The organism is Micromonospora sp. WMMD737 (genome assembly GCF_049179055.1).
GTDB classification, from domain to species: Bacteria; Actinomycetota; Actinomycetes; order Mycobacteriales; family Micromonosporaceae; genus Micromonospora; species Micromonospora reichwaldensis.
The window spans coordinates 5,103,500-5,158,331 of the sequence record NZ_JBMHMH010000001.1 but is presented as its reverse complement, the minus strand read 5'-3'; the positions used below and the strand labels follow the sequence as shown (position 1 = coordinate 5,158,331).

The 54,832-nt window shown below is 73.2% G+C and carries 58 protein-coding genes and 2 pseudogenes (1 of these 60 only partly in view); 34 read left to right on the top strand and 26 right to left on the bottom strand.

The features are described 5' to 3' along the window. Positions 1–700, bottom strand: the 5' portion of a protein-coding gene (clpB, locus tag ACN27A_RS22760) for an ATP-dependent chaperone ClpB (protein ID WP_421456711.1). 1,892 nt of this gene lie to the left of the window's left edge; only the first 700 of its 2,592 coding nucleotides appear in the window; it begins with the start codon at positions 698–700; the stop codon falls past the left edge of the window. A 246-nt stretch (positions 701–946) separates the two neighbouring features. On the opposite strand from clpB, the gene ACN27A_RS22755 reads away from it, so the two are divergent. The 3 genes from ACN27A_RS22755 to ACN27A_RS22745 all read left to right on the top strand — a co-directional run bounded on the left by ACN27A_RS22755 (position 947) and on the right by ACN27A_RS22745 (position 3,270). Then, the gene (locus ACN27A_RS22755; protein WP_121397280.1) at positions 947–1,447 is read left to right on the top strand and encodes a cation:proton antiporter regulatory subunit; all 501 of its coding nucleotides are present in this window, start codon (positions 947–949) and stop codon (positions 1,445–1,447) included. Positions 1,448–1,454: 7 nt separating this feature from the next. Further along, the gene (locus ACN27A_RS22750) at positions 1,455–2,660 is read left to right on the top strand and encodes a cation:proton antiporter (protein ID WP_421456709.1); all 1,206 of its coding nucleotides are present in this window, start codon (positions 1,455–1,457) and stop codon (positions 2,658–2,660) included. 178 nt (positions 2,661–2,838) lie between these two features. Continuing rightward, the gene (locus tag ACN27A_RS22745; RefSeq protein WP_132235242.1) at positions 2,839–3,270 is read left to right on the top strand and encodes a hypothetical protein; all 432 of its coding nucleotides are present in this window, start codon (positions 2,839–2,841) and stop codon (positions 3,268–3,270) included. A gap of 248 nt (positions 3,271–3,518) precedes the next feature. Here ACN27A_RS22745 and ACN27A_RS22740 read toward each other — a convergent pair whose 3' ends face one another. The 5 genes from ACN27A_RS22740 to dnaK form a co-directional block, all read right to left on the bottom strand. Further along, the gene (locus ACN27A_RS22740) at positions 3,519–3,728 is read right to left on the bottom strand and encodes a hypothetical protein (RefSeq protein WP_421456707.1); all 210 of its coding nucleotides are present in this window, start codon (positions 3,726–3,728) and stop codon (positions 3,519–3,521) included. A gap of 543 nt (positions 3,729–4,271) precedes the next feature. Beyond that, a complete protein-coding gene (locus ACN27A_RS22735; protein ID WP_121399143.1) occupies positions 4,272–4,712 on the bottom strand; it encodes a heat shock protein transcriptional repressor HspR in 441 nt (146 codons plus the stop codon). A gap of 46 nt (positions 4,713–4,758) precedes the next feature. Next, the gene (gene dnaJ / locus ACN27A_RS22730) at positions 4,759–5,952 is read right to left on the bottom strand and encodes a molecular chaperone DnaJ (RefSeq protein ID WP_421456704.1); all 1,194 of its coding nucleotides are present in this window, start codon (positions 5,950–5,952) and stop codon (positions 4,759–4,761) included. An 84-nt stretch (positions 5,953–6,036) separates the two neighbouring features. Next, complete coding sequence (grpE, locus tag ACN27A_RS22725) at positions 6,037–6,765, bottom strand: nucleotide exchange factor GrpE (RefSeq protein ID WP_421456702.1); 729 nt, start codon at positions 6,763–6,765, stop codon at positions 6,037–6,039. A 47-nt stretch (positions 6,766–6,812) separates the two neighbouring features. Further along, complete coding sequence (dnaK, locus tag ACN27A_RS22720; RefSeq protein ID WP_421456700.1) at positions 6,813–8,693, bottom strand: molecular chaperone DnaK; 1,881 nt, start codon at positions 8,691–8,693, stop codon at positions 6,813–6,815. 223 nt (positions 8,694–8,916) lie between these two features. Between dnaK and ACN27A_RS22715 the strand changes: the two genes are divergently transcribed. The 3 genes from ACN27A_RS22715 to ACN27A_RS22705 all read left to right on the top strand — a co-directional run bounded on the left by ACN27A_RS22715 (position 8,917) and on the right by ACN27A_RS22705 (position 13,777). After that, entirely contained in the window at positions 8,917–10,758 is a 1,842-nt protein-coding gene (locus tag ACN27A_RS22715) for an ABC transporter (protein ID WP_421456699.1), read from the top strand. Beyond that, positions 10,755–12,440, top strand: coding sequence for a GTPase (locus ACN27A_RS22710; RefSeq protein WP_421456697.1), 1,686 nt, complete (start codon positions 10,755–10,757; stop codon positions 12,438–12,440). Before ACN27A_RS22715 ends, ACN27A_RS22710 begins: the two co-directional genes overlap by 4 nt. A gap of 113 nt (positions 12,441–12,553) precedes the next feature. After that, positions 12,554–13,777 carry a hypothetical protein gene (locus ACN27A_RS22705; RefSeq protein ID WP_421456696.1) on the top strand — a complete coding sequence of 408 codons (1,224 nt, stop codon included), beginning with the start codon at positions 12,554–12,556 and terminating at the stop codon, positions 13,775–13,777. Positions 13,778–14,014: 237 nt separating this feature from the next. Here the strand turns inward: ACN27A_RS22705 and ACN27A_RS22700 are convergent, their stop codons facing one another. Beyond that, positions 14,015–14,566, bottom strand: coding sequence for a phosphatase PAP2 family protein (locus tag ACN27A_RS22700; protein WP_421456694.1), 552 nt, complete (start codon positions 14,564–14,566; stop codon positions 14,015–14,017). A gap of 254 nt (positions 14,567–14,820) precedes the next feature. On the opposite strand from ACN27A_RS22700, the gene ACN27A_RS22695 reads away from it, so the two are divergent. The 12 genes and pseudogenes from ACN27A_RS22695 (at position 14,821) to ACN27A_RS22640 (ending at position 26,252) form a co-directional block, all read left to right on the top strand. Beyond that, the gene (locus tag ACN27A_RS22695) at positions 14,821–15,411 is read left to right on the top strand and encodes a hypothetical protein (RefSeq protein ID WP_421456692.1); all 591 of its coding nucleotides are present in this window, start codon (positions 14,821–14,823) and stop codon (positions 15,409–15,411) included. 670 nt (positions 15,412–16,081) lie between these two features. Beyond that, the gene (pdhA, locus tag ACN27A_RS22690) at positions 16,082–17,257 is read left to right on the top strand and encodes a pyruvate dehydrogenase (acetyl-transferring) E1 component subunit alpha (protein WP_132235260.1); all 1,176 of its coding nucleotides are present in this window, start codon (positions 16,082–16,084) and stop codon (positions 17,255–17,257) included. Continuing rightward, positions 17,257–18,246, top strand: coding sequence for an alpha-ketoacid dehydrogenase subunit beta (locus ACN27A_RS22685; protein WP_357580647.1), 990 nt, complete (start codon positions 17,257–17,259; stop codon positions 18,244–18,246). The genes pdhA and ACN27A_RS22685 overlap by 1 nt, the downstream gene beginning before the upstream one ends. Before the next feature lie 5 nt (positions 18,247–18,251). Further along, positions 18,252–18,707, top strand: a pseudogene (locus ACN27A_RS22680) (biotin/lipoyl-containing protein); the annotation flags it as partial. A gap of 117 nt (positions 18,708–18,824) precedes the next feature. Next, positions 18,825–19,733 (top strand): annotated as a pseudogene (locus ACN27A_RS22675) (dihydrolipoamide acetyltransferase family protein); the annotation flags it as partial. 280 nt (positions 19,734–20,013) lie between these two features. Then, complete coding sequence (locus ACN27A_RS22670; RefSeq protein WP_165947779.1) at positions 20,014–20,151, top strand: hypothetical protein; 138 nt, start codon at positions 20,014–20,016, stop codon at positions 20,149–20,151. A 342-nt stretch (positions 20,152–20,493) separates the two neighbouring features. Further along, positions 20,494–23,337, top strand: a complete 2,844-nt coding sequence (locus ACN27A_RS22665) for an LppU/SCO3897 family protein (RefSeq protein ID WP_421456690.1) — start codon at positions 20,494–20,496, stop codon at positions 23,335–23,337. A 144-nt stretch (positions 23,338–23,481) separates the two neighbouring features. Next, a complete protein-coding gene (locus tag ACN27A_RS22660) occupies positions 23,482–23,619 on the top strand; it encodes a hypothetical protein (RefSeq protein ID WP_421458753.1) in 138 nt (45 codons plus the stop codon). A 24-nt stretch (positions 23,620–23,643) separates the two neighbouring features. Further along, on the top strand, positions 23,644–25,047 hold the full coding sequence (locus tag ACN27A_RS22655) for a recombinase family protein (RefSeq protein WP_421456689.1): 1,404 nt from the start codon (positions 23,644–23,646) through the stop codon (positions 25,045–25,047). 271 nt (positions 25,048–25,318) lie between these two features. Beyond that, positions 25,319–25,612: a hypothetical protein gene (locus ACN27A_RS22650; RefSeq protein ID WP_421456687.1), complete on the top strand. Its 294-nt coding sequence runs from the start codon at positions 25,319–25,321 to the stop codon at positions 25,610–25,612. 141 nt (positions 25,613–25,753) lie between these two features. Beyond that, positions 25,754–25,999, top strand: coding sequence for a hypothetical protein (locus tag ACN27A_RS22645; RefSeq protein WP_421458751.1), 246 nt, complete (start codon positions 25,754–25,756; stop codon positions 25,997–25,999). Beyond that, entirely contained in the window at positions 25,926–26,252 is a 327-nt protein-coding gene (locus ACN27A_RS22640) for a helix-turn-helix domain-containing protein (RefSeq protein ID WP_421456686.1), read from the top strand. The genes ACN27A_RS22645 and ACN27A_RS22640 overlap by 74 nt, the downstream gene beginning before the upstream one ends. Positions 26,253–26,507: 255 nt before the next feature. On the opposite strand, the gene ACN27A_RS22635 is transcribed toward ACN27A_RS22640, so the two are convergent. From ACN27A_RS22635 to ACN27A_RS22625, 3 genes are all read right to left on the bottom strand, one after another. Continuing rightward, on the bottom strand, positions 26,508–26,654 hold the full coding sequence (locus tag ACN27A_RS22635; RefSeq protein WP_421456684.1) for a hypothetical protein: 147 nt from the start codon (positions 26,652–26,654) through the stop codon (positions 26,508–26,510). 516 nt (positions 26,655–27,170) lie between these two features. Then, positions 27,171–27,308: a hypothetical protein gene (locus ACN27A_RS22630; protein WP_421456682.1), complete on the bottom strand. Its 138-nt coding sequence runs from the start codon at positions 27,306–27,308 to the stop codon at positions 27,171–27,173. A gap of 410 nt (positions 27,309–27,718) precedes the next feature. Further along, complete coding sequence (locus ACN27A_RS22625) at positions 27,719–27,904, bottom strand: helix-turn-helix transcriptional regulator (RefSeq protein WP_421456680.1); 186 nt, start codon at positions 27,902–27,904, stop codon at positions 27,719–27,721. Positions 27,905–28,240: 336 nt separating this feature from the next. On the opposite strand from ACN27A_RS22625, the gene ACN27A_RS22620 reads away from it, so the two are divergent. The 7 genes from ACN27A_RS22620 (at position 28,241) to ACN27A_RS22590 (ending at position 33,267) form a co-directional block, all read left to right on the top strand. Further along, positions 28,241–28,543: a hypothetical protein gene (locus ACN27A_RS22620; RefSeq protein WP_421456679.1), complete on the top strand. Its 303-nt coding sequence runs from the start codon at positions 28,241–28,243 to the stop codon at positions 28,541–28,543. Next, positions 28,543–28,797: a flavin reductase gene (locus tag ACN27A_RS22615; protein ID WP_421456677.1), complete on the top strand. Its 255-nt coding sequence runs from the start codon at positions 28,543–28,545 to the stop codon at positions 28,795–28,797. The genes ACN27A_RS22620 and ACN27A_RS22615 overlap by 1 nt, the downstream gene beginning before the upstream one ends. A 362-nt stretch (positions 28,798–29,159) precedes the next feature. Then, complete coding sequence (locus ACN27A_RS22610) at positions 29,160–30,032, top strand: hypothetical protein (RefSeq protein WP_421456675.1); 873 nt, start codon at positions 29,160–29,162, stop codon at positions 30,030–30,032. Continuing rightward, complete coding sequence (locus ACN27A_RS22605) at positions 30,029–30,244, top strand: hypothetical protein (protein WP_421456673.1); 216 nt, start codon at positions 30,029–30,031, stop codon at positions 30,242–30,244. The genes ACN27A_RS22610 and ACN27A_RS22605 overlap by 4 nt, the downstream gene beginning before the upstream one ends. A 276-nt stretch (positions 30,245–30,520) precedes the next feature. After that, positions 30,521–30,763 carry a hypothetical protein gene (locus ACN27A_RS22600; RefSeq protein WP_311414358.1) on the top strand — a complete coding sequence of 81 codons (243 nt, stop codon included), beginning with the start codon at positions 30,521–30,523 and terminating at the stop codon, positions 30,761–30,763. Positions 30,764–30,856: 93 nt separating this feature from the next. After that, positions 30,857–31,852: a hypothetical protein gene (locus ACN27A_RS22595; protein ID WP_421456671.1), complete on the top strand. Its 996-nt coding sequence runs from the start codon at positions 30,857–30,859 to the stop codon at positions 31,850–31,852. 446 nt (positions 31,853–32,298) lie between these two features. Then, positions 32,299–33,267 (top strand): hypothetical protein, encoded by a 969-nt coding sequence (locus tag ACN27A_RS22590; RefSeq protein WP_421456670.1) that lies wholly within the window; start codon positions 32,299–32,301, stop codon positions 33,265–33,267. A 200-nt stretch (positions 33,268–33,467) separates the two neighbouring features. On the opposite strand, the gene ACN27A_RS22585 is transcribed toward ACN27A_RS22590, so the two are convergent. Further along, entirely contained in the window at positions 33,468–33,641 is a 174-nt protein-coding gene (locus ACN27A_RS22585) for a hypothetical protein (protein ID WP_421456668.1), read from the bottom strand. A 151-nt stretch (positions 33,642–33,792) separates the two neighbouring features. Between ACN27A_RS22585 and ACN27A_RS22580 the strand changes: the two genes are divergently transcribed. Next, positions 33,793–33,963, top strand: a complete 171-nt coding sequence (locus ACN27A_RS22580; RefSeq protein ID WP_421456666.1) for a hypothetical protein — start codon at positions 33,793–33,795, stop codon at positions 33,961–33,963. 607 nt (positions 33,964–34,570) lie between these two features. Next, entirely contained in the window at positions 34,571–36,406 is a 1,836-nt protein-coding gene (locus ACN27A_RS22575) for an NHL domain-containing thioredoxin family protein (RefSeq protein WP_421456664.1), read from the top strand. Between the two features lie 2 nt (positions 36,407–36,408). On the opposite strand, the gene ACN27A_RS22570 is transcribed toward ACN27A_RS22575, so the two are convergent. From ACN27A_RS22570 to ACN27A_RS22560, 3 genes are read right to left on the bottom strand one after another with little or no spacing between them, the layout of a single operon-like run. After that, positions 36,409–37,158 (bottom strand): LamB/YcsF family protein, encoded by a 750-nt coding sequence (locus ACN27A_RS22570; protein ID WP_421456662.1) that lies wholly within the window; start codon positions 37,156–37,158, stop codon positions 36,409–36,411. Beyond that, positions 37,142–37,999 (bottom strand): biotin-dependent carboxyltransferase family protein, encoded by an 858-nt coding sequence (locus tag ACN27A_RS22565; RefSeq protein WP_421456661.1) that lies wholly within the window; start codon positions 37,997–37,999, stop codon positions 37,142–37,144. The genes ACN27A_RS22570 and ACN27A_RS22565 overlap by 17 nt, the downstream gene beginning before the upstream one ends. Further along, the gene (locus ACN27A_RS22560) at positions 37,996–38,679 is read right to left on the bottom strand and encodes a 5-oxoprolinase subunit B family protein (protein WP_421456659.1); all 684 of its coding nucleotides are present in this window, start codon (positions 38,677–38,679) and stop codon (positions 37,996–37,998) included. Before ACN27A_RS22560 ends, ACN27A_RS22565 begins: the two co-directional genes overlap by 4 nt. A gap of 107 nt (positions 38,680–38,786) precedes the next feature. Between ACN27A_RS22560 and trhA the strand changes: the two genes are divergently transcribed. Further along, complete coding sequence (gene trhA / locus ACN27A_RS22555; protein ID WP_421456657.1) at positions 38,787–39,464, top strand: PAQR family membrane homeostasis protein TrhA; 678 nt, start codon at positions 38,787–38,789, stop codon at positions 39,462–39,464. A gap of 66 nt (positions 39,465–39,530) precedes the next feature. Here trhA and ACN27A_RS22550 read toward each other — a convergent pair whose 3' ends face one another. After that, a complete protein-coding gene (locus tag ACN27A_RS22550) occupies positions 39,531–39,815 on the bottom strand; it encodes a DUF6458 family protein (protein ID WP_132235282.1) in 285 nt (94 codons plus the stop codon). Between the two features lie 115 nt (positions 39,816–39,930). Between ACN27A_RS22550 and ACN27A_RS22545 the strand changes: the two genes are divergently transcribed. Next, positions 39,931–40,470: a SixA phosphatase family protein gene (locus tag ACN27A_RS22545; protein ID WP_421456654.1), complete on the top strand. Its 540-nt coding sequence runs from the start codon at positions 39,931–39,933 to the stop codon at positions 40,468–40,470. A 345-nt stretch (positions 40,471–40,815) separates the two neighbouring features. Here the strand turns inward: ACN27A_RS22545 and ACN27A_RS22540 are convergent, their stop codons facing one another. From ACN27A_RS22540 to ACN27A_RS22525, 4 genes are all read right to left on the bottom strand, one after another. Continuing rightward, complete coding sequence (locus tag ACN27A_RS22540; protein ID WP_013730795.1) at positions 40,816–41,085, bottom strand: DUF6458 family protein; 270 nt, start codon at positions 41,083–41,085, stop codon at positions 40,816–40,818. A gap of 904 nt (positions 41,086–41,989) precedes the next feature. Beyond that, positions 41,990–43,846 carry an acyl-CoA dehydrogenase gene (locus ACN27A_RS22535; RefSeq protein WP_421456652.1) on the bottom strand — a complete coding sequence of 619 codons (1,857 nt, stop codon included), beginning with the start codon at positions 43,844–43,846 and terminating at the stop codon, positions 41,990–41,992. 151 nt (positions 43,847–43,997) lie between these two features. Then, positions 43,998–45,125: a PP2C family protein-serine/threonine phosphatase gene (locus tag ACN27A_RS22530; protein WP_132235288.1), complete on the bottom strand. Its 1,128-nt coding sequence runs from the start codon at positions 45,123–45,125 to the stop codon at positions 43,998–44,000. A 100-nt stretch (positions 45,126–45,225) separates the two neighbouring features. Beyond that, positions 45,226–45,864 (bottom strand): septal ring lytic transglycosylase RlpA family protein, encoded by a 639-nt coding sequence (locus ACN27A_RS22525; protein WP_421456650.1) that lies wholly within the window; start codon positions 45,862–45,864, stop codon positions 45,226–45,228. Positions 45,865–46,093: 229 nt separating this feature from the next. Between ACN27A_RS22525 and ACN27A_RS22520 the strand changes: the two genes are divergently transcribed. Next, positions 46,094–46,645: a phosphoribosyltransferase family protein gene (locus ACN27A_RS22520; protein WP_421456648.1), complete on the top strand. Its 552-nt coding sequence runs from the start codon at positions 46,094–46,096 to the stop codon at positions 46,643–46,645. Positions 46,646–46,686: 41 nt separating this feature from the next. On the opposite strand, the gene ACN27A_RS22515 is transcribed toward ACN27A_RS22520, so the two are convergent. Beyond that, complete coding sequence (locus tag ACN27A_RS22515; RefSeq protein WP_421456646.1) at positions 46,687–47,223, bottom strand: alpha/beta hydrolase; 537 nt, start codon at positions 47,221–47,223, stop codon at positions 46,687–46,689. A gap of 104 nt (positions 47,224–47,327) precedes the next feature. Here ACN27A_RS22515 and ACN27A_RS22510 point away from each other — a divergent pair, with 104 nt between their 5' ends. Then, positions 47,328–47,759 carry an ASCH domain-containing protein gene (locus ACN27A_RS22510; protein WP_421456644.1) on the top strand — a complete coding sequence of 144 codons (432 nt, stop codon included), beginning with the start codon at positions 47,328–47,330 and terminating at the stop codon, positions 47,757–47,759. 90 nt (positions 47,760–47,849) lie between these two features. Here ACN27A_RS22510 and ACN27A_RS22505 read toward each other — a convergent pair whose 3' ends face one another. Continuing rightward, the gene (locus ACN27A_RS22505; RefSeq protein WP_421456643.1) at positions 47,850–48,731 is read right to left on the bottom strand and encodes an LLM class flavin-dependent oxidoreductase; all 882 of its coding nucleotides are present in this window, start codon (positions 48,729–48,731) and stop codon (positions 47,850–47,852) included. Positions 48,732–48,839: 108 nt separating this feature from the next. Between ACN27A_RS22505 and ACN27A_RS22500 the strand changes: the two genes are divergently transcribed. Together ACN27A_RS22500 and ACN27A_RS22495 are read left to right on the top strand one after the other, a co-directional pair. Beyond that, positions 48,840–49,160, top strand: coding sequence for a PadR family transcriptional regulator (locus ACN27A_RS22500; RefSeq protein WP_421458565.1), 321 nt, complete (start codon positions 48,840–48,842; stop codon positions 49,158–49,160). 67 nt (positions 49,161–49,227) lie between these two features. Continuing rightward, a complete protein-coding gene (locus ACN27A_RS22495; protein WP_421456641.1) occupies positions 49,228–50,325 on the top strand; it encodes a hypothetical protein in 1,098 nt (365 codons plus the stop codon). A 7-nt stretch (positions 50,326–50,332) separates the two neighbouring features. Here ACN27A_RS22495 and ACN27A_RS22490 read toward each other — a convergent pair whose 3' ends face one another. Beyond that, positions 50,333–51,109, bottom strand: coding sequence for a DUF4253 domain-containing protein (locus ACN27A_RS22490; RefSeq protein ID WP_421456639.1), 777 nt, complete (start codon positions 51,107–51,109; stop codon positions 50,333–50,335). Positions 51,110–51,374: 265 nt separating this feature from the next. Between ACN27A_RS22490 and ACN27A_RS22485 the strand changes: the two genes are divergently transcribed. Further along, positions 51,375–51,890 (top strand): nucleotidyltransferase domain-containing protein, encoded by a 516-nt coding sequence (locus ACN27A_RS22485; protein ID WP_421456637.1) that lies wholly within the window; start codon positions 51,375–51,377, stop codon positions 51,888–51,890. Between the two features lie 215 nt (positions 51,891–52,105). Here the strand turns inward: ACN27A_RS22485 and ACN27A_RS22480 are convergent, their stop codons facing one another. From ACN27A_RS22480 to ACN27A_RS22465, 4 genes are all read right to left on the bottom strand, one after another. After that, positions 52,106–52,816, bottom strand: coding sequence for an SAM-dependent methyltransferase (locus ACN27A_RS22480; protein ID WP_421456635.1), 711 nt, complete (start codon positions 52,814–52,816; stop codon positions 52,106–52,108). Between the two features lie 145 nt (positions 52,817–52,961). Further along, positions 52,962–53,903, bottom strand: a complete 942-nt coding sequence (locus ACN27A_RS22475) for a hypothetical protein (RefSeq protein WP_421456633.1) — start codon at positions 53,901–53,903, stop codon at positions 52,962–52,964. Positions 53,904–54,419: 516 nt separating this feature from the next. Beyond that, positions 54,420–54,575, bottom strand: a complete 156-nt coding sequence (locus tag ACN27A_RS22470; protein ID WP_357576994.1) for a hypothetical protein — start codon at positions 54,573–54,575, stop codon at positions 54,420–54,422. A gap of 93 nt (positions 54,576–54,668) precedes the next feature. Continuing rightward, positions 54,669–54,818: a hypothetical protein gene (locus tag ACN27A_RS22465; protein WP_421456631.1), complete on the bottom strand. Its 150-nt coding sequence runs from the start codon at positions 54,816–54,818 to the stop codon at positions 54,669–54,671. Positions 54,819–54,832 lie beyond the last annotated feature (14 nt).

Sequence of the window (54,832 nt, the reverse complement as noted above, 5' to 3'; positions counted from 1 at the left end):
GCGACTCGGGCACGTCGCCGGCGACGATCCGCTGGGCCAGGCCCTCCACGATGGCGGTCTTGCCGACGCCCGGCTCGCCGATGAGCACCGGGTTGTTCTTGGTACGCCGCGACAGCACCTGGATCACCCGGCGGATCTCCGAGTCCCGGCCGATGACCGGGTCGATCTTGCCGTCGCGGGCGCTGGCGGTCAGGTCCACCCCGTACTTGGCCAGGGCCTGGTAGGTCTGCTCGGGGTCGGCGCTGGTGACCCGCCGGTCCCCGCCGCGTACGGACGGGAAGGCGGCGACCAGCGTCTCCTCGGTGGCACCGGCCGACTTGAGCGCGTTCGACACCGCGCCGCCCACCCGGGCCAGGCCGGCGAGCAGGTGCTCGGTGGAGGTGTACTCGTCGCCGAGCGGCCGGGCGATCTGCTCGGCGGCCCCGATGGCGTTGACGAACTCCCGGGCCAGGGTCGGCTCGGCGATGCTGGAGCCCCGCGCGGCGGGCAGGGCGTCGACCGAGCGCTGGGCCGCCCGGCGCAGCTCGCCGGGGTCGGCCCCGACGGCGCGCAGCAGGCCGGCGGCGGTCGAGCCGTCGGTGTCCAGCAGTGACAGCAGCAGGTGCCAGGGCTCCACGGTGGCGTGGCCGCGCTGGTTCGCCAGCGCGACGGCACCGGTGATGGCCTCGCGGCTCTTGGTGGTGAGACGTTCCGTGTTCATGGGCTCCCCCGGGATCGGCGTGTCCACTGGAAAGGACACAACCAGAGTTGAGCCTATTCCGCTCAACCTTGGCCACGTGAGCTGACTCACACGGGTCCGCGCGAGGGCCGAACTCCGCGGCCGCGGGTCCGGCCTTCGGCGAGCCGAGCCGTCCGCGTGCGTGGCGGAGAAGCACTGACAGATCACTCAGCGACAGGCCACGTCCTGAGCGGATCCGCAGGTGACGGCGGGGAGTAGCCTGACCGCGTGCGCGTACGTGTCGAACAGACCGCCCTGCCTGGCATCGGGGTCCGTCACGATCTGCTGACGGAATCCGGCCGCCGCCTCGGCGTCGTCTCCCACCGCAATGGCCGCCGTGACCTCGTCCTGTACGACCCGGACGATCCCGACTCATGTCAGCACGACATTCCGCTGACCGACGACGAGGCGGAGGCGCTCGCCGACATCCTCGGGGCGTCCCTGATGCTGGGCCAGCTCTCCGGGCTGCGCGACCAGGCCGCCGGGCTGCTCACCGAGCAGATCGCCATTCCGGCCGGGTCGAAGTACGTCAACCGGAAGCTCGGCGACACGCAGGCACGCTCCCGTACGAGCGCCTCGATCGTCGCGGTGCTGCGCCACGGCGAGGTGATCGCCTCGCCGGACCCGTCCTTCCGCTTCGCGGCCGGTGACGTGGTGGTCGTCGTCGGGACCCGCAAGGGCCTCGACGGCGTGACAGCCATCCTCGCCGACAGCGACCCGGACGGCTGAGGCGCGGATGCACCACACGACAACACTGCTCATCGAAGTCGGCGCGCTGCTCTTCCTGCTCGGCCTGCTGGGCCGGCTGAGCCGCCGGATCGGCCTCTCGCCCATCCCCCTCTACCTGCTCGCGGGGCTCGCCTTCGGGCACGGCGGCCTGCTCCCGCTCAACGCCAGCGAGGAGTTCTTCGCGGTCGGCGCCGAGATCGGCGTGATCCTGCTGCTGGTGATGCTGGGCCTGGAATACTCGGCCAACGAGCTGGTCGGCAACCTGCGCTCGGCCGCCCCCGCCGGGCTGATCGACGGGCTGCTCAACGCGCTGCCCGGGGCGGCGTTCGCACTGCTGCTCGGCTGGGACTGGATCGCCGCCCTGGTGCTCGCAGGCATCACCTGGGTCTCGTCGTCGGGTGTCATCGCCAAGGTGCTCGCCGACCTCGGTCGCCTCGGTAACCGGGAGACGCCGGTGATCCTCTCGGTCCTGGTGATCGAGGACCTGGCCATGGCGCTCTACCTGCCCCTGCTGACGGCCGTGCTGGCGGGCACCGGCCTGCTCGGCGGCGGCATCGCGCTCGGCGTCGCGGTCGGCACCGTGCTCCTGGTGCTGGTGGTCGCCATCCGGTACGGCAACCTCATCTCCACCGCCATGTCGGCGAAGGACCCGGAGGCGCTGCTGCTCGGCGTACTCGGGATGACCCTGCTGGTGGCCGGCATCGCGGCGAAGCTCCAGGTGTCGGCGGCGGTCGGGGCGTTCCTGGTCGGCATCGCGCTCTCCGGGCCGGTGGCGCACAACGCCACGGAGTTGCTCACGCCGCTGCGGGACCTCTTCGCGGCGGTCTTCTTCGTCTTCTTCGGCCTGGTCACCGATCCCCGGGACATCCCGCCGGTGCTGCTGCCCGCGCTCGCGCTGGCCATCGTCACCATGGCGACGAAGACCCTCACCGGCTACCTGGCCGCCCGCCGCGTCGGCATCGCCGAACCCGGTCGATGGCGCGCCGGTCTGGCCCTCGTGCCACGGGGCGAGTTCTCCATCGTCATCGCGGGCCTCGCGGTGGCAGCCGGCAGCGTCGAGCCGAAACTGGCGGCGCTCGCGACGGCGTACGTGCTGATCACCGTGGTGACCGGGCCGATGCTGGCGCGGCTGCCCGACTTCGCGTGGTTCAAGCGCTGGCTGCGGCAGCGCGGCGCCGCGCAACGGGCCCAGCCGGCACCCGTGGCGGAGTGATCGACGTTGGCCGAGGGCCGACCCGACCGTACGGTCGGGTCGGCCCTCAGCCAACGGATGTCGAATTGCTCCGCGCGGGGTCTACCGCCGATCAGCGCTCCGGGTTACCGTTTCGCCCCAGCAGCCAGAGCTCGCGGGTGACCGACGTCCGCGCGGGCTCAGAGCGGAAGGTTGGCCGGTGAGCGTGCAGGAGTCGACGTTCCACGGCTTCGCCAACCCCGTCGACCCGACCCCCGCCGAGTTGCGGGCGTGGGCCTACCAGCCGGACTCCGTACCGCTGACCTCGATGCCGCCGGACTGGGACCTGCTGGTCTCCGGCGACCGGCTGGTGGCGGTGCTCTTCGGCCTGGCGATGGACCCGGCCTGCCCGGCACGCCGGTTCGCGCTGCACTGCCTCTACATCTACGCCGCCGACGGCATCCGGACGAACTTCCGCGCCCACCCGAAGCGGCGCTTCCGCAAGCTCGTGGAGCAGGCCGAGCGCGACGGCGACGACCTCATGCGCACCTGGGCGTACAACAGCCGGGTTCTGCTGGCCCGCCCGGAACTCTTCGTCTACCGGGACTGGTGCGAGGGCGGCCTGGTCCGGGAGAACCGCCGCATCGCCTGAGCAACGCAGGCACTCTCTGACGACGAACGGGCCGGGGCCCCCGCACGGAGCCCACGAGCGTCCCGGCCCGCACCCCCGACGACGAACGGGCCGGGGCCCCGCACGGGATCCACGAGCGTCCCGGCCCGCACCCCCGACGACGAACGGGCCAGGACCCCCGCACGGAGCCCACGAGCGTCCCGGCCCGCACCCCAATGACGAACGGGCCGGGACCCCCCGTGGGTCCCGGCCCGCACGTCGGCGGAACGTCAGTGCTCCGATCCGCCCCTTTCGCGGCGTCTCGCCTCGTCGCGTCCCTGCTCGGTGCCGTGGTCGGCCCGGTCGGCGAACGCGCCGTTCTTGACCTTGTCGGTGAAGCGGCCCTCGGTGACCCGGTCGAATCTCTCCCGGATGCTCTTCGCCACCTCGTCGAGCCGTTCCTCCGCCTGCTGGGCAACCTTCCGCGCGGCTTCCGTCATGGCTCCCCCTGCCATTGGAGTCCGGATTAAGCGGGTTGGACCTGATTCGCAGATTAACGGATCCGGTGCCTCCCCCGCTGGCGAACCGACGACCGCGACGAGTGGAACACCACGGGTGTCATCCAGGGGCGGAGACACCCATGGCGTTCCACCCGTGGCTCAGGCGGGGCGGTGTTCGGCGACACGGCGGACGCGACGCGCCAGAAAGGTCTGCCCCGCCAGCGACGCGAGTGGCAGCGGCAGCGGCAGCGGCAGCGACCGACGGCGGCGCACCCGGGGCCGGGGCCGGAAGGGTGCCGCGTTCGGGTGCGGCGGACCGGCGGGACCGGCAGTGGAGACCACGCCCACCGCCGGGCAGTCGAGCACGGACGGAAGGACGCCCGCACCTGGGCCGCGCGAGGGCCGCCGCAAACGACGATCGCAACCCAACCCACGCGAGGGCCGCCGCTCGCAGCAGAGAACGACCCGCCCAGGGCAGCCGAGTGGGAGCGGAAAGACGACCGCGCCCGGCCGTGGGAGAGCGGCCGGGCGCGGGAGGTGTCGTCAGCGCTCGGGGCCCCGGCGGGGACGCCAGACCACCAGCGCGGTGGAGGTGCGGTTGGTCGGCACGAGGTCGCTGCCGGGGAAGCGGGCCAGCGCCTCCAGTTCGGCGATCCGCCGGTACGCGGCGTCCAGCTCCGCCTCCAGCCGGGCCACCCGCTGCTGCGCCTGCTCCAGCAGCCGCTCCAGCCCGATGATCCGCTTGACCCCGGCCAGGTTGATCCCGTCGTCCTGGCTGAGCCGCTGCACCTCGCGCAGCAGCACCACGTCGCGGACGCTGTAGCGGCGCCCGCCGCCGGCGGCACGTCCCGGCTGGACCAGGCCCAACCGGTCGTACTGGCGCAGGGTCTGCGGGTGCATCCCCGCCATCCGCGCCGCCACCGAGATCATCAGCACCTTGGCCTCGTAGGCAGGGTCACCCGAGCCGACGAACTCGTCCGACATCCCGCTCACCTCCGCGTGCACTCCACCGAGCCGACTGAACACCGGGTCAACTGAATCGACGTACCCGCGCCTCGAGATGTTCCCGGGCGGCCGGCGGGGTCTGCGCGGCGAAGTCCTCCAACGCCGCCCGCGCCTCGTCGGACACCTTCGCGGGTACCACCACGTCCAGGGTCACCAGCAGGTCGCCCGCCTGACCGTCACGGCGGACCACCCCCTTGCCCCGCGCCCGCAGGATCCGGCCGCTCGGCGTGCCCGGTGGCACCCGCAGGGTCACCGTGCCGTCGAGGGTGGGCACCCGCAGGTCCGTGCCGAGCACGGCCTCCGCGAACGTGACCGGCACCGTCAGCGTGAGGTCGTCGCCGGTACGACCGAACAGTTCGTCCGGCCGCACCTTCACGTGTACGAAGAGGTCGCCCGCCGGGCCACCTCGCGCGCCGGGCTCGCCCCGCCCGGTCAGCCGGATCTTCTGGCCGTCCGCCACGCCGGCCGGGAAGCGGACGTTCAGCGTGCGGGTCTTGGTGACCCCGCCGGTGCCCTGGCACTCGGGGCACTTCTCGTCCACGACGGTGCCCACGCCCTGGCAGTTGCGGCACGGCTCGGAGAAGCTGAACGACCCCTGGTTGCGGTTGGTCACCCCGGCCCCGTGGCACACCGGGCAGGTGCGCGGCTGGGTGCCGGGCTTGGCCCCGTTGCCGTGGCAGGTGTCGCACACCCCGGGGGCGCGCAGCGTCAGCGGGAGCGTCACCCCGCGTACGGCGTCCTCGAAGTCGAGGGCCACCTCGGCCTCGACGTCCCGCCCCCGGGCCGGGCCACGGGCCGCCGCCCCGCCGGCGGGACCGCCGGCACCGCCCGAGAAGATCGAGCTGAACAGGTCCTGGAAGCCGGCCCCGCCGAAGCGGCGGTCACCGCCCCCGCCCGCGGCGCCTCCGAACAGGTCGGAGACGTCGAACGGCACGCCGCCGGGCTGGCCGGCGCCACGGGCCCCGCGCCGGAACGCCCCCGAGCCGAACAGCGACCGCAGCTCGTCGTACTCGCGCCGCTTGGCGTCGTCGCCGAGGACGGCGTACGCCTCGGAGGCGGCCTTGAAACGCTCCTCGGCCTTCGGGTCGCCGGGGTTGTGGTCCGGGTGCGAATCCCGGGCCAGTTTCCGGTACGCCTTCTTGACGTCGTCGGCGGTGGCGGCCTTGTCCACGCCCAGCACGGCGTAGAAGTCCTTCTCGATCCAGTCCTTGGAACTCACCGGTCCACCCCCTTCCCTAGCTGGGGACCGACCGTCCCGCCGGCCCTCTGCGGGCGGGCGGGACGGTCCGGTCGTCGTTCCGCACTACTCCGGGTCGGCGACCGCGACCATCGCGGGCCGCAACAGCCGCTCACCGACCTGGTAGCCCCGACGCATCACCTGTACGCAGGTGGGCTCGGTGACGTCGGCCGAGGTCTGGTGGGCGACCGCCTCGTGCCGGGTCGGGTCGAACGGGTCGCCCTGCTCGCCGAACGGGGTGAGCCCGAACTTGCCGAGCGCCGCGACGAGCTGGTCGGCCACGCTGCCGAACGGCCCGACCAGGTCGCCGTGCTCGCGGGCCCGGTCCAGGTCGTCGAGGATCGGCAGCAGCGCGGCGAGCACCGCGCCGGTCGCCTGCTCGGTGACCAGACCCTTGTCCCGGTCCACCCGCTTGCGGTAGTTGGCGTACTCCGCCGTCACCCGCTGGAGGTCCCGGGTCCGCTCGTCGAGGTCCTTGCGCAGCGCCTCGAGTTCGGCGCCGAGCGCGCTCGGGCCGCCGTCGACCGGCTGGGCCGGAGCGTCCACCACCGGCGGGCCGCTCACCTCGGTCGCCTCGACCTCGATCTCGTCGACGACGACCTCGGACTCCTCGACCAGCCCCTCGGCCGGGGCGTCCGAGCCGGCGTCGGCGGCAGCCGGCTCGGACGTCTCGCTGATCTTGCGGTTGTCACGGATGACGACCCGCGGCCCGTCGCCGGCCTGCTCGGCGGGCGCGGAGCCACCCGGCGTCGACCCGGTCGCACCCGGGTCGGCGGCTCGTGGCTTCTCCGTCATGGGGCTACCTCATCCCTCTGCCGTGGTTCCGTGTCCGGGACGAACCGTCACTTCTTGTCCTTGTCCTCGTCCACGATCTCCGCGTCGACCACGTCGTCCGCGCCGCCGGCGGGCCCACCGGCCTGCGTACCGCCGGTCGCCCCGGCGCCCGCGGCACCCGCCGCGCCCGGACCGGCCTCGCCCGGCTGCTCGCCCTGCTGGGCGTAGAGCAGCGAGCCGGCCTCCTGGGAGACCTGTGCCAGCCGCTCGTGGGCCGACTTGATCTTCTCGATGTCCTGGCCGCCGAGCGCGCCGCGCAGCTCGCCGAGCGCCTCGTTGATCTTGTCACGGGACTCCGCCGGCAGCTTGTCGCCGCTCTCGGCCAGGAACTTCTCGGTCTGCCACTGGAGCGCCTCGGCCAGGTTGCGGGTCTCGGCCTCCTCGCGGCGACGCTTGTCGTCCTCGGCGTGCTCCTCGGCGTCGCGGCGCATGCGCTCGATGTCGTCCTTCGGCAGCGAGGAGCCGCCGGTGATCGTCATCTTCTGTTCCTTGCCGGTGCCGAGGTCCTTGGCGTGGACGTTGACGATGCCGTTGGCGTCGATGTCGAAGGTGACCTCGATCTGCGGCACGCCACGCGGCGCCGGCGGGAGGCCGGTCAGCTCGAAGGTGCCGAGCTTCTTGTTGTAGGCCGCGATCTCCCGCTCACCCTGGAACACCTGGATCAGCACCGACGGCTGGTTGTCGTCCGCCGTGGTGAAGACCTCGGAGCGCTTGGTCGGGATGGTGGTGTTGCGCTCGATCAGCTTGGTGAAGATGCCGCCCTTGGTCTCGATGCCCAGGCTCAGCGGGGTCACGTCGAGCAGCAGGACGTCCTTGACCTCGCCCTTGAGCACGCCGGCCTGGAGGGCGGCGCCGACGGCGACGACCTCGTCCGGGTTGACGCCCTTGTTGGGCTCCTTGCCGGTGAGCTGCTTGACCAGGTCGGTCACGGCCGGCATCCGGGTCGAGCCGCCGACCATGATGACGTGCTCGACGTCGGAGACCTTGATGCCGGCGTCCTTCACGGCCTGCTCGAACGGGCCCTTGCAGCGGTCCAGCAGGTCCTGCGTCATCCGCTGGAACTCGGCCCGGCTGAGGGTCACGTCCAGGTGCAGCGGGCCCGCCGCGCCGGCCGTGATGTACGGCAGGTTGATGTTGGTGGTGGTGGCGGCGGACAGCTCGATCTTGGCCTTCTCGGCCGCCTCGCGGAGCCGCTGGAGGGCCATCTTGTCCTGGCCCAGGTCGATGCCGTGCTCGCCGCGGAAGGTTTTCACCAGGTGGTCGATGATCCGCTGGTCCCAGTCGTCGCCACCGAGGTTGTTGTCACCGCTGGTCGACTTGACCTCGACGACGCCCTCGGCCAGCTCGAGCAGCGACACGTCGAAGGTGCCGCCGCCGAGGTCGAAGACCAGGACGGTCTGCTCCTTGGAGCCCTTGTCCAGCCCGTACGCCAGGGCCGCCGCGGTCGGCTCGTTCACGATCCGCAGCACGTTGAAGCCGGCGATCTCGCCGGCCTCCTTGGTGGCCTGGCGCTGGCCGTCGTTGAAGTAGGCCGGGACGGTGATCACCGCGTCGGTGATCTGCTCGCCCAGGTACGCCTCGGCGTCCCGCTTGAGCTTCATCAGCGTGCGGGCCGAGATCTCCTGCGGGGTGTACTTCTTGCCGTCGATGTCGACGGACCAGTTGGTGCCGATCTCCCGCTTGACCGAGCGGATGGTCCGGTCCGGGTTCGTCACCGCCTGGCGCTTGGCGACCTCACCGACGAGCACCTCGCCGTTGCGGGCGAACGCGACGATCGACGGGGTCGTCCGCGAGCCCTCAGCGTTGGCGATGACGGTGGGCTCACCGCCCTCCAGAACGCTGACGCAGGAGTTCGTCGTGCCGAGGTCGATACCGACCGCACGTGCCATCTTCGCTTCCTCGCTTCATCACGTTGTGGGCAGGTGACGGGCGACGCCCGTCGAGCTGCCCGGCGGGCGTCGCCCGCAGCGACCCCACCACAAGTTGAGTGAACTTGACTCAATAGTGCCACGCCCCGCGAAATCGTCAAGTCGGGGTTGAGCCGACCCGACGCAACCCCAGGTTCGTACCGATCGGTTGTCTTCCCTTGCGTCGGTCGGGCACGCTTTAGCGGTGACGACGCACGGCGATCCCGCCACCCCGGCCGGCACGCCCACCGTCGCAGCCCGCACCGGCCCCACGGACGCCGGGAAGGACCGGCCCGCCACCACCGGGGACGACAGCCTGCCCGCCACACTGGCCGGCCTGCGCGCCGCGATCGGGGCGGCCCGGTTTCCGCTCGCGCTGCCCTCCGCCGAGCCTGCCCGGCGCGCCGGCGGGAGCCTCACCGACCAGCTCGACGACTACCTGCTGCCCCGGCTGCGCCGGCTCGACGCGCCGCTGCTCGTGGTGGTCGGCGGGTCCACCGGCGCGGGCAAGTCCACGCTTGTCAACAGCCTGGTGCAGGCGCGGGTGAGCGCCGCCGGGGTGCTCCGCCCGACCACCCGATCCCCGGTGCTGGTCTGCAACCCGGCCGACTCGGGCTGGTTCCGCCAGGGCGAGCTGCTGCCCGGCCTCACCCGCACCACCGAGCCCAGCGAGGACCCGCGCACCCTGCAACTGGTGACCGCCCCGGCCCTGCCTGCCGGGCTGGCCTTCCTCGACGCCCCCGACATCGACTCGGTCGTCGACGCCAACCGGGCCCTCGCCGGTCAGCTCCTGGCCGCCGCCGACCTCTGGCTCTTCGTCACCACCGCCGCCCGCTACGCCGACGCCGTCCCCTGGGAGCTGCTGCGCAGCGCCCGGGCCCGGGGCGCGGTCATCGCCATGGTGCTGGACCGGGTGCCTCCGGAGGCGGCCGACGAGATCGCCGCCCACCTGTCGGAGATGCTCGCCACGCAGGAGCTGGGGGCGGCCCCGCTCTTCGTGCTGCCGGAGACCTTGGTCGACGGGCAGGGCCTGCTGCCCGAGCGGGTCACCGCGCCGCTCGCCGCCTGGTTCGCCCGGCTGGCCGCCGACGCCGACGCCCGCGCCGCCGTGGTCCGGCAGACCCTGGACGGCGCGCTCGCCGCGCTGCACCCGGCGGTCGAGGGGCTCGCCGACGCCGCCGAGGAGCAGGTCGCCGCCGCCGACGCGCTCGACGAGCGGGTGCTGGCCGCGTACCGGGGGGCGTACCGGACCGTCGGGCAGGGGTTGAAGGACGGCCGGCTGCTCCGCGGCGAGGTGCTGGCCCGCTGGCAGGAGTTCGTCGGCACCGGCGAGTTCTTCCGCACCATGGAGGCCCGCATCGGGCGGCTCCGTGACCGGGTGGTGGCGGCGGTCACCGGCCGACCCGCGCCCGCGTCCGAGCTGCGGGACGCCATCGAGTCCCAGCTGGTGACCCTGCTGCGGGGCGTCGCCGCCGAGGCGGCCGAGAACGCGTACACCGGGTGGAAGGCGCATCCCGCCGGGGCGGCGCTGCTCGAACCTGAGCTGGCCCACCCCTCCGCCGACCTGCCCGAACGGGCCGAGCGGCTGGTCCGGGAGTGGCAGCGGGGCGTGCTGGAGCTGGTCCGCGCCGAGGGCGGCGACCGCCGCTTCGTGGCCCGGACGGCCGCGTACGCGGTGAACGCCACCGGGCTCGCCGTCATGATCGCGGTGTTCGCCTCGACGGCGTTCATCCCCACCGGGCTGGAGGTGGCCACCGGGGCCGGCACGACCGTCGCCGCGCAGACCGTGCTCCAGGCGATCTTCGGCGACCAGGCCGTGCGTACGCTGGCCGCCAAGGCCCGGGCCGACCTGCTGGACCGGGTGCGGGCCCTGCTCGACGACGAGGCCGCCCGCTACCTGGACCGGACGGCGCAGGCGCGGCCCGCCGCGGACACCGCGGAGACCCTGCGCGGCGCCGCCAACCGGGTCGAGATCGCCCGCAACCGCAGCGACCTCTCCGGCGCGGCCGTCGCGGGCCCGCCCGGCACCGGGGACGGAGGGTCATGACCAACATCGTCGGGCGGATGCGCGAGGCGTTCCGCGGAGACCAGCGGGTGGACGCCGACGCGCTCGTCGCCCGCCTCGACGCCGTACGCCGGTTCCTCACGGTCGTCGACGGCCACCTGCCGGACGCGCGGCTCGTGTCGGCGCACACCCTCGTCGAGCGGGCCGGCACCCGGCTGGCGCTCTCCCGCGACCACACCGTGGTGGCCCTCGCCGGCGCGACCGGCAGCGGCAAGTCCAGCCTGTTCAACGCGCTCGCCCGGATGGAACTCTCCACGGTCGGGGTGCGCCGCCCCACCACCGGCGTCGCGCACGCCTGCGTGTGGGGACCGCTCGACGGCGGCAACCGCCTGCTCGACTGGGTGGGCGTGCTGCCCCGGCACCGGTTCGTCCGGGAGAGCGTGCTGGACGGCGACGACGAGTCCGCCCTGCACGGTCTGATCCTGCTCGACCTGCCCGACTTCGACTCGGTGCAGCGGTCGCACCGGCTGGAGGTGGACCGGCTGCTCGGCCTGGTCGACCTCGTGGTGTGGGTGGTCGACCCGCAGAAGTACGCCGACCGTGTCATCCACACCAACTACCTGCGCGAGTTCCACCGGCACCGGGACGTCACCCTGGTCGTGCTCAACCAGGCCGACCGGCTGCCACCGGCCGAGGTGCCCCGGGTGCTGGCCGACCTGCGCCGGCTGCTCGACTCCGACGGCCTGGAGGGCGTACCGCTGCTGGCGACCACCGCCGTCGACCCGGCGGGCATGGTCGGGCTGCGGGAGGCGCTGGAACGCACGGTGGCCGAGCGGCAGGCCGCGCTGCGGCGGCTCCAGGGCGACGTGGACGCGGTGGTGGCCGGGCTCGAGGAGCTGGTCGGCGGCGCCTCGCCGGCCGGTGGGCCCGACGACGCCGCCGTCAGCGCGCTGCACCGGGCGCTCGCCGGCGCCGCCGGGGTGCCGGCGGTCGCCGAGGCGGTCGAGCAGGCGTACCGGCACCGGGGCGCCGCCACCACCGGCTGGCCGCTGGTCCGGGGCTGGCGGCGGCTGCGGCCCGACCCGCTGCGCCGGCTGCACCTGCCCGGCCCGGCCGCCGGGCGCGACGAACCGGCGGAGAGCCTCGTCGCCGCGACCTCGGTGCCCGACCCCACCGCGGCGCAGCGCGCGGCGCTCGGGCTGGCGATCCGGTCGGTGGCCGACCGGACCGGGGCGGACCTGCCCGCCGCCTGGCCGGCCGCGGTGACCGCCGCCGCCCGCTCCCGCCTCGCCGACCTGCCGGACGCGCTGGACCGCGCGGTGGCCAACACGGACCTGGGCATGGACCGGCGACCGCTCTGGTGGCGGTTCGTCGGCGGCCTCCAGTGGCTGGTGACCCTGGCCGCGCTGGCCGGGCTGGGCTGGCTGGCGCTCGGCTACGCGCTGCGCGCGCTGGGCCTGCCGGCGCTGGAGCACCCGATGGTCGGCGAGGTGCCGCTGCCCACCCTGCTGCTCCTCGGCGGCCTGCTCGCCGGGCTGCTGGTGGCCGCCCTGACCAGGCCGATCGTCCGCTGGGCGGCCCGTCGCGCCCGTCGCCGGGCCGAGCGGCGCCTCACGGACGCGGTGGCGACGGTCGGCGAGGAGCACGTGCTGGCCCCGGTGCGGACGGTGCTCGCCTCCTACGCCGAGGCCCGTACGGCCCTGGGGGAGGCCGCCGGCCGCTGAGGCGAAATCCCGTGCCACGACAACCGCAGGTCGGCGGCGTGGCGGCGCGACGCGGGCCGGACGCTCGGGTCGCTCGTACCGTTCCGGGGCGGGCGGCGGCGTAGGGTCGGTGGATGGGAACGCCTCAGACCCCGTACGACGCGGTGCTGCACGCCGCCCGCGACGTGGCCAAGCTGGACAACGCCCTCGACGCGGAGATGCTCGGCGCGGCCCTGCTCGGCAGCGTCTACTCGGTCGCGGAGACCGAACGTGACGCCGCCGTCCGGGACTTCGTGGCCGGCTTCCTGGCCGCCACCTCCCGCCGCCGCTCGGCCGCGGCGACCACCATCCGTTCCGTCTTCGCCGCGCTGGTGCCCGACGCCGAGGGCACCGACCGGGTGCGGCCGGGCACCGCCACCCCCGCCTGGGCCGGCCAGCTCGGCCGCGTGCACCTGACCGGCTGCTGGTCCTACGGCGACGTGTACGGCGACCAGACCTCCTACCTGGCGACCTTCGCCTACGACGACCCGGCCGGCGGTTCGGCGCACGCCGTGGTGACGCTGCTCGACCACAACATCGGCATCACCAAGGACGTCTTCGTCGGCGGGCCGCCCGACCGCATCCTCGACCAGGTCCGGCAGATGTGCGCCGGGGACGAGCTGACCTGGTTCCGCGACGAGGAGCCGGCCCGGATGCGCGCCGAGGTGACCCGCCACCTCGCGATCACCGACGGCCTGACCGAGTTGCCCGGGGAGGGCTCGCTCGCCACCGACCGCGCCCTGCTCGGCGCCCGGCTGGCACGGCTGCCCCAGGCGGCCGGGGCGGCCCCCGCGCCCGCCGCCGAACCGCTCTCCGCCGCCGAGCGTACGGACCTGGTCCGCCGGTTCCTCGCCTCGCCCGAGGCGGCCCGGTTCGGCCTGGACACCATCGACGGGGCGGAGCTGGCCTCGCTGCACTTCTGCCTCAGCCTGCTGCTGGACCACGCGGCCAGCTTCCCGGACGCCGACCCGCTGCGGTGGAGCCCCACCGTGGCCGGGCTGTTCCTGCTGGACTGGGTGCACCGGCGCGCGGTGCTGGACATGGACGACGCCGCACTGCTGCCCCGGGTGCTGCGCGCCTGGGCCGGCTACGCCGCCCGTAAGCGCGGGCTGCCCGAGCAGGCGGCGACGCAGATCGACACGGCCGTCGAGGAGATGGTGCCGGAGTTCGCCCGCCTCTACAGCACGGGCGAACGCCGCAGCCCCGCCACCGCCGCCGTCGCGCAGCTGATGGCCGACGGCGTCGACCCCGACGACCCGGCCGCCCTCGACGCCTGGATCGAGGCCAACCGCCACCGCCTAACGGACGACCCCGCCTAACCCCCACCCCCACCCCCACCCCCACCCCCGCCCCCACCCTCCCCGCCCTCCCCCGCGCGCGTCGATCATGCAGTTGTGGTGGGCGAAAAGTAGCGTTTCGCGGCTTCTGCGGGGCGCCACAACTGCATGATCGACGGCCTTGGCCGCGGGGGGGGCGCGCGTGAGCGCCGGGGCGTCGTCCGCCCGCGCGGCGCTGGAGGGTGGGAGGGGTGGGGTGGGGGTGGGGTGGGGTGGGGGTCAGCGGAGGGGGGCGAAGAAGAGGGCGGCCACCAGGGCGCCCAGGGTCAGGCCCGCGACCACCTGGGGCACGGTGTGGTCGCGCAGGCGGACCCGGGACCAACCGACCAGCACGAGCAGTGGCGCCGTCGCCAGCAACCCGGCCCCGAACGTGAGCACCAGCACGACCACCGTGCCGGCGGCCACCGCCGAGTGGATCGACATCTTCCACCAGTGGCTCACCGTCACGGCGACCACCAGGCCGACCAGCCCGGCGGCGGCCAGGGCCAGCACCGGTCGGGGCGCGCCGAGGACGGCGAGCAGGGCCAGCCCGGCGGCGACCGAGCAGAGCCCGAACAGCAGCGGGACGCGGCGCTGCTCGCGGATCCCCACGTGATGGTCGGTCAGCCGGCCGCGACGCACCCCGCCGAGGATGTACGCGAACGGGATCCCGCTGACGAAGAGCGTGGCCAGCAGTCCCCAGGCCAGCCCGTGCGCGCCTCGGGCGCTGTGCCAGCCGACCGCCAGCGTCAGCGCCGAGACCAGCACCGCGGGCGCGGTCAGCTCGGTCACGAACCGGGCGAGCCGGAGGGTCCGGCCGGGTGGTGGCGGGGCGGCCGGACGGCTGTGGGGTTCCGCGTCCGAACCACCCGTCCCGCTCAGCGCCCCGCCTCTGCGTCCGTCCGCCCCGGGCCGTCGCCCGGAACCGTTCCCGTCCGTACCCCGGCGCTCCGACCGGGCCGGGGCCCCGCCGTGGATCACCTGCCGTCGACCGTCACCGTACCCGCGGCCGGCCGTCCCGGTGCCCGGTCCCACCGGGATCGCCAGTGGTCGGGTCGGGGTCGACGGTCGCGCTGGCGGTCGGGTCGTCGGGTGCCGGGGACGCGCTGGGCGCCGGGGACGCCGTGGGCTCGGGCGGCGGTAGCGAGAGGGTGCTCGTCGGCTCCACCGACGTCGGCTCGCCGGTCGGCGTGGGTGCCGGGCTCGGGCTGGGGCTCGGCGAGGGCTTCGGGGACGGGCTCGGGGACGCGGAAGGCTTCGGGGCCGGGGGTGCCGAGGGCTTCGGCGACGAGGGCGGCGGTACCGGTCGGCCGCCGGGCCGGGACGGGGGCTTCGGACGCGCCGCCGGGCCGAGCGGCGGCGGGGCGGGCGCCGCGACGACCGGCGTACGCGGGAAGGGCACGACGGTCCGCCAGTCGCCCGGGTCGGCCACGGCGGGGGACGGGGTCGACGGGGCTACCGGGGGGCGACCCGTCGCCGGCACCGGGAGCACCACGGGGCCGACCGAGGGCGTCGGGAGGAACGGGGTGCTGCCGTCCGGCAGGGCCGTGCTGCCGACGGTGGCGGAGCCGGTGTTGATCGCGGCGAGGATGGGCATCGACGCGGTGCCGGCGAGCAGTGCCACCGTGAACAGGTAGCCCCGGGACGGCCCGCCCGAGCCGGGGGCACGGTGTGCGCCGACCAGCCGGCGGTAGCCGCCGGCCCGGTGCCGGCCGAGGAGGGGAACGGTGGGATCTGGGCCTGGCTCGGACACCACACACCCCTTTTCGTCGACTCCGTCGGTGGACGGGCCGGTACGGCAACCGGCCCGAGCGCCCGGGGCACCGCCCGGACACGAGGAAGCGGCAAACCGCCCCGACGCGGACGATCCCGCGCCAATCAGCCTGGACCAGTGGCGGTCGGTCGGCCAACCCTGTACAGCGTGTCGACACGCGTATCTGGCCGAACGGTGACGAACCATCGCCGGATCGGCCGCGCGTCGATGCAACGGACACCGGGCGCGCCGTGCGACGAAGCGGGCCACCGCGAGCGGCCGGGACAGGCGCACTGTGGGCGCGCTCACGTGTGATGCGAATATGGACCACGACGGCAACGCAGCCACGACCTCCGCGCACCCTCGCGGCAGGCGCGGCTGGGCGCCGGCGCTCCCGATCCGGGTTCGGCCAGAATCCGGCTCACGCCGCGCGGCAACCCCCACCGGGGCTAGGCGCGGCCGCCAGGAACCCGTCCGGCACCAGCCGGACAGGCGCACGAGTTGCGCGGCCGGGTGACCCCCCGGTGCCGACGCAGACAGACAGGGAGAGACGGATGGCAAAGGGCGACCCCGGGGTCTCCAGTCGCGGCCGACGGGCCGCACCCCGGTCCAAGAAGGGTGCGACCGGCGACCCGCAGCTGGTGCAGCTGCTCACCCCGGAGGGTGAGCGGATCGAGAGCGCGACCGGCCCGGACGGGACCGAGTACCGCGTCGACTTCACCGACGAGGAGTACCGCGGGCTCTACCGCGACCTCGTGCTGGTCCGCAAGCTCGACGCCGAGGCCACCGCGTTGCAGCGCCAGGGCGAGCTGGGCCTGTGGGCCAGCCTGCTGGGCCAGGAGGCCGCGCAGGTGGGCTCGGGACGCGCGCTGCGTACGCAGGACATGGCCTTCCCGACCTACCGGGAGCACGGCGTCCTCTACTGCCGGGGCATCGACCCGATCATGCCGCTCGGTCTGTTCCGGGGCGTCGACCAGGGCGGCTGGGACCCGAACGAGTTCAAGTTCAACATGTACACGATCGTGATCGGGGCGCAGACCCTGCACGCGACCGGCTACGCCATGGGCGTCCACATGGACGGCAAGACCGGCACCGAGGACGGCGAGGCGGTGATCGCCTACTTCGGCGACGGCGCCACCAGCCAGGGCGACGTCAACGAGGCGTTCGTCTGGGCCAGCGTCTTCAACGCCCCGCTGGTGTTCTTTTGCCAGAACAACCAGTACGCCATCTCCGAGCCGTTGGAGCGCCAGACCCGCGTGCCGCTCTACCAGCGGGCCGGCGGTTTCGGCTTCCCCGGTGTGCGGGTGGACGGCAACGACGTGCTCGCGTCGTACGCGGTGACCCGGCACGCGCTGGACAACGCCCGGCTCGGCCAGGGCCCCAGCCTGATCGAGGCCTACACCTACCGGATGGGCGCGCACACCACCTCCGACGACCCGACCCGCTACCGGATCGCCAGCGAGGTCGAGGCCTGGCAGGCGAAGGACCCGATCGCCCGGATGAAGGCGTTCCTGGAGAAGCAGCAGATCGCCGACGCGGACTTCTTCGCGGCCGTCGACGAGCAGGCCCGCACCGAGTCGGTGCACCTGCGCGAGCGGGTGCTCGCCATGCCCAACCCCGAGCCGGTGACGATGTTCGACCACGTCTACCCCAACGGGTCGCCCGAGCTCGACGAGCAGCGGGCGCAGTTCACGAAGTACATGGAGTCGTTCGAGGGGAGCGCCCACTGATGGCCACGGAGACGCTCACCCTCGGCAAGGCCCTCAACACCGGTCTGCGCAGGGCCCTGGAGAACGACCCGAAGGTCGTCATCATGGGCGAGGACGTCGGCAAGCTCGGCGGCGTCTTCCGCATCACCGACGGCCTCCAGAAGGACTTCGGCGACCAGCGGGTGATCGACACCCCGCTCGCCGAGTCCGGCATCATCGGCACCGCGGTGGGCCTGGCCATCCGCGGCTTCCGGCCGGTCTGCGAGATCCAGTTCGACGGCTTCGTCTACCCCGCGTACGACCAGATCGTGTCGCAGGTGGCGAAGATGCACTACCGCTCGCAGGGCAAGGTGCGGATCCCGATGGTCATCCGGATCCCGTTCGGCGGCGGCATCGGCGCGGTCGAGCACCACTCGGAGTCGCCGGAGGCGTACTTCGCCCACACCGCCGGCCTGAAGGTGGTGTCCTGCGCCAACCCGCAGGACGCGTACACGATGATCCAGCAGGCCGTCGCCTCGGACGACCCGATCGTCTTCCTGGAGCCGAAGCGGCGCTACTGGGAGAAGGGCCCGGTCGAGCTGGACGGCCCGCTGTCGGGGGCGTACCCGCTGCACTCGTCCCGGGTCGTCCGGCCCGGCACGGACGCCACGGTGCTGGCGTACGGGCCGATGGTGCGGACCTGCCTGGACGCGGCGACCGCCGCCGCCGAGGACGGCCGGGAGCTGGAGGTCATCGACCTGCGCTCGCTCTCCCCGCTGGACCTGACCGCCGCCTACGAGTCGGTGAAGCGCACCGGCCGCTGCGTGGTCGTGCACGAGGCCCCGGGCAACCTGGGCCTGGGCTCGGAGATCGCCGCCCGGATCACCGAGGAGTGCTTCTACTCCCTGGAGTCCCCGGTGCTGCGGGTGACCGGCTTCGACACCCCCTACCCGGCCGCCCGGGTGGAGGAGGAGTACCTGCCCGACCTCGACCGGGTGCTCGACGCCGTCGACCGCACCTTCGGCTGGTGAGCGGCATGTCGCGGATCAAGGAGTTCAACCTGCCCGACCTGGGCGAGGGCCTGACCGAGGGCGAGATCCTCGCGTGGCTCGTCAAGGTCGGCGACGTGATCGAGCTGAACCAGCCGATCGTCGAGGTGGAGACGGCCAAGGCGGCCGTCGAGATCCCGGCGAAGTGGGCGGGCCAGGTGCAGTCGATCTTCCACCCGGAGGGAAGCACGGTCGAGGTCGGCACGCCGATCATCGCGATCGACACCGACCCGGGCGCCGGCCCGATCGAGGCGTCGACGACCGGCGCTCCGGACGCGGCCCTGCCGACCCCGTCGGCGGCGTCGCTGGCCGCGGTGGAGGTCGCGCCGGCAGAGGGCGCGGTCGAGCCGGGCCTGATCGGCGGTCCCGCCCCGGGCGGCCGTACCGCCGTGCTGGTCGGCTACGGCCCGCGCACCGCGGCGGCCAAGCGCCGACCCCGCAGAACCGACACCCTCACCCCCCCACCCACCCCCAGGGCCGTCGATCATGCAGTTGTGGTGGGGGACAAAACGCCTCCACTCACCACGATTCCGGCACCACAGGTCCATGATCGACGCAACGGGGGCGGCGGGGGCGGGCCCGTGCTGGCCAAGCCGCCGGTGCGGAAGCTTGCGAAGGATCTCGGCGTCGATCTGTTCGCGCTTGCCGGGTCGGGGCCGCTGGGCTCGATCACCCGGGAGGACGTGCAGCGGGCGGCTGGCGGGGCCACGGCGGCGGCCGAGCCGCTCGCGGTGTCGGCGCCGGCCACGGCGGTCGCGAGCTTCGGCGCGGACCGCGAGCAGCGCATCCCCGTCAAGGGGGTACGCAAGCTCACCGCCGAGAACATGTCCCGCTCGGCGTTCACCGCGCCGCACGTCACGGAGTTCCTCACCGTCGACGTGACCCGGGCGATGAAGGCCCTGGACCGGCTCCGCAACCGGCGGGAGTGGCGCGACGTGCGGGTCTCGCCGCTGCTGCTGGTGGCCAAGGCGGTGCTGCTGGCCGTCAAGCGCCACCCGATGGTCAACTCGACCTGGGCCGGCGACGAGATCGTCGTCAAGGACTACGTCAACCTGGGCATCGCGGCGGCCACCGAGCGTGGGCTGATCGTGCCGAACATCAAGGACGCCGGCCGGCTCTCGCTGCGCGAGCTGGCGGACGCGATGACCGGCCTGGTGCAGACGGCCAAGGCCGGGAAGACGTCGCCGGCCGACATGTCCGGCGGCACGTTGACGATCACCAACGTCGGCGTGTTCGGGGTGGACACCGGTACGCCGATCCTGCCCCCGGGCGAGTCGGCGATCCTGGCCTTCGGCGCGGTCCGCGAGATGCCCTGGGTCCACAAGGGCAAGGTCCGGCCGCGTCAGGTCACCACGCTGGGTCTCTCCTTCGACCACCGGATCATCGACGGTGAGCTGGGCTCGAAGTTCCTGCGCGACATCGGGGAGTTCCTGGCCGACCCGGAGGCGGCGCTGCTCGCCTGGACCTGACGGTCCTGACGCCAGCCGAACGGCCGGTGTGCGACGGGTTGACGCCTGGCACACCGGCCGTGTCCTTTTGTGGCGCGCGCACGCCCGGAACCGACCGTGCGCACGCCGACACCGGCCGCCTTTCATTGACAGAGGATTGCGTGGGTCACAGGCCCTCTTCACCTTCGATTATTCGGTCCGTGTCCCAGCTCACCTAATAATCGATGGAAGTTGCGACCGTCTTGGGGTTCAATGGAAGACATCAAGGGGCTGACAACCGAATAGCCAGGAGGAGAGACCCATGAGCATGATCGAGCGAATCCGCAACCGCCGCGACGCCAACCGCCGCGCCCGTGCCATCGAGCACGCGCTGCGCTCCGCCAACTCGCCCGCGGTCCGCGAAGAGATCCTCGCCATCGCCCAGCGTCACATGAGCTGACGCCCGGAACCTTTCTCACCTCCTCCAGATCGATGACCCGCCCGGTCCGCCCGGGCGGGTCATCGGCGTTTCGCAGCGGTTGACACCGGGATTCCACCTCGCCCCAGCGCCCGGTACGGTGGGCTTCGGTCGTCGCCCGCCGACCCGGAGCAGTCGAGTCGATAGAAGCCGCTCGACACCATCCGGCCACGGGGAGTGACGATCGTGCTCCCCGGTCGCCCTCGGGCGGTCACCGGATACGGTGCGGGGAGCCGGCACGGCCGGTACACCGGCGACGCCGGCCACCCTGCCGAGAAGACCGATCGGCAGTGGCGGCCGACAGGTGATGGAGGAGGCGCACGCATGACGTCCGAGGGCACGCACCACCCCGGCCAGCAGCCGGACGAGGTGTCGCCGGGCGCCGGCGGACCGGCGCCGTACGGCGACCGCCCGGCACAGCAGGACAACGGCTACGGCGCCGGCGCCCCCGATCTGGGCTGGGCACCCCCGCCCCCGTCGGAGCGACCGAACCCGCCCGCCTGGGGCGCGCAGGGTGAGCAGCAGCCGGCCCCCGCGTGGGCCGCCCAGGCGCCGCAGCAGACCGACCCGGCCCAGTCCGGCCAGTGGGGACCGTCCGGCGCGTCGCCGCAGCCGCAGCAGCCGTGGCCGGGCGCGCAGGAGCAGGCCGGTCCGGCCTGGGCTGCCGCCGCCCCGCAGCCGCCGCACGCCGCCCCGGAGCAGCCCGCCTGGGGATCCGGCGAGCAGGCATCCCCCGCCTGGGCGCAGCCCGAGCCCGCCGCCCGCGGCGCCGCCCGGGTCCCGCAGCCCGCGCCCGCACCCACCACCCAGCCCTGGCCCGCCCAGGACGACCCCAACCGCTCCGGCGGCTGGGCCGGCGGCCAGCAGCAGCAGCAGGACGAGCAGCCCCGACCCGGCGGCTGGGCCGGCGGCGCCACCCCCGACGACCGGCCCGCGCAGGGCGACTGGGCCGCGCAGCAGAACGACGCCGACCGCCCGGGCGACGGCCAGCAGCAGGACGACCCCAACCGCTCCGGCGGCTGGCAGCAGGACGACCCCAACCGCTCCGGCGGCTGGCCCGGCGGCCAGCAGCAGGCCGAGCAGCCCGCCTGGGGATCCGGCGAGCAGGCGTCCCCCGCCTGGGCGCAGCCCGAGCCCGCCGCGCGCGGCGCCGCCCGGGTCCCGCAGCCCGCACCCGCACCCACCCCCCAGCCCTGGCCCGCCCAGGACGACCCCTCCCGCTCCGGCGGCTGGAACGCCGAGTCCCCTCAGGATCCCGCCAACGGCTGGAACCCGGGACAGCAGCAGGACGACCCCAACCGCTCCGGCGGCTGGGCCGGCGACCAGCAGCAGGGCGAGCAGCCTCCGGGTGGCGCCTGGGCCGCCTCCCGCGACGAAGCGCCCCGGGACGACCAGCCCCAGGGCGGCGAGTGGCCGGCCCGGGACGAGCGCTCCGCACGGGGTGCCGCGTCCGTGCCCTCGCAGTCCGACGACCAGGACGCGAACGGCTGGGGCGCCCCGCAGCCCACCTCCACCCCGCCCGGTCGCGCCGCCGTCCCGGCACCCGGCGACGGCGGGCCGAAGCCGTGGGCTCCCGCTGCGGAGAACCCGCCGCAGTGGGCCGGCAACGCCGCCGAGCGCCCGGCCGTACCGGACGTCGAGCCGTGGTCGGCGGACGAGGCGTGGGGCCGCGCGGAGGCGGGCGAGCCCGCCCAGGGCCGGGCCGGCAACGGCTGGGAGCCCGAGCGGGCCGAGGAGCCGCCGATCTACCAGCCCGCACCGGGGCCCGGCATCTCGCCGGCCAACGCCGTGCCGCTGCCGCCGCAGGAGCAGCGGGTGCCCGGCGCCAGCCTGGCCTCCGCCCCGCCCGTCGACTACGCGCCGCCGGCCCAGTTCGCCTCCGAGCAGCCCGGCCGGGAAGGCGGCCTGCCGGCGTACGAGCAGGAGCAGCCGGGTTGGGTCCAGGCCGGCTCCCGGCACGACGAGCCGCAGTCGCCCGCCGGTCCGGTGGTCCCCGCGCCGCGCACCTCGCCGGAGGTGGGCGGGCGGGCGTCCGTAGCGTCGCCGGAGGGTGCCGAACCGGCCGCCGGCAGCGTCTCGGCGAGCGCCTCGGTGCCGCTGGCCAGCCGGGTGCTGCCGCCGACCGACCAGGCCCTGCGACCGGGCGGTGCGCCCGCGCCGCAGCCCCGGGTGTACGGCCGACCGGCCCGCCCTGAGCCGGCGGACGAGCCGGAGCAGGAGGACCCGCGCGGACACCGGCCGGACCACGCGCCGGCGCCCAGCTTCGGCCAGGGACCCGACCCGCGCTTCGGCCAGGGACCCGACCCGCGCTTCGAGCAGGGACCGGACCCGCGCTTCGACCAGGGCCCCGACCCGCGCTTCGACCAGGGCCCCGACCCGCGCTTCGACCAGGAGCCGCGCTTCGACCAGGGTCAGGACAACCGGTTCGACCAGGGCCCCGAGGGTCGCTTCGACGACCGGGACCGGGCACCGAGCGGAACCGCCGTCTTCGGCGCGGTCGCCCCGATGGCGCCCGCCTCGCCGGCCGCGCCCCCGGCCTTCCCGCCGGGCGTACCGTCCTTCGTCGACCCGCCGGCCAGCGACCGGCCGGTGAACGGGGTCCGGCCGCACGACAGCGCCGACCGGCCCGCAGACCCCTTCGGTACGCCGAACGCCGCCGGCGCGGCACCCGGCTACGGGCCCGCCCCGACCGCCGCGCCCACGTCGGGCGGCGCGTTCCCGTCGGCGTTCCCGCCGCCCCCGCAGCAGCCCGGTCCCTGGGACCAGGGCGGCCCGGAGCAGGAGCAGAACCGCTTCGACTCGTTCAAGCCGATCGCGGAGCCGAAGGCCGAGCCGGCCCCCACGCCCAAGGTCCGCAACGGCCGGGTGCTCGCCGCGGTGCTCGTCGCGGCGGTGCTCATCCTGGCGGTGCCGCTGGGGCTGCTCATGCTGCTCGGCAAGGTCGGCGGCGACGACCCGGCCCCGGCGTTCGACCCGGCGGTCGGCAGCTGCGTCAAGAAGTCGGGCGAGGCCGGGGCAGCGGCGGCGGAGTGCGGCGAGGCGGGTGCCTTCACCGTGGTCTCCAAGGTGGACGCCAAGGACAAGTGCGCCGACCCGACCCAGCCGCACGTGGAGCTCAAGGGCGGCGGGACGAACCGCGTGCTCTGCCTCAAGCCGGCGGGCCAGTAGCAGACAGAGACGACGGCGGGGCCACGGGAGACCGTGGCCCCGCCGTCGTCTCTCCGGCCGGCAGCGCCGTGGTACGGGAACGGAAAAGCGCCACCTCCCGTACCGTCCGACTTCACGCGAGCCCGACGTGGCAGGCTGGCGGGCATGGCAACGACACCGCGCGTACGTGCCCCCGAACTGCGGGGCCGGCAGTGGCTCAACACGGGTGGGCGAGAGCTGAAGCTGTCCGATCTGCGGGGCAAGATCGTGATCGCCGACTTCTGGACGTCATTGACGGTCTAACGACCTCGTCCCTACGCTCGCCGCATGACCCGCCCCCCTGATCCGCTAGACCCTTCGCGCTGCTGTGCCCTTTACCTGCGCCGCTCGCACCGGAACGCCGAGGGCGACGCCCGCAACGGTCGGTCGCTGGCCGAGCAAGAGAACGAGCTGCGCGACCTGGCCGCTCGACTCGGTCTCATCGTCGTGTATGTCTTCATCGAGCGTGAGGGAACCGGGGCATCCCGGTTCTCGTTGAAGGCCCGCCCCGAGTGGAAAAAGGCCCTGGAGTGGCTCCGAGTCGGTGACCTCTTCCGCACCCTCCTAACTTGGTCATTGGACCGGGCCGACCGCCGAGGCGCGGTCGAGATCGGCAAACTGCTGGACGAGCACGCCGACGGTTCTCGGCGGATCGTCGGCGCGGACGGCACCGACACGGGCGACCCACGCCGCCGGCTGGAACTGATCATCCGCGCCGAGATCGCCCGCGAGGAGGTCGAGAACCTGTCGCGCCGGGTCAGCCGGACGAAGCGATTTCGGCGGGCTGAGGGCCGCTGGCTCGGCGGGCCGCCGCCGTTCGGTCTGCGCATCGCTGACGGCCAACTCGCCCGCAAACCCGATTGCTACCCGGTCGCCCGGCGCATCGCTGACGAGTTGCTCGCCGGGCGGACGATCTGGCAGGTCGTGAAGGGCCTTAACGACGACGAGATCCCGTCCCCTCGCGGTAAATCCTGGGGCATAGGCACAGTCTCGAACATGGTCCGCTCGCCCGGCTGGGCCGGTCTTCAAAGCATCCGCGAACGCACGCCCACAGGCCGATGGGCCACGGTCGCCGAGCCCTTCCGCGATGAGCGCGGGCAGACCGTCAGCGTCGGCGAAGGCGTCATCACCCCGGGCGAGCGTGCCCGCATCCTGAGCGCCCTCGACGGCCGCTCGGCGACCCTCGCTGAGGGCGGGCGGTTCGTCCGGCGTGGCGACCGGCGCTCGGCTGCGCTGCTGGCCGATGTCCTGCGCTGCCCCGAGTGCGACGGTCGGACGGCGCAGAGTGGGGCCACCGGTAAGAAGGTCTACCGCTGCGGGCGGTACGGCAACGGCCGAGGCTGCGCCGGATTCACCGCCCCCACCGCCGAGACCGACGACGCCGTGTCGCTCGCCTTCCTTCGCCGCCTCGCCGCCCTGGAGCCTGGTGACCCGTTGCTAGAGGCCGTCGCCGATGCGTGGGTCGCCCGCGTCGCCCCAGACGACATAGCCGCCCGTGACGCCGCCCAGGACGCCCTAGACGCTGCCCGCGCCGACCTCGCCCGCGTGCGCCGTCTCGCCGCCTCGGGGGCGTTCACCGAGGAGGACGCCGCCGAGGTCATGCCCGAGCTGCGCGCGAAGGTTAAGGCCGCCGAGGACGCCTTAGCCCGTATTCCGATCCCGAGGCAGATATTTCGCCCCTCCTCGACCTAGCGCAGAGCGTACCCGCGTTCTTCGATTTGCCCGAGCGCGAGCGCGCGGATCTCCTCGGCCTCGCCGTCGCCAAGGTCACCGCTACCCGCGCGGGTACCCGTGGCGTACGTTTCAAGCCCGCCGAGCGACTGCTGATCACCTGGGCTGACGGTACGACCTCGCGACCCAGCGCCTGAGACCCCACCCGTACCAACCACCAAATAAGGCAGGCCCCCGGCCGAGCGATTCCGCCGCCGGCTGGAGGCCCTAACGGAACACCGGAGGTTCCGCTATGTCCAACCCTATCCGCTGCTACGTCGCCGCCCCCGCCCGCAGCGCCGCCGCGCTTGCCGCCGCCGTCGCTGCCCTGCTCGCCGCCGGCTTCCTCGTCACCTCGGCGACCTTCGTCCCGTCCTCGGCGAGCGTTGACGATCTGCTCGCCGCTGCTGACGACGACCTCGCCGCCGTTGCGTGCGCGGACCTGGTCGTGACCCTGCCGGGGTCGGGCGACCTCTGGGAGCCTGCCATGGCCGAGGCGTTCGGCGTGCCAGTCGTGGCCCTGGCCGAGGCCCTGAGCGAGGTCTAACCCGCCGGGCGTCCTCGGGCGTGCCGCCCATACGCCGCCCGAGGACGCCCGAGCCCCGCCCGAAGTACGCCCGCGCCCGCCCGCCTCCGCCCGCCGTGCCGCCTGGCGCCCGGCGCTCGGAGGCGCTGCCCCTGGTCGCGGTTGTCGGCACCGCCCGAGTTGCTGGCGGTGCCGCCCAGCATCGCCGAGAGCGTGACGGCGGTGCTGGCTGAGACGCCCGAGGCCACGCCCGCGCAGATCGCCGCCCGCCTGGGCGTGTCGGAGCGCAACGCCTGGCGCAGCATGCCCGCGCTGCCCTGGGGCCGACCGGTACGTGTCCGATCGGCCCCGGCGTGCACGCCCGCCGTCCGGGGCGACGCCCGAGCGCGTCAGGCAGGCGGGCGGTGACGCCCGGAGCACGCCCGACACACGCCCGAGGACGTCAGGCGGTACGCCCGCCCCGCCCGATCCGGTGGCGGCACCGCCGAAGACTGCCGACAGGGTGTCGGCAGTGCTGGCCGAGACGCCGGACGCGACCCCGGCGCAGATCGCCGCGCGGCTGGGCGTTAGTGAGCGGACAGTCCGCCGGTACCTGCCTGCCGACAAGGTGCCGACACGGCGCCGACGGCCGGCGCCAGTGCCGGCACTGGCGACCGCCTGACCCACCCTCGGGGCCGACCGGACACGCGCCGGTCGGCCCCGGCCGTCGAAAGGATGCCCCATGCCCTACCGCGAAGCGCCCATGGACGCCGTATGGCCGCCGCCCGGCCCGATCCCGCGCCGGATGCCGGATGGGTCAATCTTGGTCCGGCGGATGGGCCTCACGCCTGACGGCCCCGTGCAGGCCGGGTACGAGGTGCTGCGGCCCGATGATGACGGCTTCGCGGCGTGGTCGTCCTTCCTAGACAACCTGCCGTCACCGGACTAGCAACGCGAGAAGTGCGGTCACCGCGCCGAGTACGCCGGCCAGGCCGCCGAGGACGCCCGGGACTGTCCGGAGGTATTCGAGGGTCACGCCGTGCCGGTCGCGCGGCGTGCTGCTGGTCTGCTCTTCGGTCGTCATGTCAGGGGACGGTACGGACGCCGCCGGCTTACGTCCTGCGGCCGATTAGCGCTGTAGCCCACGTGCTGTAACGGGAACGTTGGCAGTGAGTATGGGATGCGTACCCATTGTTACCCGTAGATGTCCGGCGATGGGCCTAGCTGCGGATGATCTAGCCGCTCGGCGGATGCTTGGCTTCGACCGATCGCCGTGCAGATGGCGCGAAGACCGACAGCGCTAGCGCTGTAGCGGCGTGTCACCCAACGCGAAGCGCCCGCCCCCGGCGTGGGGACGGGAGCTCTCGCGCACCGGGCAGTCGACAGCACCCCCGGCCTGCGATGCCTACACCGCAGGGCGAAAATCTCCGCCACTGCGTTGACTCATTCCTGCGGGGACCTACACTCGGGATGTAGCGAGTTGTAGCGCTCTAAGCGCTACAACGCGCTACACCGGAATAAGGGCTTAGTCGCCTAGGGCCTCTGACAACTCATGGCGACGGCTTGTGGTTGCTGGCGTGGGCTCGTCAACCCGGTTGGGTCAGACGGGTCCACCCCGCATGAAGTCCCTGATAATGCTGGCAACCTTCAGCGCCCAGTACGTCACTTGCAATGAGATCGCTGTGCCCATCGCCCCGCGCTGCCATTTGCTCAGCACGAAGGGCGGGTTCAGGATCATCTTTCTACTCTGGCGCTTCCTCCCTCTGCTCGACTTGATCACCTCCCTTCGGCCCCTCCTGCACCTTTCGGCGCTGACGACCACGACGGGACAGGCGACGGCCTCCTTCACACGAGCAGCAGTTGCCGCCTTCGATACCGGCTCGGTAGTCGAACCCAACCTGTAGGCGACTCACGCTGTTTCCAGTGGTGTATCCATTCCAGACCGTCGCGGGTCGGAGGTCAAGTCGGTCGGTGCGCCCGACGCGTCACCCGACCCTGTCTGAGCAAGCTCCGGACTGAATGGAAATGAATACGGCTGAACGGAGAGCCCCAGTCGGCACCAGCTTGTGCCCGACATCACATGGCACCCCGCCAACGCGCAGTGGCTCCGCGACAGCCTCTGGCGGTGCGTCCGTCGGCATTTTCGCCTCAGCCGGGCTCTTCGTCCGCGAGCCGCTGTCCACGCCGCTGCGCGTACGCCCGGACCTCGGCGGCATCCCAGATGCGGCCCACGGTCAGCGTGTCGATGGGTGCGGGGAAGTCGGGCCGGTCAACCAGGATCGCGGCGCGCTGGCGCGAGACGCCCAGGTGGTGGGCAACCTCTGAAAGCGCCATAACTCGCACGGGCGGACCTTCCGGCGACACGGGTAGGCAACTTGTCACCGAGGGGGTTGACTACCTGTCAACGGTCAGCCAATGTGACGGTATGCCCACGCGCCGTACACACAAACCCGTGCCGCTCGCCCCACGCCACCGCCGGACCTGGCGGTCGCTCTGGCGCCGTTGCTCGTGTGGCCTGACGGCTCCCTGCCCTGACCGATTCGCACCTGCCCCTGCCCGCGCCACCGCCCGCGCCCCGCGCTGGAACGCCCCGACGCGCGAGGTCGACACCATCGGCCGCGCCGGGCGCCTGACCCGTGCCGGGGCCTTCCGCGCGAACGGGGGCCGCTGGTGACCGCTCCCGCGTCCGCCCTGCGCCGGCTGAAGGCCGGTGACGTCGTGTGGTTGACCCGCGAGGCTTCGCCGCAGTTCGTGACCCCGCTTCGCGTGCGCGTGATCCGCGAGATCCCGGAGCGCTACACGTACGACGGGTGGACGTGGTTCGAGGGCTATCAGCTCGACGGGAAGGGCGGCGCCGTCGCGAAGCGCGAGCTGTTCGTCCGGCGCGAGGGGGTCCGCTGGCTCGACGCCCCGCCCGCGCCCGTGCGAGCCGTCCGCCGGCCGCTCCCCCGGACGCCCGCGCGGGTCGGCTGATGGCTCCCCGCCGCATCCTGCCGCACCTACCGTCCCGGCCTACCTGGCGCTGCCAGTCGTGCGGGATCGCATGGCCCTGCTCTCCGGCGAAGCTGCGCCTCCTCGGCGAGTACCGCGAGAACCGGACGGCCCTCATGGTCTATTTGGAGACGCTGAAGGCCGAGGCCGCCGAACAGCTCGCCGAGTTGGACAGCGGCACGCCGCCGGCCGACCTCGCCCGGCGCTTCCTGCACTGGGCGACGCCCGTTCTTTGACGCCCGGCCCGGGTTCGTTGCGCCCGAACGGCGTTGGACGCGGGGCGGGCTTCGCCGTGTCGGCCGCCGAGGGGGCGCCGGGGATGGCCCGAGAGTTACGGAAGGCGTCACGAGTGACGTTCTGGGGTTCTCTCTCATAGTCCTGTTAGACGACGACGCCGCCGCCTTGAAGAGGTAATAGAGGGTGACGTCGGAACGTCACCTGTGACGCCTTCCGTAACTCCCGCCCGCTCTTCACCCTCCGGCCAACGGCCCGCGTGAACAGCCGCCGCCTGCCTGGCCGACTCATCTTGTGACCACAGCCGACCCAAGCCCGCCGCGCGGCACCCGCCGCCCTGGCGTACCCGACGAACGGAGTAGCCGTGGCCGCAGCCGATGGCCCCTTATTAGATCCCGCTGACGCCCTGGCAGCCCTCCGCGACAGAGGCCGCGCCGGGTCTCGTGCTGACGCCCCCTGGCGACGTCGGCTCGACGCCGGGTACACGGTCGAGTTACCCGCACCCCGCGTCCTCGCCCGCGTCTTCGCCGCGCCGACCCTCGCCGCCGGTCACGACCTCTTCGCCAGCGGCAGCGCAATCCTTCGCCGCCGTGCCGGCGAGACCCGCGACCCGTGCCCCGAGGCGTTCGACGTCCTCGCCGATGAGTTACGCGCTGCGCTCGAAGTGCTCCCGGTCCGCCCCGATGCCGGCCGCCCGTACACCGACCTTCAGAAGTACCTCCTCGACGGCGACCCCGGCGAAGTTGCCGGCTACCTCTGCGATGCCATCCGCGCCGTCCGGGTAGCTGCCCCTCGCTGGCGCCCCCGGATCGAGCGCCGCGAGCGACCCGCGCAGCGCAGCGCCGCCGAACGTCAGCGGGCGTCCCGCGCCGGACGCCGGGGCGCCGAGACCGAGTCGTCCCGAGTGTGGTTAGCGACCTGGCGCGAGGAGACCGAACCCGGCACGCGCGTTGCCGCCCCCGCGCTGTACGACCGGGCCGCCGCCGACATCGGCGAATGGGTCGAGACCTACCGCGACGACCCCGCCGGCTGGGCCGAGTGCGAGGCCGAAGACGGCTTCCCCGCTGTCCCGGCCGTCCCCGGCCCGCGCACCTTCTACGCCGTCGCTGACGACGCCCTCGGGGGCCGACAGCGTGGCACGGGCAACGCGCGCGTTTACACGGTCCCCGCGACCGCCGCCGAGCTGATTGACCGAGTGCAGAGCATGTCCGACCGGGAGGGGCTGAGGGCAGCATGACCGCGATTCAGGCTGAGACGTTTGCCGACGCTGTGCTTCAGCGCTGCGCCGAGCTGCTGTACGCCGAGATGCGCCCGCAGATCGAGAAGACGGCCGGCGCCCGTCAGCGCGCCCGTAAATCCGCGGTGGCCCCCCGCCCGGTTCCTCGCGCGTCCGGCGGGTCCGTCGTCAGCCTGAACGCGTATCGCACGCGCAAGAGCGCCGCTGCGTAGCTCGAACCCACGACAGACGGAGAGGCCCGGCCCGTGAGGCACCGGGCCTCTCTCCATTCCCCGCGTCGGCCGCCCAGGGGCGGTGTCGGTCGACGCGGTCAGCCGCCCCGGAGTCACACGGGCGCGTCTCCCCGTGGCCGGGGCCCGCGTGTGTCTCTTCCGCGTAGGCCCCGGCTACGAGTCGACCCACCGCCCCGCCCCGTCGAGAGGTCCGCCATGCCCGCCCCACCCCGCCGCCCCGCACCCGGGACCGTCGCCCGCGTCCTTGCTCAGTACGTGGCCGGTTCCAACGCTGGAACAACGCACGCCAACACGTCACGCGTCGCGCGCCTGCTGCGCGAGCGAACAGGCTTTCCGTACGCCGCTGAGGACATCGCGCCGACCCTCCATCTGGCCGCCCCGATCCTGACCGGCACCTACGGCGTCCACGCCGACTACGTCCCAAAGGTCGCGGGCGGTTGGCGCTGGCGGTTGAGCGTCACGCCGTATGCCCCCGGGACAGGCCCCGAGACCGCCTGACCGTCCTTGCCCCACCTGGCCTATCTGACCGCCCCCGACCACCCCGCAGAGACCGTCTCTGCGGGGGTCGCAGCCCTACCCGAGGAGACATTCGTGACCGCCCCTGAACCGACGACTGCCCCCGCCCCAACGCCAGGACTTCCGCAGCCGATGCTTACCCCTGGCGCGGGTGCTGCCTTCTACGACGGCCCCGCGTTCAACCCGGCTGACGTCGTGGCGCAGCTTCCGCCGCGCCCGCAGACCGGCACCTACCACGACCCGGGCGACTTCCGGGACCCAGCCGAGCCGATCGCCCCGCCGACCGGCGTCGAGGTCCCTGCCGACCTGGCTGCCGCGCTGGCCGAGTACGACACCGCGCGTGCCGCGTGGGTTGCCGCCGTCGATGCTGTCGACGAGTACCGCACTGAGGCGCGGGCGTCCCGCGCTGCGCGCGAGAAGGCCATTCGAGACGCCGGCCAGGCTGCCGCCCGTGGCGCAAAGCGGCCGGCGATCCCTCCGGCGATCAGTGAGGCCGACGAAGAAGCCGAGGTCCGGATTCGGTCCGCCGTGGTCGAAGCCCGGCGCCGCGAGGCGAGTGACGCCGCACGGAAAGCGGACCGCCTGACGATGACCTATGCCGCCGGCTGGGCCGCCGAGGTAGTCGCCCGCTTCGGCCCCGCCCTGGACGAAGCGACGGCCGCCACGCAGGCCGCCTACACGGCAGCTCAGCGCGCCGAGGGAATCCTGAACCAGGCTGCCCACTGGCGGGCGTTGGCGCTCGCCGCCGAGCTGGAAGCCAAGGGCGTTCGGGTCAGCGAGCATCAGCGGGGCCGCCTCTTCGGCGACTTGCTGGACGCGTCCCGCACCCATCACTACCGGACCGCCGAAGGTCAGCACCGCGCGCCGACGCAACTGCTGAACACGGTGCACGAGGCGATCGGCACCCTTCGCGGCTGCAATCCCGGCGCCGTCCCGCACCCTGACGCGGTGATGATCCCTGGCGAAGTCGCCGAGGCTCGTGAGGTGTGGTGGGCCCTGTACGACAAGGCGAGCCCCGAGACCCAGCGGGCCTACCGCGAGCGGCACCCGCGTAGCTTCCCGCCCCGGTAACGCAGACGGGAGGGGCCTCGGAGAACCCGGGGCCCCTCGCCGACCTTGGCCCCGCCAGCGCTACCGCCCGTCCCTGCCACTGGCTGTCCCGCGTCCGGTGGTTCCGTCGCCGGTTGGTCCCGTCCATCGGCCCTGCTGCCCCGCCCGTCCGGCGCCACCCGAATCAACGGCGGCGGTGTCGACGCCCGGCGCAGCTCTTGCCCGCCGGCCACCGCAGCCGAGGCACCCCGCGAGCGCAGCGAACGCGCGAGCCTGAGCGTCATCCTGGCGCGCTGTGACCCTGCGTGCTTGTCACTCTTTGTGCAACACCCTGGGGGGTGGCCCCCCTCCCGCCCTGGCCCCGCACCGAAGCGGCATAGCATCTCGCCCTGCGTACGGGCATAGAGGTCAAAGTCATACATAGCAATGCGTCAGAAGGACTTGCTGTGGCCCGGTAGCCTGGCTTCGTGACTAACCCCGAGAATGCCCATCATGCGGAGGAGAGCGCGGCGGCCGGCGCGGGCCCTCGAAAGGGCGGCGGTAAGCGTAAGGCGGCTGGACAACGCATCGTCGGACAGCGAAGCGCCCAGATGGCAAATTATGTCAAGCGGAAGCTGTCTCGTCCGCCTGTCAAGCGCGGCAGTTCCGTGCCGGAGCGAATTCGCGACTCGGCTGGCGATGACCGGGGTCGCACCAAACCGAAACCCTCGTCGGCGCAAGTGCCACTGATCGATCAGGTTCGGAATGCGGTGCGGCCGTACATCGTCTCGACCGAAAGATCGCTGCGATTCCCCAAGGTTCGCGTGTCGACGGCGAGGACACGGACGACCTTCTACGTCGGGAGCCGGGGTCCGGCCGTGGGCCACGACGAGCGCTCACCTTTGGATGATATTTCGATCGTTGTGTACCTGGACACTGACGACGAGGCAGCCATTGCACGGACGCTTGAGCGGGTTGATGCTCTCCGGCACCTTGCCGGATACGGTCCCGAGGCAGACATCAGCGTGCGACGCGGGTCCATCTTTCGGCGTTCTCGGGCAGCTGTGTCACGGGTCTTTTCCTCCCGTGAAGTCAAAGACCGGCTCGTCAAGCTGGAGCGGGCGGTTGAGCTAACCGTTGTAGATAGCCGGCAAGCGGAGTATGACAACACCGAGGCCGACGCGGTGCAGAAATTGCTTGAATCGCTTCAGGACATCCCTCGCGCATGCATGCGCGTCGGTTCCATCTTCGTGGTTAAGTACCAAAGTGGCGGCGAATCTGTGATCCTCGTGCGAAATCTGTCCCAGATGGAGATTCGCGCGCTTGAGCGTTTCCCCGAGATTCAAGCCAACCCAGAGCGTGCCTTTAGCGGCCTTGCCACCGCCGTCGAATCAATGGATGAGGTTCGGGCGCAGAACGAATCGATTCATTTGCAGAGAGCAACCGAAGAGATCTAGCCCGGAGGCTGTGTCCGAGGAATCGCCCATTCCCGTGATCGGCAACTCCTGATCGCCACCTGGGCGACAAGAACCATCGAAGCCCCCTTATCCGGACCGCGCCCGGGTGAGGGGGCTTCTTGCGTTTACACGCCTATGCGAAGCGCCCCGCTCCCGGTTCGCGCGCGGGGGCGGGGCGCCTGACAAGCATAGCGACTGTCCTAGCTGGATTCCTCGGCCGCGATCTCGGCGAGCCGGGCCGCCTCAGGGTCGGCGAACTCACCGAGCGCAAGTGCGATCCGCCCTTCCTCGAAGACCTTCCGGCCCGGTACCGACGCCCGGTTAACCGTGACGACGGCTCCCGCCCATTCCAGCAACACCCGGCGTCCGTCCACGTCCCGCGCTCCCCACGCTTCGGCGAAGGTCTGTCCAGTCTCAATCCGGCGCACCTCGGTCAGCGCCGTCGCGGGAAGCGCCTCGCGCTCGACGTGAAGCGCGGACAGCCGCGCCGACGGTTGGACGGTCGAGACGGTTTGGCTCGCGGCCGTGCGGTACGTCCGCGCTCACGAACTGCGCCGGGGCGGAGCCCGCGCGGCCTGGCTGGCGTTCGCCTCGGCGTACGACGCGGCGACCGGCGCGAAGCTGAAGCGCGAAGAAATCTGCATGCGCCTTGCCGGCGTCGACCCGCAACACGAGGCGTGGGCGGTCGCCCCGTGAGCGGCCCTTAGAGCGCTCAGGAGGTCGCCCCCTGCCCGCGCCCCTGGCCGCCTGAGATCGGCCGTCCTGACCCGTCTCTCAGAGGGCGGAACGCACGCATACGACGAAGCCCCCGCCCGGACGTGGTCCGTGGCGGGGGGAGGGGCGTTCTGTGTTTACACGCAGCGACACACCGTCCCACGCTTTGTCGCCGCCTCGGGCTACGTTGTCCCGTATGGCCTCTGCCGTCACCGCTGCACCCCCTCTAGGCCGACGGGCCACCGCCCCGACTTTCGCCGACGCGGCCAACTGTCCGGTTACAGGCTCACCCGCGACGATCGTCGTCGGCGACGACGCCTACCCGGCGGTTGTGGTCCGGGCCGGCCTCACCGCCGTGACCGTCCGCCGTGTCGAGTCTGGCGAGCCTCACCGGAACCGGGATCACACCGCCCTAATTGCGGTCGGCGATCTTTCACGACCCGTTGGCCCCCCCGAGGTCTATCGCCTGCGGGACGGCCGCTACCGGACGGCGTCCGCAGTGTTGACCTTCGGAGAGGCGGTGTCGCGTACGCCTCTCCCGCCGCCCCGTCGGGCCGGCTGGGGGCCGCTGGTGCGGCACGATGGGGTCATGAGCGCACGCGTACGCGCCCCTGAGCTACGGGGCCGGGCCTGGCTGAACACAGGTGGGAAGGCCATCCGTTTGGCTGACCTTCGAGGTCGTATAACCGTCTTAGATTTCTGGACCTTCTGCTGCATCAACTGCCTGCACGTGCTCGACGAGCTGCGCCCGCTGGAGGAGAAGTACGGCGACGTGCTCGTCGTGATCGGCGTGCACTCGCCGAAGTTCGAGCACGAGAAGGACCCGGACGCGCTGGCCGCCGCAGTGGAGCGGTACGGCGTCCACCACCCCGTGCTCGACGACCCCGAGCTGGACATGTGGCAGCAGTACGCCGCCCGCGCCTGGCCCACCCTGTCGGTGATCGACCCCGAGGGCTACGTGGTGGCGACGATGGCCGGCGAGGGTCACGCCGAAGGACTCGCCCGCCTCGTCGACGACCTGATCGCCACCCACGAGGCGAAGGGCACCCTGCACCGGGGCGACGGCCCGTACGTCCCGCCCGCCGAGCCGCAGACCACGCTGCGCTTCCCCGGCAAGGCGGTGCTGCTGGAGAACGGCAACCTGCTCGTGTCCGACTCGGCCCGGCACTCGCTGGCGGAACTGGCCCCCGACGGCGAGACGCTGCTGCGGCGGATCGGCACGGGCAGCCGGGGCCGGGTCGACGGCCCCGCCGGGGCGGCCACCTTCTCCGAGCCGCAGGGGCTGTGCCTGCTGCCGGCGCACACCGCCGAGGTGGCCGGCTACGACCTCGTCGTCGCCGACACCGTCAACCACCTGCTGCGCGGCGTACGCCTGGCGGACGGTGAGGTGGTCACCGTCGCCGGCACCGGCCGGCAGTGGCGCTCCACGGTCGACGACCACTCGCACGACGCGCTCTCGGTCGACCTCTCCTCCCCCTGGGACCTGGCCTGGTACGACGACAAGGTCGTCATCGCCATGGCCGGCATCCACCAGCTCTGGTGGTTCGACCCGGTGAAGCGCACCGCCGGCATGTACGCGGGCACCACCGTCGAGGCCCTGCGCGACGGCCCGCTGGCCGAGGCGTGGATGGCGCAGCCGTCCGGCCTCTCCGTCTCCGCCGACGGCGCCCGGCTCTGGGTGGCCGACAGCGAGACCAGCGCGATCCGGTACGTCGAGAACGACGTCATGGGCACCGCCGTCGGGCAGGGGCTCTTCGACTTCGGGCACGTCGACGGGCCGGCGGCGGAGGCGCTGCTCCAGCACCCGCTCGGGGTGTGCGCGCTGCCGGACGGCTCGGTGCTGATCGCCGACACGTACAACGGGGCGGTCCGCCGCTTCGACCCGGAGAGCAACCGGGTCTCGACGGTCGCCGAGGGGCTCGCCGAGCCGAGCGACCTGGTGCTCACCCCGGCCGGCGAGGTGCTCGTGGTGGAGTCCGCCGCGCACCGGCTGACCCGGCTGGCGCCCGGCGCGCTCTCGGCGGCCGGCGCGAGCACCGTCGACGGCCCCCGGCACCGCACCGAACGCAAGCCCACCGACGTGGCGGCCGGCGAGGTGACCCTGGACGTGATCTTCACGCCCGCGCCGGGGCAGAAGCTCGACGAGACGTACGGCCCGTCGACGCGACTGGTGGTGTCGGCGTCGCCGCCGGAGCTGCTGCTGGAGGGGGCGGGGACCGGCACCGAGCTGTCCCGCCGGCTGGTGGTCGACGGCACGGTGGCCGGGGGCGTGCTCCAGGTGACCGCGCAGGCGGCAACCTGCGACGCGGACGTCGAGCACGCGGCCTGCCACCTGACCCGGCAGGACTGGGGCGTACCGGTCCGGGTGGTCGAGGGTGCCGCCGCCCGGCTCCCACTGGTGCTCAGGGGCTTGGACGACGCCTGACGTCACGCGAACGGAGCGAGCGTCACCCCCGCGTCGATCAGGGCGGCGCGCACCAGTTCGGCGCAGCGGACCGCGCCGGGGGTGTCGCCGTGCAGGCAGATCGACTCGACCGGGCACGGGACGACGCTGCCGTCGACCGCGACCACGGTCCGCTCGGTGGCCATCCGCACGACCCGGGCGGCCACCTCCTCCGGGTCCGTGACCAGCGCCCCGGGTGCGGTGCGCGGCACCAGCGAGCCGTTGGGCAGGTAGCCCCGGTCGGCGAAGCCCTCGGCGACCACCCGCAGCCCGGCGCCGGCGGCGAGCTGGGCGAGGACCGAGCCGGGCAGGCAGAGCAACGGCAACTGGTCGTCGTAGTCGCCGACCGCCGCGACCAGCGCCGCCGCCTGGGTCTCGTCGCAGGCGGCGGCGTGGTAGAGCGCCCCGTGCGGCTTCAGGTAGCGGACCCGGGTGCGGAACAGCCGGCAGAACGCGTCCAGGGCGCCGAGCTGGTAGGTGACCTCGTCGCGCAGCTCCGCGAAGGCGTACGCGATGTGCCGCCGGCCGAAGCCGGCGAGGTCCCGGTAGCCGACCTGCGCGCCGACGGCCACCCCGCGCTCGGCGGCGCCCTCGCAGACCCGGCGCATGGTGGACGCGTCGCCGGCATGGAAGCCGCAGGCGACGTTGGCGGAGGTGACGAGGTCCAGCAGCGCGGCGTCGTCGCCGAGTCGCCAGATGCCGAATCCCTCGCCGAGGTCAGCGTTGAGGTCCATGGAACCTGACCGTAGTCCCTGGCCGCGCCTGCGCGAGCGGGGTCACGTCGTCCACCACCCCGACGACGGGGTACCCACCGGTGGTCGGATGGTCGGCGAGAAAGATCAACGGTTGGCCGTCCGCCGGGACCTGCACCGCCCCGAGCACGATGCCCTCGCTGGGCAGTTCCCCGGCCACCGCGCGGGGCAGCGCCGCGCCGGTGAGTCGCGCGCCGACCCGGTTGCTGACCGGGCTCACCGTGTACGCGCTGCCGAACAGCCGGTCCAGCGCGGTGGCGGTGAACCAGTCGTCGCGCGGGCCGAGGCGCACGGTCAGCCGCAGCTCGGCCGGGGTGGGCGCCACGACTGTGACGTCCACTCCGGCGGGCGGTCCGGTCGGCACGCCCAGCGGCAGCTGGTCGCCGTCGCGCAGTGGCGGCGGGCCGAGCCCGGAGAGGGTGTCGGTGGCGCGGCTGCCGAGCACCGGCTCGACGTCGATCCCGCCGCCGACCGCGAGCCAGTTGCGCAGGCCGTCGCGGGGCGGGCCGATCCGCAGCACGGCGCCCGCCGGCACCGACAGCGGCCGACCCACGTCACCGGGGCGGTCGCCGACCCGCATGGCGGCACCGGCACCGGTCACCGCGACCGCAGTCGCGCGGAGGAACCGCAGCTCGCAGCCGGTCATCGTGATCTCCAGGCCGGCGGCGGACTCCGGGTTGCCGACGAGCCGGTTGGCCAGCCGCAGCGCCGCCGGGTCGAGCGCGCCCGACCGGGGTACGCCGAGGTGCGCCCAGCCGGCCCGGCCCAGGTCCTGGACGGTGGTCAGCGCCCCGGCGCGGAGCACCTCGACCACCGGGTTCACGCGGCCACCAGGCGTACCCGGGTGCCCGGGGTGAGCCGGGCGGGCGGGTCGGCGTGCACGTCGAAGAGGCCCATCGTGGTACGCCCGACCAGCAGCCAGCCGCCGGGCGAGGCCGCCGGATAGATTCCCGCGTACGGGCCGGCCAGGGCGACCGAGCCGGCCGGCACCCGGGAGCGCGGAGTGGGCAGCCGGGGCACTGCCAGTTCGGCGGGGAGCCCGGTGAGGTAGGCGAACCCGGGGGCGAAGCCGCAGAAGGCCACCCGGAACGGGGTACGCCGCAACCGGTCGACCACTGCCGGCACGTCCACGCCCCAGTGCTCGGCGACGAAAGGCAGGTCCTCCCCGTCGTACGTCACCGGAACCTCGACCAGTTCGGCGGTGCCCTGGGGAACTTCCCCGGCGACGGTCGGCGCGCCGGCGGTCGGCGCGGCGGCCGTCCCCGGCGCGGCGGCGGTCCTCGGTGCGCCTGGTCGAGGCGGCCAGGCGGCGATCTGCTCGGCCGCCGTGGCCGGGTCGGGCACGCCGTCGAGCAGGACGGTGGTGGCCGCCGGCACGATCTCGACGGCGGTCAGCTCGCCGCGTTCGCGCCGCCGCCACAGCTCGGCCCGCCACGCCTCCACCTGGTCGGCGTCGGCGCAGTCGATCAGCAGGGCGTGGGCGCCGACGGGTCGGATCCGCATGCCGTCATACTCCCCGACCGGCGCACCGCACCAGAGGCGGTCGGCCGGCGTCCCACGTGACCGGACGCACTACTTGAAAGTAACCTACGGTGCCGTAACCTAATGGCGTGACCACCCCCGCCCCGCTTCGACTCAAGCCGGTCGACATCGGTAAGCCCCGGATGCGCGGCTGGCTGCACACGTACGCGTTCTTCGTCGCCGGACTCTGCGGCATCGTGCTCAGCGCGGTCGCCGCCACCCGACCCGGCTGGGCCCCGCTGGTCAGTTGCCTCATCTACAGCCTCACGGTCTGCGGGCTCTTCGGCACGAGCGCGCTCTACCACCGGCGGGTGTGGTCCGAGCGCGGCTACCAGATCATGCGCCGGATGGACCATTCGATGATCTTCGTGTTCATCGCCGGCACCTACACGCCGTTCTGCGTACTGCTGCTGGAACCCCGGCCGGCCACGATCATGCTGGCGCTGGTCTGGGGCGGCGCGCTCGCCGGCGTGGCGCTCAAACTGGTCTGGCCGCACGCCCCGCGCTGGGTCTCCGCGCCGCTCTACCTGGCGCTCGGCTGGGTCTCGGTCGCGATGCTGCCCGACATCCTGCACCAGGGTGGCGTCACCGCCCTGGTGCTGCTCATCGTGGGCGGCGCGATCTACAGCGTCGGCGCGGTCTTCTACGCGCTCCGCCGGCCCAACCCCTGGCCCACCGTCTTCGGCCATCACGAGTTCTTCCACGCCTGCACGCTCGTGGCCGCGCTCTGCCACCACATCGCCATCTACTTCGCCCTCTTCGCCTGACGGACACGCGTCCGGGGGCCCCGCCGCGTGGCGGAGCCCCCGGAAAGAAGATGTCCCGTCCTGACGTCAGACGGTGCGACGCGGCTGACGCACCTCGCGGTACTCCTCCACGACCCGGTCGTCCCGCACCGGCACGACCTGCTCGGCGACCACGCGCTCACCGCGCACCGGGGCGACCACGGCCCGACGGCGCGAGTTCCAGAAGTGGAGGGTGAGCAGCAGACCGGCCACGCCGGCGAGCATCAGCACCCAGCCCACCACGGCCAGGTTGAGCCAGCCCAGATCCGCTTCCACGGCGAACGCGAAGATCGCACCCAACGCGATCAGGAAGATACTGCCACCAAAGCCCATCTCGTCGCCTCCTCGGCTGTCCCTTGGCGTTTCCTTCCGCCGCGGCCATCGGTGAGGTTGCGGCATCCATCGACTTACCCAGGCGCTCTGATCGCCAATCGGGCAAGCTGAGGACATGACCGACGCTTCCGCCCGGGGACGCACGCTGGTGCTGCTCCGGCACGCCAAGGCCGAGCCGCCCGGCGAGGTGGTGCCGGACGTGCAGCGTCCCCTGGCCGTACGAGGTCAGGCCGACGCGGCGGCGGCCGGCGCCTGGCTGGCCAAGCACGACCTGCTGCCGGACGTGGTCATCTGCTCGGCCGCCCGGCGCACCCGGGAGACGTGGCACGGCGTGGCGATGGGCATGACCGGCTCCCCACCGGAGGGCGGCTCGGCCGGCCCCGCTCCCGTCGTGCGCTACGAGGCCGACGCGTACGAGGCGCACCCGGAAGACCTGCTGACACTGGTCCGGGACGTGGACCCGACCGCCCGCACGGTGCTGCTGATCGCGCACAACCCGGGCATCTCGCTCCTCTCGGCGCTGCTCGACCCGGATCGGGCGGACCAGGACGGGATGCGCACCAGCGACGTGGTCGTGCACCGGCCCGACGTCGACTGGCCGGAACTGGGGCCGGGCAGGGCACCGATCACCGACCGGCACACCGCACGCGGCTGAGCCACCCGCCGGTACGTGGCGGGTGGCTCAAGACGGTGGTGATGACTCAGGCCGGCGGCGCCGTCGGCGGCTCGGTGGCGGTGGCGCCGTCGGTGTTCAGGCCGGTGGCGGTGGCGCCGTCGGTGTTCAGGCCGGTGGCGGTGGCGCCGTCGGTGTTCAGGCCGGTGGCGGTGGCGCCGTCGGTGTTCAGGCCGGTGGCGGTGGCGCCGTCGGTGTTCAGGCCGGTGGCGGTGGCGCCGTCGGGCGCGGCGGTTCAGACCAGTGGCGCCGTCGGGCGCGGCGGTTCAGACCAGTGGCGCCGTCGGACGTGGTGGCTCAGGAGGTGGTGCCGCCGGACGCGGTGGCTCAGGACGGTGGCGCCGTCGGCGGCGGCGGATCGGGCGGCGGTGGCATCATCGCGGTCGGGTGCGAGAGCCGGTTCTCCTCGACGATCAGGGTCCGCGCCCGCTTGCGCCGGTCCTGCCAGAACCAGAGCGTGGTGAGCAGGACGCCCAGCCCGGCCAGGATGAACACCCAGCCGACCGCACGCAGGTCGACCCACCAGACGTTGGCTCTGATGGCGAAGGTCAGGATCGCGCCGATGGCGATCAGGAAGATTCCGCTACCAATGCCCATGTGCGCTGCACTCCCCCGTGCGGTGGCTCTGGGCGTTCTCTGACGTGGCTTCGCGACGGTTACCCGCCACACCGCCCGGCTACCCGGATGGCGTCCCCAAATAGCCGGCGGAAACCCCCATCGGCGGGCCAGCCACGCTCTTCCCACCCGACCCGAATGCACGCCACGACTACACACCGTGACGGCCGCTCCGGAATCCGTGCCGCCACCGACCGTAACCACGGCCACCAGACAGCACCATCCCGCAGAACGGGCATAACGCCTAACTGCCGACCACTTGGGGCGACCTGACGCCCCCACCGGCACCCCTCCGCAGACGCTTTGCTCTGCATCCATGGACGCAACAGGCACCCAGAGTTGCTGGTGCCTCGGTGGATGCAGAGCAAAGGGCGGCGAGGGGCAGGTCGGAGAGGCGGCCGGTTGATGACGCTGCGTGATCGGCTTGACCCTCAGAACCACTCCGCCCAGCCCCGCCCACACCCGGCCGGGGCCCAGCCCCGCCCAGGCCCGGCCCCGCCCCTGCCCGACCCTTCCGCACCCTCTGCCTGTTGATCATGAGGTTATTGCCTTGGAATGGGCTTTCCGTGGGCAATAACCTCATGATCAACGTGCGCGGCGCGACACGGAGGGGCGGAGGGGAGGGGCGGAACCGAACTCGCGCGAAGGGCGGAGAGAGCGGAGGGGGCGGGAGCGCGCTCGCGCGAGGGGCGGAGAGGGCGGGGAGCACGCTCGTTCGGGGGTAATTCGCGCGCCTCCGACGACACCACCGGCGACGTCCGGGGCGCTTTCCGGGCCGGCGGGTGGACGACGACGGCCGGCGAGCTGTTGCCCGCCGGCCGTCGTGCCGATCATTTCCGGGTCGTTCCCGGCCCCGCCGCCGCGCCGTGGGGCGCTACGGCATACCTCAGAAGGCTTCCTCCGGAAGGTCCATGACGTCCAGGTCGGTGCTCTCGACGATCCGCCGATCGGCGCCGATGCGGGGCAGCACCTCGCGGGCGAAGAAGCGGGCGGCGGCCACCTTGCCGGTGTAGAACGCCTTGTTGGCGGCGGAGACCTCGCCGGCCAGGGCCTTCAGGGCCACGTCGGCCTGCTTCTGGAGCAGCCAACCGACGACCAGGTCGCCGATCGCCAGCAGGAAGCGGCGGCTGCTCAGGCCGACCTTGTAGAGCGCCCGGGTGTCGCCGCCCTGCGCCTCGCCCAGCCAGCCGGTCATGACGCCCAGCATGGTCTGGATCTCGGCGAGCGCCTTGCCCAGCGCCAGCCGCTCCTCCTTGAGCTGACCGTTGCCGGCCTCGGTGGCGATGAACTCCTGGATCTCGCCGGCGACCGCCATCAGGGCCTTGCCGTTGTCCCGGACGATCTTCCGGAAGATCAGGTCGAGGCTCTGGATCGCCGTCGTGCCCTCGTAGAGGGTGTCGATCTTCGCGTCCCGGACGTACTGCTCCAGGGGGTAGTCCTGGAGGAAGCCGGAGCCACCGAAGGTCTGCAGCGACTCGTGCCCGAGCAGCTCGTACGCCCGCTCCGAGCCGACGCCCTTGACCAGCGGGAGGAGCAGGTCGTTGACCCGCTTGGCGAGCTTGGTCGCCTTCTCGTCGCCCGCCGCCTCGGCGATGGCGACCTTGTCCTGCCAGGTGGCGGTGTAGCAGACCAGGGCGCGCAGGCCCTCGGCGTACGCCTTCTGCAGCAGCAGCGAGCGGCGCACGTCCGGGTGGTGGGTGATCGTGACGCGCGGTGCGGTCTTGTCCGCCATCTGGGTCAGGTCGGCGCCCTGCACCCGGCTCTTGGCGTACTCCAGGGCGTTCAGGTAGCCGGTCGAGAGAGTGGCGATGGCCTTGGTGCCGACCATCATCCGGGCGTTCTCGATGATCATGAACATCTGCCGGATGCCCTCGTGCTTCTCGCCCAGCAGCCAGCCCTTGGCCGGTACGCCGTGCTCGCCGAAGGTCACCTCGCAGGTGTTGGAGACCTTCAGGCCCATCTTGTGCTCGACGTTGGTGGCGAAGACGCCGTTGCGCTCGCCCAGCTCACCGGTGTTCTCGTCGAAGTGGTACTTCGGCACCACGAAGAGGGAGAGGCCCTTGGTGCCGGGGCCACCGACGCCCTCGACGCCGACCGGGCGGGCCAGCACGTAGTGGATGATGTTGTCGCTCAGGTCGTGCTCGGCGGACGTGATGAAGCGCTTCACGCCCTCGATGTGCCAGGAGCCGTCGGGCTGCTGGATGGCGCGGGCCCGGCCGGCGCCCACGTCCGAGCCGGCGTCCGGCTCGGTGAGCACCATCGTGGAGCCCCACTGCTTGTCGGCGAAGAGCTTCGCCCACCGCTTCTGCTGCTCGGTGCCCTCGACGTGCAGCACGTGCGCGAAGGACGGGCCGGAGGAGTACATCCAGACGGCGGCGTTGGCGCCGAGGATCAGCTCGGCGAGGGACCACACGAGCGCCCGGGGCGCGTTGCTGCCGTCCAGCTCCGTCGGGAGCTCCAGTCGCCAGAACTCGGAGTTCATGAACGCCCGGTACGACTTCTTGAACGACTCCGGCAGTGGCGCGGTGTGCGTGGCCGGGTCGAAGACCGGCGGGTTGCGGTCGCTGTCCGTGTAGCTGGCGGCCAGATCCTCACGGGCGAGGCGGTCGACCTCGGCGAGGATGTCGCGTGCGGTGTCGACGTCCAGGTCCGTGTACGGCTCCTGGCTGAACGCCTGGTCCGCCCCGAAGACCTCGAAGAGGTTGAACTCGAGGTCCCGAAGGTTGCTCTTGTAGTGGGTCATGCTCGCTGGCCCCGCTTCCGGACAGGTGTTACCGATCAGTAACTCCAGACTGTATTACCGATGGGTAGGCAGCGACAAGCCGATCACCGAAGTGACGGCGATTACACACCTGTCGATCGGGTTGCGGAAGCGGGCGCCGAGCGGGCCCGGCTCAGCTCTCGGCCGCGCCGACTTCCCAGCTGGGGACGGCCACCGTGGCCGCGCCGCGCGAGCCCGTGTACTCCATCAGGACCAGGGCGATGTCGTCGTCGAGCCGGCCGTGCACCCACTCGACCAGGGCGGTCTCCAGCGAGGCGAGCCCGTCGCCGACGGTGCCGTGGCCGAGCAGCCGCCAGGCCCGGTCGGCGGTCGGGAAGAACTCCCCGTCCCGGCGGGCCTCGCCGAGCCCGTCGGTGAAGAGCAGCAGCCGGTCGCCGGGCTCCAGCCGCTCGACCCGGGGGCGTACCACCGGCATGAAGCCCAGCGGCGGGGCGGGGGCCGGCGGTTCGAGCGGGATGACGGCGCCCCGGCGCAGCAGCAGCGGCGGCGGGTGGCCGCAGTTGACGATGGTGAGCGTCCCGCCCCGCTCCTCGACCAGCGCGGCGGTGACGAAGTCCTCGTCGCCCACGCTGCGGGCCACCGCCCGGTCCAGGTCGGTCACGACGGCCCGCAGGTCCGCCCGCTCGTACGCCACGTGCCGGTACGAACCCAGCACGATGCTGGCGAGCCGGACCGCGTCGAGGCCCTTGCCCCGCACGTCGCCGATGATCATCCGCACCCCGTACGGCGTGTCGACCGCCTCGTACAAGTCGCCGCCGATCTCGGCGGTGGCGGTGGACGAGATGTACCTGGCGGCCACCGAGAGCGTGCCGACCTGCGGCCCGAGCGGGCGCAGCACTGCCTGCTGGGCGACCGAGGCCAGCCGGGACAGCTCGGCGATGCGTTCGGCCTGCCGCTGCCGTACGGCCGCCGTGGCCACCGCGATGGCGGTGCCCAGCGCGATGCCCGCGACGGCGACCGTGGTGGGCAGCGCCACGGTCTCCTCCCAGAGAGCGAAGCCGGCCCCCAGGGCCGTGGCGGCCAGGCCCACGCCGAGCACGATCCGCCACGACGCCAGCGCGGCGGTCAGGAACGGCGCGGCCACCATGAGCGCGATGTAGTTCGCCGGACGGCCGTCGGCCAGTTCCACGGCCGAGACGATCGCGAGCAGGACGAAGGCCGCGCCGAGGCCGGCGCGGGATCCGGGGCTCAGTGGGCCGGGGCCCGACTGGAAGGGTCGCGTGCGTACGAGGGACAGCATGCCTGATGTACGTGAGCGGGTGAATGAACCTGGCCCGTCGTCCGAGCATGTTCTGCCCACCCGGACCGTGTCGCCGGACCGATCGCCACCCGGCCGACGCTCAGCCGAGCACCTCGTAGCGGACCTCCACGTGGCCGGCGTCGAGCGGGGCGATGCCGGCGAACGCGGCCCGGGACAGGTCGAGGCAACGCCCCTCGATGAACGGGCCACGGTCGTTGACGCGTACCGTCACGGACTTGCCGTTCGCCGGGTTGGTGACCCGGACCTTCGTGTCGAACGGCAGGGTCTTGTGGGCGGCGGTCAGCGCGGACGGATCGAAGTTCTCGCCGTTGGCGGTGAGCTGCCCCTCGGAGTAGAACGACGCGCCGCACGAGCCGGTGTCGACGACCGGGCGGGCGGTGCTGCTCTTCGTCGCGGCGGGCTTCGGCGCGGCGGTGCGTGGCTTGCTCCGGGAGGGGGCCTGGGCCGACCGGCTGGCCTTGGGGCTGGCGGTCGCGCTCGGCGACGCGCTGGCGCTCGGCGAGGCGGCCGGCGGGGCGGCCGGGCTGCTGGGGGCCGCGCTGGTCGGCAGGCCGGTGGGCGCGAGGTCGACCGCGGCCGGCCGGGCGGGCTCCGCGTCCGAGGTCAGCTGGACGGCGCCGACGGTGCCGCCGACGGCGAGGGCGACCCCGACCGCTGCGGTGGCCGCGATGCCGGCCGGCGAGGAGAACATGCGGGTACGGGAGTGCCTGCCAGCCACCGGCCCGGTCCTTTCGTCATCTGAACAAACCGGGTCGGACCGTAACGAGAGAAGCACATCCGAAGTCAACGTGATCATGGCGGTATGACCGTAATTGCAGTGATACGTGTACCCGATCATCCGATCCGACGTGGGCCGGGCGGCCCGGGTGCGGGGCGGACGCCCGGCCCGGTCCCGTCGGGGTCACCCACCCGGCGACCAGCCGGACCGCGTGGCGCAGGATGGGTCCATGCCCTCCGAGCTGAGCGGACGCCTCGCCGCGCTGGTCAGGTGGATCGATCCCGGCCCCGGCGCCACCCACCTGGTCAGCGACGTCTCCGGCTGGTGGCGGGACCCGGAGGTCCTCGCCCGGCTGGGACCGGCCCTCGTGGAGCCGTTCCGGGCCGCCCGGCCGACGGTGGTCGTCTCGCCGGCGGTCACCGGATACCTGCTCGGTCCGCTCGCCGCGACGGCGCTCGGCGTCGGCTTCGTGCCGGCGCACAAGCCGGGCGACGGCCGGCTGCCCGCCGGGGCACTCACCTGGGCGCAGAGCCCCCCGGACTTTCGGGGCCGACGGGTCGACCTGGCCGTGCGGGACCACGGCCTGCGAAGGGGTGACCGGGTGCTGGTGGTGGACGACTGGGTGGCCACCGGGGCACAGGTGCGCGCGCTCTACGAGATCTGCGCCGCGCGGGGCGCGGAACCGGTCGGCACCGCCGCGGTCGTGCTGGACTGCCCCCCGGCGATCGCCACCGAACTGCGCGTACGGGGGCTCGTGGACGGGGCAGATCTCACGGCTTGACCTGAACCTCGGTTCTTGCTCGCCGCCGCCGGCCATGCCGGTCACCTGATCCGGACGAAGTCCTCGACGGCCGTGCAGACCCGGCCGAGCGCCTCCGCCGAGCGAGCCAGCGGGCCCGGCACCATCAGCGCGTGGTCGGCCTGCTCGATCTCCACCACGTGCGGGGTGAGCCGGCGGGCGAGCGGGCCGTCCCAGGACGGGTCCGCCGTGCCGCCCACCAGCAGGAACGGCGCGGTGGCGCGGCGCAGGCCGTCGACCACGGCGGGCACGTGCAGCAGCGGGGTGAGCCAGACGGCCGGCAGCCCGCGGTCGGCCGCGAGCGGCGTGGCCATCGAGCCGAGCGACTTGCCCACCAGCAGGTGCGTCGGCTCGGCGAGGGTCGGGGCGACCTGCCCGATCACCCATTCGATGGCCGGACCCGGCCCGTCGCGGTCGGGGGCGAACTGCTCCGGCACCTCCCACGAGAGGGCGTGCAGGGCGTAGCCGACGCGGCGCAGCGCCTCGCCGGCGTAGACGAAGAGCGGGAACCGGGTGTCGTAGCCCCGGCCGGGGATGAGCACCGCGCGCCTGTCCGCCATGCCGCCTCCCGATCGTCGCCCCACCCACCGTAGCGCCCGCCACACCGACGGTGGGGGCGGAAATGCCACGACGGGTGATCGACGGCGACGGTACGGTCGGCAGGATGTGGCCTCGGATCGGTGGACTGCGCACCCTCGCCCTCGGCACCCCCGGTGAGCTGCGTACGCGGCTCAACGCCCTGGTGCTCGCCGGAGTGAAGACGGCGACCGCCGGGTTGACCACCGAGTACGCCGAGGAGGGCGAGGAGCTGGAGCACGCCGGCGAGCGGCTGGCCCTCGTCGACGACGGGGACGCGCTGGTCGGCGTCGTGGAGGTCACCGGCGTCGAGGTGGTCCGCTTCGCGGACGTGCCGTGGGACTTCGCCCGCTCCGAAGGGGAGGGGGATCGTTCCGTCGAGGAGTGGCGCGCCGGTCACGCCGCCTACTGGGCGCGCGTGGGCACCCCCGTCACCGACGACAGCGAGGTCGTCTGCATCCGGTTCCGGCTGGTCTCCGGCGGCGACGGCGGCATCACCACCGGAGACCTCGGCACCTGAGGGCGCCGGCTCGACGCGCCCACCGGGCGGCCGGGCTGACGCCCTCGGCGGAGGCGACGCGGCGGCCCTGGAGGTGGCGGAGGCGCCTGGTCAGGCGTGTCGCAGCTCGGGCAGCAGGCGGGTGGCGACGTCGGCGAGGACGGCCTCGTCGCCGGCGTACCAACTGCTGGCCCGGGGCCAGTGGGTGACCACGTCGGTGAAGCCGAGGGCGGCGGCCCGGCCGACCTGGTCGGCGAAGAACTCGGCGCTGCGCAGCGAGAAGACCGGCGCGGAGTCGAGCGAGAGGTAGCGGTCCAGGGTGCCCGGGTCGCGGCCGGCGGCGGCGAGCGTCGCGTCCATCCGGGCGGCGGCCTCGGCCACCCCGCCCCACCACCCCTCCAGGTCGTCCACGTCGGGGCCGGTGGTGACCCAGCCCTGACCGAACCGTGCCACCAGCCGCATCGACCGGGGCCCGTTGGCGGCCATCACGAACGGCACCCGGGGCGTCTGTACGCAGCCCGGGTTGTTCCGCGCGTCCACGGCGGTGAACCACTCCCCGCGCCAGGTCGTGCCGTCCTCGCGCAGGATGAGGTCGAGCAGCTCGGCGAACTCGGCGAGCCGGTCCACCCGCTGGCGCGGCGGCAGCGTCTCCCCGCCCAGCACGGCCGAGTCGAAGCCGATGCCGCCGGCGCCGAGGCCGAGCAGCAGCCGCCCGCCGGAGACGTCGTCGAGCGCGGTGACCTGCCGGGCGAACGCCGCCGGGTGACGGAAGTTCGGCGAGGCTACCAGCGTGCCGAGCCGGATCCGGGAGGTCACCGTCGCGGCGGCGGTCAGCGTGGTCACGGAGTCGAACCACGGGCCGTCGACCAGGTCCCGCCAGCCCAGGTGGTCGTACGTCCAGGCGTGGTCGAAGCCCCACTCGTCGGCCTGCGACCAGCGGCGACGCGAGTCGGACCAACGCTGGTCGGGAAGGATCACGATGCCAATCCGCATGATCGCCAGCCTAGGCCTCGTGGCGAGGGGCGGACCAGGCCGTCGCGGGTCGGGGGCGGGCCTTGACCATATATCGATGATCTGAATATTGTGTCGCCCGTGACCGCGATGCGAGAGCCGACCTTCCTGATCCTCACCGCGCTCGCCGGTGGCCCCCGGCACGGCTACGGCATCATCCGCGAGGTCACCGCCCTGTCCGCGCAGCGCGTCACCCTGCTGCCCGGCACCCTCTACGCCGCGCTCGACCGGCTGCACGCCCAGGGGCTCGTCGCGCCCGACCGCGAGGAGACCGTCGACGGCCGGCTCCGCCGCTACTACCGCCTCACCCCCGACGGGATCCGCACCCTCGACGTCGAGACCGCCCGGCTGCGCCAGCTCGCCACCGCCGCCGAGAGCCGGCTGCGCGCGCTCCGCCCCGGCACCGCCTGACCGCCCCGCACCCCCGTCTGCCGCACCCGCACCGGCCCGCCGGTGCGTACCGATCGGAAGGACAGTCATGCCGACGACCGGCGACCCGCTCGCCCGCCGCTACCGGCGGCTGCTGTTCTGCCACCCCCGCGCCTACCGGCGGGCCCGGGCCGACGAGATGGTCGGGGTCCTGCTGGACGCGGCGCCGCCGGACCGCACCCGGCCGACGCCGCGCGAGGCCGCCAACCTGATCCGGCACGGCCTGCGCTGCCGGCTGGGACGACCGGCCAGCCGCACGGTCGGCGTCTGGGCCACCCTCACCGCCGTCATCTGCGGCCTGTTCACCGCCGCCCTCGCCACCCGGGCCGCCTGGGAGACATCCGCGCCGCAGCCCGACCGGGCCGAGACCGCCGTCGTCTTCGCCGCCGTGCTGCCCGGTCACGACCTCGGCGACGTCGACCTGGCGCCGGCCTTCTTCACCTTCTACAGCCAGCCGCTCACCGTCCGGGCGCTGGACAACCTGCTGCTCGGGGACGGCGGCGAATACCAGCAGAGCGCCGTCGTGGCCGGCGCGGCCGGCACACCCCCGATGCCCGCCGGCGAGACGCTCGCCCTGGCGCAGCGGCGCCTGCGCGAGACCGGCTGGCAGGTGTACGCGCCGGAGGTCCGCAGCAACCCGGGCTGTGTCGACAAGACGTGCGTCCAGGTCGTCACGATCACCGACACCACCGTGCTCGCCCGGCGCGGCGACACGGTCCTCCAGCTCCAGGTGGCCGACCCGCCCTCGCCCGACGGCAGCAACCTGTCGCTGGCGCTGAGCCGGACGGCCCCGCCGGCCGTGCTGCCGGCCGGCGTCGCCGGTGGCCTCCTGGGAGCGGCCCTCGGCTGGCTGGTCTTCGGCTGGGCCAGCCGGCGCACCGAGGCGGGACATCCCGCCCGGGGAGCGGTCAGCGTCCTGCTCGCGATGACACTGTTCCTCTGGTGGACGCCCGTACTGCTGACCGTCCCGGGCCTGCTCCGGCATCACCGCGCCGAGCCGCACCCGACGTGGCACCCGCTGTGGGAGTGGCTGGGTCAGCCGGCAGGCTCGCTGCTGTTCGTGGTGGGCGCGGCGAGCGCGCTGCTGGGGCTGGCGCTGGCCGCCGTACCCCGGCGCAGCCCGCAGCCGACGGCCGCCGTCGGCTGAGCCGTCGTCAGTCCCACCAGAACGACCAGGAGTGCAGGCCGAGGAGCTGCTCGGCGTAGGCGGTCAAGGTTCCGGCACCCTGCCAGACGTTGTCCGGGCAGAAGGCGAAGTGCTCGGCCGCGACCGCCAGGGCGTGCCCGGTCGACGTCGGTGGCGCGGCGACGCTGAGATCCAGGGTGGCGAACCCGACGCCGACCACCCGTACCCCGAACCGGTCCTCCCAGCTTCGTAGCACCGCCGAGATCTCCCCGGCGTCGCCGGTGTGGTTCGCCGGGCCGTACCAGCCCATCACCGCGAGCGTGTCCGCGCTGCGGGTAGCCGGCACGAGCCCGAGACGCGTCCGCCCGTCCACGAGGAACTCCGCGCACTCGTCGGCGAGTTGGGCGGGCGGTTCCGTCGGGTCGCCAGGCAGGGCGAGGCCGGGCCAGTCCCGGCCGAACGGGGCCGTGACGTCCGACGTGCCGTCCTCGCCGGTCGTCGCACAGTCGGCCCACCACCGGGCCAGCACCTTCGCCACGTCGTGCTGCTCCGGCGACGACATGTCGGCCGGAGACACCTCGCCGTCGGCCCACGGGCGGTTCTCGTCGCTCGACAACCCGCTCAGCAGCAGCGGCCACAGCCCGGACTCCGGATGCCGCGACCGCGTCCGCGCCCACAGTCCCGGGTCGGCCGGGGCGTCGCTCAGCCAGTACGGCGGCGGTCCACCGTCCTCCGGCTCGACGGTGCGGCCGGGCGGCAGTGCCGCTGGCGGTAGCGAACTCAGTAACCGGGAGAGGTCCGTCATCACGGCGGGAGCGTAGGCGGCCCGTACGACCAATCCTGGCCCGCCCGCGACGCCCCGGGCCGACGGGGCCTCGAACCGCTCGTCGTGCCGCGGCAGCGTGCCTGGTCGCCGTCGATGCCCGGCGTGAACGCGGCGCGTGAACGCCTGGCATGTCATCGGGGTGTGCCGCCGCGCGCTGGGCCCCCGGCAGCGATCTCGCCGCCCGTCCGGCCGGCCGGTGGATTTCGGTGGCCGAGCCCTGCCCACAGGGGCTAGAACGGTGGTCGTGACCGCCGACATGAACGCCGAAGAGGTCCACGCCGTCCTGGCCGCTCTCACCGCCGCCGGGTGCCGGGCCTGGATCGGCGGCGGCTGGGGCGTCGACGCGCTCGTCGGACACCAGACCCGCGCGCACCGCGACCTGGACCTGGCCATCGCCGCCGAGCAGGAGGCCGTGGCGCTGAGGGCTCTCGGCCGGCTCGGCTACGTCGTCGAGACCGACTGGCGGCCGGTCCGCGTCGAGGTCGTCGCCGACGGGCGGGGGCGGGTCGACCTGCATCCGCTGACGTTCGACGAGGCCGGCGACGGCCACCAGGCCGGCCTCGACGGCGGGAGCTTCCGCTGGCCGAAGGGCTGCTTCACCACCGGCGCCATCGCCGGTCGCCGGGTCGACTGCATCTCGGTCACCCAGCAACTGCTGTTCCACAGCGGCTACGAACCGCGCGACGTGGACCGCGCCGACCTTGCCTGGCTGCACCGCCTCGCCGCGCGCCTAGCCCCCGGCGACGAGCGGAGACCGTGAGCCGGCGGCCCCTTGCGGACCTGGGCTTCGCCGGACCGTCCGGACTGGTCCACCGGCGGCCCTACCTGCCCGGGCCCCGTCGTCGGGCTGGCCGGTACGGCTTAGCCCGGCCGCCGCCCCACGCCCGAGGAACATCCACGCTGCCCAGCGGCCCAGCGGCCCAGCGGTCAGGCGGTCAGGCGGCCCAGCGGCCCGGCGGTCAGGCGGTCAGGCGGTCAGGCCGGTGTCAGGATCAGCCAGCCGAAGCCGACGACGTCGCGGTAGCCGGTGAGGTATTCGACGCGCCGCTCGTCGGCGAACGCGCGCGCCTCCGGCGTGCCGAGGCGCTCGATGCCCGCGCGCCAGTCGGACTCGAAGTCGTCCCACTCGGCGAGGGTGGACACGGCGACGTGCAGCGGTCGGAACCCGGCGTCCACGGCGAGTTGGGCCAGGCCAGCCAGATCGGGCAGGTCGCCGAAGATCTCACGGACCTGCGCGCCGGGGCTGGCCTGGTAGAAGCCGTCAGCGAACAGCAGCCTGCCGCCGGGCAGGGTGAGCCGGTGCAGCGCGGCGAGGGCCCGCGCGGCGTCGCCCCAGATCTGGCCGGCCCCGACATTGACGACGAGGTGGGCGGGCCGGTCCCAGGTGGCCGCGTCCGCGCCGTGGAACGTGACCCGCTCAGCGGCTCCCCGTTCCGTCGCGCGTCGCCGGGCCCGTTCACAGTCGTCGGCGTGGCGTTCCACGCCGTCGCCGGCGATGCCGTGAACCTCGCACAGCCGCAGGAGCAGCTCACCGTTGCCGCAGCCCAGGTCCAGGGCCCGCCAGCCCGGCCCGGTGGGGGTCAGCCGCCGGGCCAGGTCCGCCACCCGCTCCTCGCCGAGCGGCGAGTTGAAGGTCAGGTTGGCCGCGGCGGCGGCCAGGTAGGTACTGCGATCCTGGCTGTTCACCGGCACACGGTACGACAGTGTGCCCGTGACCGAGGGGCGTCGCAAATCGACGGTCGGGGCTCCCGTCCTGGTCGGCAAACGCCCACCGGGGACGCCGAAGGGCCCGGAACCGCAGTGGCTCCGGGCCCTCGCGCGGCGACCGGGTTCAGCTGGCCGTGATGGTGAACGAGGTGGTGTCGTCCGCCGGGGTCGCGTCGGTCAGGCTGGTGACGTAGTCCGAACGGAACGTGTACGAGCCCGTGCCCAGTTCGCCCGCCGGGGTGCCGGCCGGCGCGGTGAGGATGACGTCGAAGGTGCGTGCCTCGCCCGGAACGAACCGGCCGCCCGGCACCCTGAACCAGTCCCAGGAACTCGGCATGTCCTGCGGCTCGATGTGGTCCACCACGACGCCGGCCGGCAGGTCGGCGATGACGTTCAGCCCGAACGAGGGCGCGTCGTTGCCGTACCGGACCGTCAGCGGCATGCGGCCCAGGAGGCTCCCGTCGGACAGCCGGTCGAGCCTGACCGCGTTCGCGCTCAGCGAGACGTCGGTCTGGGTCGCCTGCACGTACGGCCGCGGCTTGGTGATCTTGCCCTTCGTGGAGCGGAAGAGGGTCGTGAACGAGGCGCTCTGGACCGGGTCCTGATCGCCGTTCGGCACCACGCCGATCCAGCTGTCGTCGACGATCATCGGGTAGTCCCGGAGAGTCGTCCGGACATGGAACCGGACGCTGTGCGCCCGACTGGCGCCGGGCGCCAGTTCGCCGCTCCCACTGCCGCAGTTCAGGACGGTGCGGACGCCGACCGCACCCGTATACACGCAGGCGTCCTCGGGATAGACGTCGCCCTCCGCGGCTCCGGCCGGTTCGAGAAAGGACAGGCTGTAGGAGCTGGCGGTCGGGCTGTTGTTCGTGACCGTGGCGTTGAGCGTGCCGACGTAGCCCTGCTCGGTCGGCTCCAGGATCAACTGCTGCGCCGAGATGGACAGCGTGCCGGTGCTGGACTTCCGCGGCGCGGCTGCGGCCGGGGCCGTGGTGCCGACCAAGGCTACGGCCAAGCCGACCGCAACCGCGGCGACGCGGCGTCCGGTGGACAGAGTGATGGACATGCTGGAACGCACCTTCCCCCGTGGTTCATCACGCGCCGTAGTGGACGCGTGCTGGATGAGCAACATAGCCAGGCCGGCTCCGGCCACGCTGCCCCCGTGGGGCAAAACGGGCGTACGCGACCCCCGCCGCCGTTCCACCCTGCCTACCGCCCCTCCACCGTCCTGGCCGTGGCCGGATCGGGTGGCGGCGACGAAGCAGAGGCCGGACGCGCCCTGTGGACGCCCGGTCTGGTTGAGTCCGGCGTCGTGGCCGTCCGCTGGTGCGGGGCACGGCTGGCTCAGCGCCTACGATCGTGCCCGTGGAGGGTCTGGGAGCCCTCGGCGCGGTGCTCTGCGGCGCGCTGAGTTGCCTGTTCGTCTGCCTGATGCTCTGCGCCGTCGCTGCGGCCTGGGCAGCTTGGCCCACGCGCCGGTAGTGGTCACTGCCGCCTCGGCCCGCCACGGACGCGGAAGCGGAACTGATGCCGCAATGGCCGCAAGGCGGCAACCTAGCGCCTTGCTGCTGCCGGACCTCGGTCAGTTGTACAGCCAGAAGGCAGCACAGCCGTAACAGAGCGCCAGTAGCACGACCGAGGTGAGCAGCAGCACGAGCAGCGTGGACAGCTCGGTGCGCGCCGCCGGCGGAGACGGCTCCAGCGGGCGAACCGACCTCGGCGGCTCGGAGTCGGGCACGGCGCGATCATGTCAGACCCGGAGAGGGCCGAGGAGCGTCCGCGCGTTCGCGGTGGCCGGTCTGGTCGTGTCTCTGTGCCCGCCCGTGACCGCTCAGTCCTCTCTGCCGTCGGACAGTCCATGTACGGCAAATCCAGCCAGACCCAGGAAGAAGAAGATGACCATGTAGATCGGCAGCGTCGGGCTGTCAGCCGGGTGAGGAACGCGAGGCAGCCATGGGGCCTGAGGGTCTTTGTCGATCACGCCGTGAGTATCGA

Coding starts and splice junctions, on each gene's coding strand:
- ACN27A_RS22750 (WP_421456709.1), top strand. CDS start 1,455: ATGCACCACACGACAACACTGCTCATCGAAGTCGGCGCGCTGCTCTTC.
- ACN27A_RS22740 (WP_421456707.1), bottom strand. CDS start 3,728: ATGACGGAAGCCGCGCGGAAGGTTGCCCAGCAGGCGGAGGAACGGCTC.
- ACN27A_RS22735 (WP_121399143.1), bottom strand. CDS start 4,712: ATGTCGGACGAGTTCGTCGGCTCGGGTGACCCTGCCTACGAGGCCAAG.
- grpE (WP_421456702.1), bottom strand. CDS start 6,765: ATGACGGAGAAGCCACGAGCCGCCGACCCGGGTGCGACCGGGTCGACG.
- dnaK (WP_421456700.1), bottom strand. CDS start 8,693: ATGGCACGTGCGGTCGGTATCGACCTCGGCACGACGAACTCCTGCGTC.
- ACN27A_RS22710 (WP_421456697.1), top strand. CDS start 10,755: ATGACCAACATCGTCGGGCGGATGCGCGAGGCGTTCCGCGGAGACCAG.
- ACN27A_RS22705 (WP_421456696.1), top strand. CDS start 12,554: ATGGGAACGCCTCAGACCCCGTACGACGCGGTGCTGCACGCCGCCCGC.
- pdhA (WP_132235260.1), top strand. CDS start 16,082: ATGGCAAAGGGCGACCCCGGGGTCTCCAGTCGCGGCCGACGGGCCGCA.
- ACN27A_RS22685 (WP_357580647.1), top strand. CDS start 17,257: ATGGCCACGGAGACGCTCACCCTCGGCAAGGCCCTCAACACCGGTCTG.
- ACN27A_RS22670 (WP_165947779.1), top strand. CDS start 20,014: ATGAGCATGATCGAGCGAATCCGCAACCGCCGCGACGCCAACCGCCGC.
- ACN27A_RS22665 (WP_421456690.1), top strand. CDS start 20,494: ATGACGTCCGAGGGCACGCACCACCCCGGCCAGCAGCCGGACGAGGTG.
- ACN27A_RS22660 (WP_421458753.1), top strand. CDS start 23,482: ATGGCAACGACACCGCGCGTACGTGCCCCCGAACTGCGGGGCCGGCAG.
- ACN27A_RS22655 (WP_421456689.1), top strand. CDS start 23,644: ATGACCCGCCCCCCTGATCCGCTAGACCCTTCGCGCTGCTGTGCCCTT.
- ACN27A_RS22650 (WP_421456687.1), top strand. CDS start 25,319: ATGTCCAACCCTATCCGCTGCTACGTCGCCGCCCCCGCCCGCAGCGCC.
- ACN27A_RS22635 (WP_421456684.1), bottom strand. CDS start 26,654: ATGACGACCGAAGAGCAGACCAGCAGCACGCCGCGCGACCGGCACGGC.
- ACN27A_RS22630 (WP_421456682.1), bottom strand. CDS start 27,308: ATGATCCTGAACCCGCCCTTCGTGCTGAGCAAATGGCAGCGCGGGGCG.
- ACN27A_RS22625 (WP_421456680.1), bottom strand. CDS start 27,904: ATGGCGCTTTCAGAGGTTGCCCACCACCTGGGCGTCTCGCGCCAGCGC.
- ACN27A_RS22615 (WP_421456677.1), top strand. CDS start 28,543: ATGGCTCCCCGCCGCATCCTGCCGCACCTACCGTCCCGGCCTACCTGG.
- ACN27A_RS22605 (WP_421456673.1), top strand. CDS start 30,029: ATGACCGCGATTCAGGCTGAGACGTTTGCCGACGCTGTGCTTCAGCGC.
- ACN27A_RS22575 (WP_421456664.1), top strand. CDS start 34,571: ATGAGCGCACGCGTACGCGCCCCTGAGCTACGGGGCCGGGCCTGGCTG.
- ACN27A_RS22570 (WP_421456662.1), bottom strand. CDS start 37,158: ATGGACCTCAACGCTGACCTCGGCGAGGGATTCGGCATCTGGCGACTC.
- ACN27A_RS22560 (WP_421456659.1), bottom strand. CDS start 38,679: ATGCGGATCCGACCCGTCGGCGCCCACGCCCTGCTGATCGACTGCGCC.
- ACN27A_RS22550 (WP_132235282.1), bottom strand. CDS start 39,815: ATGGGCTTTGGTGGCAGTATCTTCCTGATCGCGTTGGGTGCGATCTTC.
- ACN27A_RS22545 (WP_421456654.1), top strand. CDS start 39,931: ATGACCGACGCTTCCGCCCGGGGACGCACGCTGGTGCTGCTCCGGCAC.
- ACN27A_RS22540 (WP_013730795.1), bottom strand. CDS start 41,085: ATGGGCATTGGTAGCGGAATCTTCCTGATCGCCATCGGCGCGATCCTG.
- ACN27A_RS22535 (WP_421456652.1), bottom strand. CDS start 43,846: ATGACCCACTACAAGAGCAACCTTCGGGACCTCGAGTTCAACCTCTTC.
- ACN27A_RS22530 (WP_132235288.1), bottom strand. CDS start 45,125: ATGCTGTCCCTCGTACGCACGCGACCCTTCCAGTCGGGCCCCGGCCCA.
- ACN27A_RS22520 (WP_421456648.1), top strand. CDS start 46,094: ATGCCCTCCGAGCTGAGCGGACGCCTCGCCGCGCTGGTCAGGTGGATC.
- ACN27A_RS22515 (WP_421456646.1), bottom strand. CDS start 47,223: ATGGCGGACAGGCGCGCGGTGCTCATCCCCGGCCGGGGCTACGACACC.
- ACN27A_RS22510 (WP_421456644.1), top strand. CDS start 47,328: ATGTGGCCTCGGATCGGTGGACTGCGCACCCTCGCCCTCGGCACCCCC.
- ACN27A_RS22505 (WP_421456643.1), bottom strand. CDS start 48,731: ATGCGGATTGGCATCGTGATCCTTCCCGACCAGCGTTGGTCCGACTCG.
- ACN27A_RS22500 (WP_421458565.1), top strand. CDS start 48,840: ATGCGAGAGCCGACCTTCCTGATCCTCACCGCGCTCGCCGGTGGCCCC.
- ACN27A_RS22495 (WP_421456641.1), top strand. CDS start 49,228: ATGCCGACGACCGGCGACCCGCTCGCCCGCCGCTACCGGCGGCTGCTG.
- ACN27A_RS22490 (WP_421456639.1), bottom strand. CDS start 51,109: ATGACGGACCTCTCCCGGTTACTGAGTTCGCTACCGCCAGCGGCACTG.
- ACN27A_RS22475 (WP_421456633.1), bottom strand. CDS start 53,903: ATGTCCATCACTCTGTCCACCGGACGCCGCGTCGCCGCGGTTGCGGTC.